The following is a 56,136-nucleotide window of genomic DNA, read 5'->3' as shown; positions in this document are numbered from 1 at the left end:
GCGTTTTTTAACGGTGTCGAGTTCGTTGAAGGTGTTGACTACCGCGTAGGTCTCCTTCCAGTCCCAACCGCGTTTTTTCGCTTCGGCGGCCATGGCGGCGCCCTGTTTCTGGCCCACTTCGAAAGCGGCCATGCCCAGGTACGGCACGTCTTCCATGAAATTACCCTTGGCATCGACGAAACGGTCGTCCACCGCCATGACTTTCATGTCGTTGAGCTTGGCCTTGGCCACAATGGCAGGGCCGAGGGACACGTCCGGCGGGCAGATCACAAAGCCCTTGGCGCCGTTGGCGGCCAGGCTGTCGATGGCCGAGAGGGTTTTCTCACCGTCGGGCACGGCGATCTTGATCACTGTAAAACCGTGTTCCTTGCCGGCTTTTTCGGCGAAGGCCCATTCGGTCTGGAACCACGGCTCTTCAGCCTGCTTGACCAAAAAGCCGATCTTCACTTCTTCAGCCGATACAACGCCACTGAACGCCATCGCCAGTGCCAGGGCACCGAGTGTCTTCTTGAACCTGTTTTTGCCAAGCATGGAGCACCTCTTCTTGTTATTGAGCGTTTCAAGGACTAGTCGTGGTACATCACAGACCGCCCGCCATCGATCATCAGGCAAGTGGCATTGATAAAAGGCGCTTCGTCGGTAGCCAGGAACAGCGCCGTCATCGCCACCTCGACCGGCTGGCCGATGCGCTTGGGCGGGTGCAAATCGAAGGCGCGCTGACGCTCGGCGTGGGGGTCGGGGAAGCCGTTCCAGTAATCGACGTTGAGCTGGGTTTCGATATAACCCGGCGCGATGGCATTGACGCGAATGCCCTTGGGCGCATATTCGATGCCCAAGGCGCGGGTCAGGCCGAGCAAGCCGTGCTTGGCCACCGGGTACGGGAAGCAACCGGGAATGATGTGACTGGAATGGGTGGAGGCGATGTTGATGATGTTGCCGATGCCCTGCTCGATCATGTGCGGCAGTACCGCGCGGCAGCCGAACCAGGCACCGTCGAGGTCGATGGCGAAGCAGCGGCGCCAGTCTTCGTCGGTCATTTCCAGGGGGTCGCGGAACACGTTGACGCCGGCGCAGTTGACCAGCACATCCACGCGACCAAAGCGCTCGATGGTCATATTCACCAACGCCCGCCACTGCTCGTTGGCGGTGATGTCGATGGCTTGCGCGTAAATCTCGGCGCCGCGTTCGCGCCAATGGGCGGCAACGCGCTCGACTTTTTCGCCCTGGATATCGGCGATGACCAGCCGCGCCTGCTGCGCCTGGAAACACGCGACGATCGCTTCGCCAATGCCTTGGGCGGCGCCGGTGATGATCACCACCTTGCCTTTGAGCCGCTCGCCGTAAGTGGGCTCGGGCACGGCAGGGAGTGACAACGGTTGTGCCTGCATCGCTTCACCTGTTTTATTTTTGGTAGTGAGTGCTGATGCCGTCGACTATAAACCCAGATTCAGAAATATCTCAATATATAAATTTGCATCCCATATTATGAACAAAACAATAAAAAAACCGACCTGTTCAAGGCCGGTTTTTTTGAAGGCGACGTGAATCAGCCCAAGGCAAAGTCGCGCAATGCATCACCTTCCATGCGGTAGCGCACCCACTCTTCCTGGGGCTGGGCGCCGATGGATTTGTAGAACGCAATCGCCGGTTCGTTCCAGTCCAGCACGCTCCACTCGAAACGCGCGCAACCGTTATCAAAGGCAATCCTCGCCAGGTGGCGCAGCAACTTCTTGCCGGCCCCGCCGCCGCGTTGTTCGGGGTTGATATACAGGTCTTCCAGGTACAGGCAGTTGCTGCCAAGCCACGTGGAGTAACTGAAGAAGAACACCGCGAAGCCAATCGGCAAGCCATCGCGCAAGCAGATCAGGCCATGGGCGGTTGCGCCTTCGCTGAACAGGCTGCGCTGAATGTCCACCACACTGGCGATCACTTCATGCCGGGCTTTCTCGTACTCGGCCAGTTCAGTGATGAACGTCAGGATCTGCGCAGCATCGCTGGGCACCGCAGGGCGAATCTCGATGGTCATGGGCAAGCCTTGGGCAATGTCGAAGTGCACATACTAAGGCGCTTTGATGACTGATTGCAGCGCAATTACTGACGCCGGCACACAAAAACTTACAGGTGAGGGCAAACCGTTCGTCGCCGTCAAGGCACGATCAATAATTGAAAACTGACCAATTAAGGGTAAGGACATTAATCCTATGGAGACGCACTCATGAAAAATGCCAAGTTTGCTGCCCTCGCCCTCACCGGCCTGCTGTCCGCCGCTTCGCTGAGCGCATTTGCCGCCGGTTCGACCACCGGCCCTACCGATCCGGTCGGTAGCCCGCCAAGCCCCGCTACTCAGGAATCCCAGGATTCGATGGGTACCGGTCTCGACACCAATGGTGGCGCGATCATCGATAACGGCGCCGACCCACGCACTCGTGGCCAGGACACCCAGCGCCAGGCGCCTGCTGCTGTCGGCAATGGCAAGATGGGCCCGGGCGTTAATCAGCCCGGCGTCAATAAGGGTGATGATTCCAACGTCCCTGGCGCACCGAAACAACCCGCGCCTTGAGCCTGCGTACGCAAGACCGACACCCGATCATTTTCCAGTGAAGAGGTATGCATGAACGTCGATAAAAACCTTGAAAAAGAAGTCCTCACCCGCCTGTTGCACGCCCACCCACAGGGCCTGGGCAAGGAGGTGCTGGACAACTACCGTGGCGAAAAGGAAGTGGCCGGTGTGTTGGCCGGCCTGCAGGACCGCGGTTTTATCAAGGATGGTCATGTGACCACCGACGACGCCGGCGAATATGCGTTGAACTTGCCGATCAAGCTGACCGCGTCGGGAGTGGATGAGGCGCGCAAGCTCGACGGTGAGCGCACTCAGTAATCCATTGATCTGGCCTGGCCCGATGATCAGGGCCAGAAGGAGTATTGCGATGCCTCGCGGAAGCAAAGCCAAATACACCCCTGAACAGAAGCGCAAAGCCGCTCATATCGAGGACAGCTACGAGCACAAGGGCGTCTCCAAGGACGAAGCCGAAGCCCGCGCCTGGGCCACCGTCAACAAGCAGTCCGGCGGTGGTGAAAAGGCCGGTGGGGGCCTGCGCAAGGCGCCGGCGAAGAAGGCCCAGGACCGACAGGACTCGGCCAAGCGAGCGGCGGCCAGCCGGGAGGGGCATCCGCGCAACAGCGGTGCTTCGCTGGGGACTCAGACCAAGGAAAGCCTGATGAAAGAAGCACGGGCCAAGGATATTCCCGGACGGTCGACGATGCGCAAGGATGAGCTGATCGCGGCGCTGAAAAAGGCCGGTTGAACACAGCTCAAAATGTGGGAGGGAACAAGCCCCCTCCCACATTTTTGTTCGTGTTTATTCAGCTAGCAATGCGTCAACTTCAGTGGTGCCGGGAGAGGTCGCCGGCCCCCAGCGCGTCACCGCCAACGCCGCCGCCGCGTTCGCTCGGCGTGCGGCCACAGCCGGCGCCAGACCGTTGGCCAATCCCGCAATAAACACCCCGGCATGCGCATCGCCTGCGCCATTGCTGTCCACGGCCTGCACCTTGAAACCCGGCACGCGCTCAACCTGCCCCACACGCCCCACCCAACAGCCATTCGGCCCATCGCGCACCACCAGCAGGGTGTCGGCGGGCAGGTGCCGGCTCAACGCGGGCAGCGCGGCGCTGATGTCCGACGCACCGGTAAACGCCAGCGCTTCCGGCCCATTGCTGGTCCAGATGTCGATACGCGGCAAGAGCCGGCGCATCAAGGTCGAATCCGCTGCCTTGACCAACGGTCCCGGATCGAACACCACCACGATTGCCCGTGGCAATGCCAACAGCCAGTCGATCAGCGGCTGCGCCTTACCCTCAAGGAGCAGGCTGTAGCCGCTGACATAGACGTAGTCATCAACCTGCGGCACGACCCGAGCCAGGTCCTCGGCGCTGAGTTCGCCCTCTGCCCCGAGGTGGGAAATAAAGGTGCGTTCGGTGCTGGCTTCGGTCAGCGATACACACACGCCAGTGTCCTTGTCACTGCTGGCCGCCAAAGCCATCTCAATCCCCTCGGCCTGCATCGCCGCGCGCGCCAGATCGCCAAAACGAGCGTTGCCGTGGCGCCCCAGATACACCACCGGCAAACCGTTGCGCCGCGCCGCAGCCATCACATTGAAGCCACCGCCGGCCTCGAAGCTGGCCGATTTGGCGAGTACATCACCGCCGCTCGCGGGCAAGGTATCCAAGGCCATGACCAGGTCGACGATGACCTGGCCGGTGTGCAGCAATCTAGACATGGGCACTCTCGACCGACGCCCGGCGACGGTCAGTCGCGCCGCCCAGTACCGCATATATCCCGCCGGCAACCAGGAAGGTGACGATCCAGCCCAGGCCGTTATGGCCCAGCCAGGAGTCGGACAACGGCCCGGCGAACCAGATGTTCTCGGCCGTGGTGCCGATGGTGGTAAAGCTGAACCCCAGCACGATGGCCACGGCCCAGGCGCCGAATGCGCGCCACTCCACACCGCCGCGATACCAGTAGGCGCTGCTTGGGCTGACGTCCAGCAGGTCCTTGGCGCTGTAGTGGTGACGGTGGATCAGGTCGACCACGAAGATGCCGACCCACGCGGTAATCGGCACGGCCAGCAACGAAATAAAGGTGATGAACGGGCCGTAGAAACTGTCGGCGATCAGCATGAAGTAGATCGAACCGGCGAAGATCGCCACGATGTCGACAATCACCGCATGCACGCGCTTGACCTTCAAACCGAGGGTCAAGGTAGTGAGACCGGCGGAGTACACCGACAGGTTATTGGACAGCAGCAACCCGCCAAACGCGGTGATCAAGTACGGCACGGCCATCCAGGTGGGCAACATATCGCGGATCGCGATGATCGGGTCGGTGGCCGAGGCCAGGTCGTGGTTACCCACCGACAGCAGGCCGCCGAGGGTGATCAGCAACACCAGCGGAATGCCCGCACCGAACGCAGCGGATGCCACCAGGCGCACGGCCTTGACGCTGCGGTGCTGGTAGCGCGACATATCGGCGCCGGCATTGGCCCAACCGATACCGGTACCGGCGGCCATGGTGCCGATGCCGATGATCATCGCGCTCAGCGGGGCCGGTGTGGCGTTGAATACGGCGCTCCAGTCGATGGTGGCGCAGAGGAAACCGCCCACCAGGATATTCAACGCACCGAACACGTAGGTGGCCCACTTCTGGATCACCAGCAGCGTGGCATGACCCAGGCCGGAAACCGCCAGGGTCAGCAGCACGAAAATGCCGATAAAGATCAGCGTCAGCAGCGGTGCACTTTTCGCCTCTACCGCCGAACCGAACAGGATCGAACACAACGACAACAACACGAATGCGGCGGTGGTGGTGTTGACCGTCTCCCAGCCCAGGCGCGACATCAGCGACACCAGCGTGGGCCCGATATTGCCGCGGACGCCGAAGATCGCGCGGGACAAGGTCAGGCTCGGCGCACGGCCACGACGGCCGGCAATCGAGATAATGCCCACCACCGCAAAGGAACCGGCGGCGCCGAGGATCGCCACGATGATCGCCTGCCAGATCGCCAGGCCACGAAACGCCACCAGCGTCGCGCCCAGCGGCAAACCGAGGATGCTGATATTGGCGGCAAACCATACCCAGAACAGTTGCAGCGGATGGCCGTTGCACTCGCCTTCGGGGACTGGTTCGATGCCACGCGTTTCCAATTGGCCGGCGCTTTGGCCGGAAGAGGTGCTGCTCATGAAGATGCTCCCTGGTGCCTGTATTGTTGTGGTTGTGGCAGATACTTAAGGTGGATCGACTCTTGGTCTTCCTGACGCAACGAGTTCAGTGTGGCAGCGGCGCTTGGCGAATTTTGAGCAGCCCCTGAACCAGCGGCTGCAAATCCAGGCCGTTGACCCGTTTGACCTGCTCGATCATCGCCTCGGGCCAGCACTGCATGCCCAGGCACGCCCCCAGCATCGCTCCCAGAATCGCAGCAATGGTGTCAGTGTCGCCGCCCAGGCTGGCGGCCAGGCACAGGGCTTCGAACGCGTTCATGTCTCCCACCGCCACTTGCTGGGCCAGGGCAAACGACACGACGACCGACTCCTGGGAGGCCACGGAGGTGCCGATCAACTCATACAACAAGTCGGCAAACAGGGCCTTGTCGCCGCTGCCGACGCTCAAGGTGCGCGCCCAACTGATACGCGTGGAAATACGCCCGCCGGCAACCCAATGGCCATGGCCTTGCGCCTGTTGGGCGATCTGGGTGCCGATGTTCAAGGCTTCGCCCAGGTCGGCACCGTTGATGCCGGCGGACACCACCGCCGCCACCGCCGCCGCGCTGGAGATGCCCAATGTGGTGTTGTGGGTGACCTGGCACGCCTGGATCACCGCCTGGATAAACTGCGCCGGCTCGCGCACATCCGCGGCGATCCCCACCGGCGTGATGCGCATGGCGGCGCCATTGGTGGTGCCGAAACGTCCGGATTCCTGCGGCGTATGCCCGGCAAGTACCATGTCGATTGCGCGCTTGGTCGAGGGCCCGAGCAAATCCTGGGAACCCTTGGCGCGCATCACCGCTTCCCAATCGATCAAACGCTGGGCGAGTACGCCGGGTTCGATCTTGCCCTGGCCTTCCACCAGCAACTCACCGACCAGGATCGCCTGTTCGGTGTCGTCGGTAATGGAGCCCGCCGGCATGTTGGGTGCGATGGGCTGATCAGAGCCGGCGTCTTCCAAGGTGGTGATGCTGCCAAAGCGCTGTTGCACTTGCTCACGGCTCAGGGACTGGGTAGGCATGCCCAAAGCATCGCCCAGGGCCAAGCCGTAGAAGGCGCCGAGTGCGCGGGCTTGCGGGGTCATTTTGACGCTCCAAACTGCAGGTGCAGGCGAAAGTGCAGCGGGTCGAGCAAGCTCTCGACGTACTCCATGAAACGCTCGCGACGGTCGTAGGTGGTACGCGACGCCTTGAGAAACACGCTGCCCGTCGAGCGGCCGAGCAATTCGGCGTCTTCATCGTTCAGGGGTTCGGCACCGATCCATTGGTCACCCTCGGCGCCGATGAAACCGTAGGCGGCCAGGGTAATGGTCAGGGAGTCGTCGATGAGGCCCAACCGGGGCAGGCTTTCCAGCCCACCGCAGGCGGGCATCAACGAGCGCTCCAGGGACACGGCGGTACCGTCAGTGGTGCGCCGGCGGCGGTCGAGGGCGATGAACTGGTCGCTGCCGAAGCGGCTGAACAGGTCCGGCCGGGTCACCGCTTCCAGGCGCAGGATATCGGTGGTCACCCGTGCACCGGTGTCAGCCAGGGCCTGGGCCCAACCGCTGTTTTGATCCAGCACCATGCCGTCAAAAGTGACGATGGAGCCGACGCCGCTCTGCGTCGCAATGTAATTGCGACGTTTGAGTTCGGCCAGGGCCTCACGCAGCGTGCCGCGACTGACCGCAAACTCCTCGGCCAATTGATGCTCACCGGGCAACAGGAAACCGTCGACCATCACCCCACCCTCGATACGGCGGATGAGCTCGTCGACGACGCGTTTTTTCTTATCAAATCGAACATGTCTAATCATGTACAAATTGATAACCGAAAGCCGCGAGTCACGGCAAGCGAATTATTTCAGTGTGATGAAAACCCGGCCTCAGGGCTCCAGGCCAATGCGCAAGAACTCGCCACCGCTCCATACGCCAAGCCAGTTCTGGCCGTTGATCGGACGGCTTACCGCCAGCTCCACCAACTGATAAAACACGTTGCGATGCACCAGGGCTTCAAGGTTGGCGCGCACATGCAGGTAGGGTGACGGTTCCTGGGTGACAGGGTCGATCACCACCCGCAGCGGGTGTTCGAGGCCTGCTTCGATCTGCTCGTCAACGTTGCTGGTAAAGCGCAGCACCTGGCTTTCGCCCTGCCCTTCAACCTCAAGGGTTACCGCGACGAAGGGCGCATCATCGACGCTGATGCCGACTTTTTCTACGGGAGTGACCAAAAAGTAATCATCGCCATCGCGGCGAATGATATTGGAAAACAACTTGACCATCGGCTTACGCCCGATGGGCGTGCCCTGATAGAACCAGGTGCCGTCACGGGCGATGCGCATGTCGATGTGACCGCAGAAATCCGGGTTCCACAGGTGCACCGGTGCCGGCCCCTTGCCTTTGGGCAGTTGGGCCAGCAGATCGTTGGCCTTGGCGGAATCGGTCATGGGGTTCTCCCTTTTTTACGTGCAGGACCTACTGATCACTCATACCGAGCAGGCCTCGAGCGTACTGGGCCAGCGGGCGGGCGATCAGGTCCTCGGGCTTGTTGTCATGGAACGTCAGTAAACCGCCACGACTGCGAATGCGTGCAGTATCGATCAAATATTGGGTGCTGGTCTCGATCAACATGATCTGGATAACGCCGTTGTCCAGGCCGACACGGTCCAAGGCCTCTTGGTCCGCCCATTCATCGGCGTTGCCGATACGGTCATCCGCCTTGGCGAAGCGGCAGTACAACAAGTAATGCGCACCCGCCGCGCGGGCTTCGGCCATGGCCTGCTCCAGCCCTTCGGGGTGGCGGGCGCGGCGCACCATGGGGAAGTATTCGACAAAACCGTTGAAGGCTTCCTCGGCCACTACGTTCGGGCGTGGGTAGGCGCTGCCCGGCGGCACGAACGAGCCCTGGGCGATAAACACAAAGGAGTCCGGCTGTATGCGAACCGAGGCGGTACGACGGGTATCGCTGTGGTCGAGCAACCCGGCGTCACTCATCTGATAGCGGGTGCCTTCGGCCATATCGCTGACGGTCATGCAACCACTGAGCACCAACGACGCCAGCAACAAAACCAGACTACGCATCCTAATCCTCCAGAAGCCGGTGACGGAAAACCGGCGAATGGGCGTGAGATGCAGAAACCGCGCCATTTGGAAACAACGCATAACTAAATGTGGGAGCTAGCCCCTCCCACATTCAATTACGTGAAATTTCTGGGATAGGGTCAGCCGCCAATGATCTTCATGATGGTGGCCCCACCCGAGAACGCCACTTCCTGCTTGTCTCCCAAAGCCTTCATCAGCAGCCCCTGCAGCGCCGGCAGCGCTTGATGACGCGGCTTGTCCAGCAGGTCGCCGACATAATGACGATTGCTCGACGACAAACAGCCATGCAACCAGCCCGTGGACGACAACCGCAACCGCGAACAGGTCCGGCAGAACGGCACGCTCTCATTGGCGATCACGCCAAAGAAGCCTTTGCCCGGCACCTCATAGCGCACCGCCGTGGCATCCACGGGAGCGTTGGCTTGCAGGTATTCGTGGTGTTCGCCGATCAAGCCGAGCAGTTGTTGCAGGCTGACGAATTGCTGCACAAACGCATTGGAATCCTTGGCCAGGTGGCCCATGCGCATCAACTCGATAAACCGCAGCTCGTAGCCCCGCTCCAGGCAGTAGTCGAGCAGCGGCATCACCTGGTCCAGGTTCTGGCCGCGCAACGGCACCATATTGACCTTGATCTTGATTCCGGCGGCGCGAGCCTGGTCCATGCCATCGAGCACGGTAGCCAGGTCGCCGCCCCGGGCGATACTGCGGAAGGCATCGGCATCGAGGGTGTCGAGGGACACGTTGATGCGCTTGATCCCGGCCTCCACCAGCAACGGCAGTTTGCGGGCGAGCAGTTGGCCATTGGTGGTCAGGCTGATATCACTGAGGCCCATTTGCCCCACGGCGCCCATGAAGGCTTCCAGCTTGGGGCTCACCAGCGGCTCACCGCCAGTGATGCGCAAGCGGTCGATGCCCGCCGCTTCGATCAGATACGCCACGCCACGGGCCATGGCCTCGGCCGAGAGTTCGTCCTGGGCAGCCACCAGCCGCTTGCCGTTGGGCACGCAGTAGGTACACGCGTAATTGCAGGCTGAGGTCAGGCTGATCCGCAAATTGCGAAAACGCCTGCCTTGACGATCAACGATCATGGATCACTCCGGCAGAGGATAATTCGGGCGCACTAAAAGCTGACTTATAAATCAGCTTTTAGCAAGGTCCTTGCCTGAGTATATTCCTGGGGTACTGCGCCTGGCAGCAAATCATTACGGGGCAGGCGTATCGATCGATGCCGTCTCGACCAGTGCCGGCTCGGTGCTGTGCTTGCGCTTGTTGCCCATGCGTACGCCGATGTCCATCAGGAACTGGAAGAAGCCTTCCTGATCTTCCAGCACATTGCTCCAGAACGGCGAGTGGTACAGCGCCACGGCGCCATGCACCAGGGCCCAGGCGGCGCAATAGTGGAAATACGGCGGCACGTCTTCAAGCTTGCCTTCACTGATACGGCCTTTGATCAGCAGGGTCAGGCGTTCGAAGTTCGAGGCACGGATCTTGTGCAGTTCCTCGACCATTTCCGGCACTTGATGGCCCTTGACCACTTTTTCTTCGAGGCGGTCAAACAGACGGTAGCGCTGCGGGTCGCGCATGCGGAACTCGAAGTAGGCGCGGGACAGCGCTTCCTTGTCCTTGTCGACATCGGCCGAATGCAGCAGCTCGTTCAAGTCGCGCTCATAGTCGAGCATCAGCCGCAGGTAGATCTCGGCCTTGGATTTGAAATGCTTGTAGATGGTGCCTTTGCCGATACCCACGGCATCCGCGATCATCTCGACGGTGACGCTGTCTTCGCCTTGTTCGAGGAACAACTTGAGCGCGGTGTCGAGAATTTCCTGCTCACGGCGGCGAAACTCACGGACCTTACGGGGTTCTTTGTGCATGAGGAAGAGGTCTGCAAAGGTCGGGAAAGGGAGGGTTGCGCACGACCACGAATACATGGCGATACGATTTACCCAGTGCGAGGGATTATCCCGACTGAACGGTCGTTGGGCAACGCCTATGTGAACCGGCCATGCACTTTACTTTCAGCACACCAACGTTTTCATGGCTCTCAGTCAGAAATAATACGCAACATCTGCCGCCGTACGCCCGTCCAATGAGAACTCAAGCAAAGCGCCTGTATTCCAAATCTGTTTAAAAAACGATCAGTCGCGACTGGACTGAATGAGAACATGATCAATACTTCAACTGTCGGCGCGACATCTCCCCCAAGTGAAGCGTCGACCTGGGTACCGACGGACTGCGTGCCCTTGTTTTACTCCTAATGGTCTTAACCCGGATTCCCCCCCCAGAAGCCGGGTTTTTTTTGCCTGCGGCTTGACCTGCTACGCACTGACATGAGCCAGTGGGAACAGACGCTTGAAGTTCTCGGTGGTCTGCTCGGCGAAACGCTCATAGGACTCACCCCGCAGCATCGCCAGGTAGTCCGCCACGTCGCGCACGTACTCAGGAAGGTTCGGCTTGCCGCGATGCGGGATCGGCGCCAGGTACGGCGAGTCGGTTTCCACCAGCAGACGATCGGCCGGCACCTGGCGCGCCACATCGCGCAGGGCGTCGGCATTGCGAAAGGTCACGATGCCCGACAACGAGATGTAGAAACCCAGGTCGAGGGCGGCCTTGGCCATGTCCCAGTCTTCGGTGAAGCAGTGCAGCACGCCGGCCTGGGGCAACGCGGCTTCGCGCAGCAGGGCCAGGGTATCGGCACGCGCGCCACGGGTGTGGACGATCACCGGCTTGCCGGTCTGCCGGGCGGCTTGCAGGTGCAGACGGAAGGACGCCTGCTGCAGCTCGGCGGCTTCGGGCTCGTAGTGGTAATCCAGGCCAGTCTCGCCAATGGCCACCACGCGCGGGTGGTTGAGTTCACCCAGCAGCCAATCGAGGGCGGGGGCTTCACCGGGCTTGAGGTCCAGCGGGTGGATACCCACCGAGCAATCCACGTCGGCATAGCGATCAGCCAGGGCTTTGACGTCGGCGGCGTTTTCAGCGCTGACGCCGATGCACAGGAAGTGCCCTACCCCGCGTTGGCGCGCCGCTTCCAGCGCAGCGTCGAGTGAGCCGTCGTGCCGGGCAAGGTCGAGGCGATCGAGGTGGCAATGGGAATCTACGAGCATAGGCAATTACAACTTGAGTCATTCAAAGAGAGTTGACCAACGATACACCCGTCAGCCACCGAAATTAACGTCGGCCGAGCAAGCCCACCCACTGCACCAGCAGCGCTTCGAGCAACAGCACGCGGTTGAGGTTGGCTTTGCCGAGCACTTTCTGGCGTTGGGCGAGAATCCAGTCCTGGATAGCCAGCACCTTGTCCTGTGCACTCTTCTGCGCGAGATACTGCACCACCTTGCGCATATCCGGCAGGCCAAGGCCGCTTTCATCCTGAGTCAACTGGTAGCGCAGGATCAGGCTCGACCAGTCGCAGAACCAGTCGAACAGCAGCAACAGTGGAATATCTTTCCAGGCGCTCTCGGCCAGTTGTGTCGCGGAGAGTTCCTGCTTGAGCAGTTTTTTAACGCCGTCCACCACCAGCGCCCGCTGCTCACGCACGCCTTGACCGTGCAGTTTTACCGCAGCCAGCGGCGAGCCGGCCGCCAAGGTCAGCAACTCGATGCGCTCTTGCTCGGAGCATTCGGGCAACGCCTGCCCCAGCCACTGCAGGCTCATGGCCTCGCTTGGCAAGGGGCATGCCTGCTGCACGCAACGGCTGCGAATGGTCGGCAACAGGCGGCTGGACTGGTGGCTCACCAGCAACAGCACGGTATCGCCCGACGGTTCTTCCAGGCTTTTGAGCAAAGCGTTGGCGGCATTGATATTCATCGCCTCCACGGGCTCGATCAGCACCACCTTGCGTCCGCCCATCTGCGCGGTCTGCACCACGAAACTGACGAGGTCGCGCACCTGGTCGACCTTGATCGCCTTGTCGGCTTCCTCGGGCTCCAGCAGGTAGTTGTCCGGGTGGCTGCCGGCCTTGAGCAGCAGGCACGATTTGCACTCGCCACAGGCATGCAGATTGACCGGACGCTGGCACAGCAAGCTGGCCATCAGGCGCTCGGCGAGGGCGCGCTTACCGATACCGATCGGCCCGTGCAACAAGTAGGCGTGGGCGTGTTGGGCACGGCCGGCCAGCTGCTGCCAGAGGCTGTCCTGCCACGGGTAGGCTTCAGCCACGGGCGCGCTCCAGCAACAAGGGCAGCAGCGCATCGATGGCTTGTTGTACCTGGGCCAATGGTTGGGAGGCGTCCAGCAGGTGATAGCGCGCAGGCTCAGCCTTGGCACGCGCGAGGAACGCGCTGCGCACCAGGTCAAAAAACGCCTGGCCTTCGAGTTCGAAACGATCGAGGCGGCCCCGCGCGCTGGCACGGGCCATGCCCACTTCCACCGGCAGATCGAACAACAGGGTCAGGTCCGGGCGCAAATCGCCCTGCACGAAGCTTTCCAGGGTAGCGATACGTGCCAGGCACAAACCGCGGCCACCGCCCTGGTAGGCGTAGGTGGAATCGGTGAAACGGTCGCAAATCACCACGGCCCCTCGGGCCAGGGCGGGGCGAATCACCTCGGACAAGTGCTGCGCACGGGCGGCAAACACCAGCAGCAACTCGGTGTCCGGGTTCATCTGTTCTTCGCCTGGAGCCAGCAGCACTTCACGGATGCGCTCGGCCAGCGGCGTACCGCCAGGCTCCCGGGTCAACACCACTTCGATACCTTCGCTGCGCAAGCGCTCGGCCAGGTAATCGCGGTTGGTGCTTTTGCCGGCGCCTTCCGGGCCTTCCAGGGTAATAAACAAGCCAGTCACAGGCGGTCCTTAGTCAGAGTCATTGCGGGCTTTGCGGCGCGGCGGTGTCCGGCGCGGGCTCGGCGGGTGCATCAGCGGGCGGCATCACGTCTTCGGCAGGTTTTGCCACGGATGCGGGTGCCGGACTGGAGCGGTAATCGGCGCGGCGTTTGAGCTGAAACTCACGCACGGCGGCATTATGCGCATCCAGGTCATCGGAGAAAATATGGCTGCCGTCGCCCCGTGCCACGAAATACAGGCTGCTGCCCGGCACCGGGTTGAGCGCGGCATGGATTGCCTCGCGACCAACCATGGCGATCGGCGTCGGCGGCAGGCCGGCCACCATATAGGTGTTGTAGGGGTTGGCTTCCTTGAGGTGAGCGCGGGTCAACTTGCCGTTGTAGCGCTCACCCAGGCCGTAGATCACCGTCGGATCGGTTTGCAGCAACATGCCGACCTTCAACCGGCGCACGAAAACACCGGCGATCTGCCCGCGCTCCTCAGGTACGCCGGTTTCCTTCTCGACCAGGGAAGCCATGATCAGCGCCTGATAAGGGTCGGTATAGGGCGCATCGGCGGCGCGCTTGCTCCACTCCTGGGCGAGGACGTCATCCAGGCGGTTGTAGGCTTTTTTCAGTAATTCGACATCGGTCATGCCACGCACGAAGCGGTAGGTATCGGGGAAGAACCGCCCTTCGGGGAACACGCCAGGATGGCCGAGTTTGTCCATCACTTCGCTGTCGCTCAGCCCCGAGAGGCTCTGCACGATTTTTTCATGCTTGGCCAGGCTCGCGCGCACTTGGCGGAAATTCCAGCCTTCCACCAGGGTCAGGCTGTATTGCACCACTTCGCCACGCTGCCACAGGCCGATCAGGCCTTGGGCGGTCATGCCGGGCGTCATGCGGTATTCGCCGCTGTGCAGCGGCTGCCCGTCGAGGTTGAAACGCCAATACAGACGCAACCAGAAGGCGCCGTCGAGCACGCCGTCGGTTTCCAGGCGATTGAAGGTGCCAGTGGGGGTGGCCCCTGCCGGTACATCGAGCAATTGCTCCTGGGTCAGATGCAACGGCTGCTTCAAGGCCGCGTCGTATTTCCAGGCAGCAAAGCCCAACAGCAGCGCCGCCGAGAACAGACCGACCAGCAGCAGTACAACCAGTTTTCGTATCAACTCAAATATCCAATAGCGCGCGAACAATGCCCTGCAGTTTACGGGTGAGCGGGCCAACCGGCCAGCGCATCGCAGCGTACTCGCGCACCGGCCAGATGCCATAAACGCTGTTGCAGACGAAGACTTCGTCAGCCTGTCGCAACTGCTCGATGCCGATGTCGGCCACGGCCACCGGGACGCCCAGCGTTTGTGCCTGGGCCAGGATTTCGGCGCGCATCACCCCGGCAACCCCGCAACGATTCAGATCGGCGGTTAGTAACAAGCCGTTGCTTACCAGGAACAGGTTGCTGAATACACCTTCGATGACCCGTCCGGACATATCCAGCATCAGGCCTTCGGCGTGCTCGGCATCCTGCCATTCGGCGCGGGCGATCACCTGCTCCAGGCGATTGAGGTGTTTGAGACCGGCCAGCAGCGGTTGCTCGGCCAGGCGCGTGGCGCACGCAAACAGGCGGATGCCATCGGTTGCATGGGCGTGGGGATAGGTAGCGGGCGGACTGCCCTGCAAGATACGACGCACCGGCGCGCCGGGGTTGACGCCGTAACCGCGCAGGCTGTCGCCACGGGTAAGGATCAACTTGAGGACGCCGTCGCCGAGGGCGGTGGCATAGGCCAGCACTTCGTTACGGATCAGCGTTTGATCAACCACCAGAGCCAGGCGCCTGCAGCCCTCATCGAGGCGCTGCAGGTGACGATCGAGCAGTACCGGCCGGCCGCTCCTGATGGCGATGGTTTCGAACACCCCATCGCCATACGCCAGGCCGCGATCTTTCAGGGGCACGGTGTCCGCTGGCTGACCGTCGACCCAGCTGTGCATCACTCGGCGAACCGGCGGAACACCAGGGAACCGTTGGTGCCACCAAACCCGAAGGAGTTGGAGATCGCCACATCGATCGGCATCGGTTGCGCTTCGTGCGGCACGAAGTTGAGGTCGCAGCCTTCGTCCGGCTCATCCAGGTTGATGGTCGGCGGAGCGACCTGATCCTTGATGGCCATCACACTGAAGATTGCCTCGACCGCGCCCGCCGCACCCAACAGGTGGCCGGTCATGGACTTGGTGGAACTGACCGCCAGCTTGTAGGCATGCTCACCGAATACCGACTTGATGGCCTGGGCTTCCGCCAGGTCGCCGGTCGGGGTCGAGGTGCCATGGGCATTGATGTATTGCACCTGGTCCGCGTTCACCTTCGCATCGCGCAGGGCGTTGGTGATGCAACGCGCAGCACCGGCACCGTCGGACGGTGGCGAAGTCATGTGGTAGGCGTCGCCGCTCATGCCGAAACCGATCAGCTCGGCGTAAATGGTGGCGCCACGCGCCTTGGCGTGTTCCAGCTCTTCCAGGACCAGGGCACCGGCACCGTCGGACAGCACAAAGCCATCACGGCCCTTGTCCCACGGACGGCTGGCACGCGCCGGTTCGTCGTTGCGGGTCGACAGTGCACGGGAAGCGCCAAAGCCGCCCATGCCCAGGCCGCACGCAGCCATTTCTGCGCCGCCGGCAATCATCACATCCGCTTCGTCATAGGCGATGTTGCGTGCCGCCATGCCGATGCAGTGGGTGCCCGTGGTGCACGCCGTGGCAATCGCGTAGTTAGGCCCCTGCGCGCCCAGGTGGATGGACAGGAAACCGGAAATCATATTGATGATCGAGCCGGGCACGAAGAACGGTGAAATTCGACGCGGACCGGTCTCGTGCAGGATGCGGCTGGTTTCTTCGATATTGGTCAGACCACCAATACCCGACCCCATGGCCACGCCGATGCGCTCACGGTTGGCGTCGGTGACTTCCAGCCCGGCGTTACGCACGGCCTGAAAACCGGCTGCCAGACCGTATTGAATGAACAGGTCGAGTTTGCGGGACTCTTTGATCGAGAGATATTCCTCGACATTGAACCCCTTTACCGAGCCGCCGAAACGGGTGGAATAGGCAGAAAGGTCCGTGTGTTCGATCAGACCAATACCACTGCGGCCAGCCAGAATGCCCTGCCAACTGCTCGGCACATCCGTACCCAGTGGCGACAACATACCCATACCGGTGACTACGACGCGTCTACGCGACACAGCACTCTCCTTTTTCTAATGACGACACTTTTTCATCGCCGCTAAAGAAAAAACCGCACGCCGTTACAGCAGTGCGGTTTTTCCCTGACAGCAAGCGACGACTACAAACTATTACGCCTGATGGCTGGTAACGTAGTCGATGGCAGCTTGAACAGTAGTGATTTTTTCAGCTTCTTCGTCCGGGATTTCGGTCTCGAATTCCTCTTCCAGAGCCATCACCAGCTCAACGGTGTCAAGGGAATCGGCACCCAGGTCTTCTACGAAGGAAGCCGTGTTGACCACTTCTTCTTCCTTAACGCCCAGTTGCTCGGCGACGATTTTCTTGACGCGCTCTTCGATGGTGCTCATACCTTGTTTAACTCCTAATGGACAAATTCAGGCAGCTGGCCAGTGGGTAAGTGTATAGAAAGCCATTTCAGCTTTTCAACTGAAAGCTTCACCCTGTACCCGCTCGGCCACCGGCCTATAAATTAAGTTGCAGCTTTATAACGGATTTTAGACAGCTCGTATTACATTTTTTTGAAGCGATCCGTCACAATTTAACTCATGTACATCCCGCCGTTCACCGGGATTGTAGCCCCAGTCACGTATGCCGCACCGTCGGATGCCAGGAAAGTGACCACATTCGCGATCTCTTGAGCCTGGCCCAGACGGCCCAGCGGAATCTGCGTCAGCAAGGCTTCACGCTGTGCTTGGGGCAGTTCGCGGGTCATATCGGTGTCGATGAACCCTGGGGCCACCGAGTTGACCGTAATCGACCGCGAACCGACTTCACGCGCCAGTGCCCGACTGAAACCTTCCAGACCGGCCTTGGCGGCTGCATAGTTTACTTGGCCTGCGTTGCCCATGGCACCCACTACAGAGCCAATATTGATAATTCGACCCCAACGCGCCTTGGTCATGCCACGCAAAACGCCCTTGGACAGGCGAAACAGACTGTTCAGGTTGGTATCGACCACGTCGTACCACTCGTCGTCTTTCATGCGCATCATCAGGTTATCGCGGGTGATACCGGCGTTATTCACCAGGATCGCGGGCGCGCCAAACTGTGCAGTGATGGCAGCCAGCACGGCGGCGACGGATTCATCATTGGTCACATTCAATTCAAGACCGGTGCCTTCAACGCCGTTTTCCTTGAGGGTCGCGGCGATACGCTCGGCGCCCGAGGCGGACGTGGCGGTACCGATCACAACGGCGCCCTGACGGCCCAGTTCCAGGGCGATCGCCTGGCCAATGCCGCGGCTTGCGCCGGTAACCAATGCAACTTTACCTTGCAGACTCATGCAGGCTTCTCCTAAGTAAGGGATTCAGGCCAGTGCCGCGCGAGCGGCAGCGAAGGCTTCAGGGGTATTGAGGTTAGCGGTCGACACGCCATCGGCGCAGCGCTTGTTGAGGCCTGCCAGGACTTTGCCCGGGCCGCACTCGACCAGCTCGGTGGCGCCGTTGGCAGCCAGGGCCTGGACCGATTCAACCCAGCGCACCGGTTTGTAGAGCTGCTCCAGCAGATCACGCTTGAGGGTTTCGAGGTCGGCGGCAACGGCCGCGCTGACGTTCTGCACCAACGGGATCTGCGGCGCCTGCCAATTGATCGCAGCAATGGACTCGGCAAAGCGCTCGGCCGCCGGACGCATCAGCTCGCAGTGCGAAGGCACGCTCACCGGCAACGGCAACGCACGCTTGGCGCCACGGGCCTTGCAGCCTTCGATGGCACGCTCGACAGCTGCCTTGGCACCGGCGATCACCACCTGGCCAGGGGAATTGAAGTTCACCGCGCTGACCACTTCGCCCTGGGCCGCTTCGGCACAGGCTTCGATCACCACCGCGTCGTCCAGGCCCAGGATAGCGGCCATGCCGCCCTGCCCCGCCGGAACAGCGTCCTGCATCAGTTGGCCACGACGCTCGACCAGCTTGACCGCCTCACCCAGGGTCAGGCTACCGGCGGCAACCAGGGCGCTGTATTCGCCCAGGCTGTGACCGGCAACGAATGCCGGACGCGCACCACCTTCGGCCAGCCACAAGCGCCACAGGGCGATCGAAGCGGTCAGGATGGCCGGTTGGGTTTTATCGGTTTGATTGAGTTGCTCTTCCGGCCCTTGCTGGGTCAGCGCCCACAGGTCGTAACCCAGGGCATCGGAAGCTTCCTTGAAGGTGTCCAGGATCAGCGGGTATTGCGCGCCCAGCTCGGCCAGCATGCCGAGGGACTGCGAACCCTGCCCTGGAAAGACGAATGCGAGGGATGTAGACATTTAACAAGCCCCTAAATGATCGGGTCGTCGGAAATAGTCGCTCCCGATCTTAAAATGAATGATGGGAGCGCACGAAACTGACAGATTGGATGGTCAATTGAACTGGCCGGTCACATTTAAGCACTCTCGGGCCGATTCGCCTAAGGCAACAGGTCCTCAAGACGGCCGTGCAAGCGTTGCGGCAGGTTTTCCTGGATCTCGATCAAGGCCCGCGCAATCGCACTCTGGAAGCCTTCCACACCGGCCGCGCCATGGCTTTTCACCACAATGCCCTGCAACCCCAGGAAACTCGCACCGTTATGCCGCGCCGGGGCCAGGTCGGCCTGCAGGCGACGCATCAACGGCAGCGCCAGCAAACCGACCAGCCGCGAGGCCAGATTCCGCCTGAACAATGCCTCGATGCGCGTGGCGATCATGGTCGCCAGGCCCTCACTGGATTTGAGCAGGATATTGCCGACAAACCCGTCACACACCACCACATCGGCCTCGCCCCGGTACAAACCGTCACCTTCGACAAAACCGATGTAGTTCAAGCCTCGCGCGCCCTGCAGCAAGGTGGCGGCGAGCTTGACTTGCTGGTTGCCCTTGATGTCTTCGGTGCCGATATTGAGCAAAGCCACCCGCGGACGGGCGACACCCAGCGCTTCGGCGGCCACCGAGCCCATCACGGCAAATTGAAACAGGTGCTCGGCGCTGCAATCGACGTTCGCCCCCAGGTCCAGCAGCTGGCAATAGCCTTTCTGCGTCGGAATCGCCGCCACCATCGCCGGCCGGTCAATCCCCGGCAGTGTCTTGAGCACATGCCGCGACAACGCCATCAAGGCCCCGGTATTGCCGGCGCTGACGCAGGCTTGCACCTTGCCGTCACGCAATAATTCCAACGCCACGCGCATGGAGGAGTCGGGTTTGCCGCGCAGGGCCGTCGCCGGTTTTTCATCCATGGTGATGGTTTCGCTGGCCGGCGTAATCGTCAGGCGCGCGCGATCCACAACCGGATGGCTGGCAATCAGTGCTTCAAGAAGGGAGGGTTGACCGACGAGGATCAGGTGCAGCGAGGGTGTTGCAGACAGGCTGGCAATGCAGGCCTGAACAATGCTGCGGGGACCGAAGTCCCCGCCCATTGCGTCAATCGCGATGACTTGAGCAGACAAGTGATTACTCGTCAGCGCCCTTGTCGATCACTTTACGGCCACGGTATACGCCTTCTGGCGATACGTGGTGACGCAGGTGAACTTCACCAGTGGTCTTTTCCACGGACAGGGTGCTAGCCTCGAGAGCGTCGTGCGAACGGCGCATGTCACGGGCGGAGCGGGATTTTTTGTTCTGCTGAACAGCCATAATTGATTAACTCCTAAACGTTTGGGTCACGCTTTAACTGCGCCAATACACTGAACGGGTTGGACCGCGTTACCTCGTCCTCGCTCGGCTCGGCCTCGTCATCGAGACCCTCCGGCTGCTGGCATTCTTCCGGATGATGAGCAGGCACAATGGGCAAGGCGAGCAAAAGCTCCTCCTCGATCAGTGCATGCAGATCCAATGGATCTTCGCCCAGTTCCAGCACGTCATAACCTTTCGGCAACGACTGGGTATTCGCACCCTCTTTCACCACAGCATAACTGCATTCGCTGTGGATCGGCAGGGTGACCAGCTCAAGACAACGCTGGCAAACCATTTTGACTTCGGTGTCGATAACGCTGTGGATTACCACAGATTTACGTTCATCTCGTTCAAAAACGAATTTGGCCTGCACCGTACCGACAGTGTCGGAAAGCGGGTCGCAGAGTCTCTCCAAATCGGCCAGCAGCACTTCACCTTGGAGGGTGGTGCCACGATCAGCCAATTTGCGCGGGTCAACGTGAGGTGGAATCGGGTCATTCAACATAGGCGCAGCATTATAGGGATGCACCCGGCCATGTCAAAGGAAATTCAGCCCTGTGCGTCAGCCGGTCGCCCCGCTAGAATCCGCAGCGGCTTTAAGGAGATGCCCATGCTGCCTTTATTACTTGCTTCCAGCTCGGTTTATCGCCGGGAATTGCTCAGCCGCCTGCACCTGCCGTTCATCTGCAGCTCGCCGGATATCGACGAAAGCCACCTGGCCAACGAGCCCGCCGAGGCGCTGGTCAGGCGCCTGGCCGAAGAGAAGGCCCGTGCGCTTGCCGCCAGCCACCCAGGGCACCTGATCATCGGCTCCGATCAGGTCGCCACACTGCAAGGCCGGATCATCGGCAAGCCTCACACCTTCGAGAACGCCCGCGAGCAACTGCTGGCGGCCAGCGGCCAGCGCGTGAGCTTCCTCACCGGGCTGGCGCTGCTCAACAGCGAGACGGGGCACTGCCAGGTCGACTGCATCCCTTTTACCGTGCATATGCGCGAGCTGGATGCGGCGCGTATCGAGCGTTACCTGCGGATCGAGCAGCCCTATGACTGCGCAGGCAGCTTCAAGGCCGAGGGGCTCGGCGTGAGCCTGTTTCAGAGCACCGAAGGCCCGGATGCGACCAGCCTCGTCGGTTTACCTCTGATTCGACTGGTGGATATGCTACTGAGCGAAGGCGTGCAGATCCCTTAAGCCCGCCCCTCCCACATTTGATCTACAGCAGGCTTGAGCTATCAGCGCAGGCTCGGACCCTGGAAGCCCATGTAAAGGGCTAGCTTCTCGGCCACGCTGGCACCAAGTTTTTTGGAAAACCGATCAAACGGCGATTCCTCAACCGTGAAATCCACCAGGTCTTTTTCGCCAATCACATCCCGCGCCACCGAACTGGCACTGCCCAGGCCATCGATCAAACCCAGCGGCAATGCCTGCTCACCCGACCAGATCAGGCCGGAAAACAGCTCGGGATGCTCCTTATCCTTCAGGCGATCGCCACGGCCCTGCTTCACGCTGGCGATGAACTGGCGGTGGGTGGTATCGAGCACGCCCTGCCAGAACTGGGTTTCATCCGCCTTTTGCGGCTGGAACGGGTCCAGGAACGCCTTATGCTCGCCCGAGGTGTAGGTGCGACGCTCCACTCCCAGCTTTTCCATGGTGCCGACAAAGCCGTAACCGGCCGCCGTCACACCAATGGAGCCCACCAGACTGGCCTTGTCGGCGTAGATCTGGTCAGCGGCGCTGGCGATGTAATAGGCACCCGAGGCGCCCAGGTCGGAAATTACCGCATACAGCTTGATATCCGGGTGCAGCCCGCGCAGACGGCGAATCTCGTCATACACATAACCCGACTGCACCGGACTGCCGCCCGGGCTGTTGATACGCAGGATCACGCCCTTGACCTTAGGGTCCTCGAACGCGGCACGCAGGCTGCCGACGATGTTGTCGGCGCTGGCTGGCTCCTTGTCGGCAATCACCCCACGCACCTCGATCAAGGCGGTGTAGTGGGCGCCACGGGTCGCGCTTTTTTCCATGTCCATCAGCGGACTGAACAGCGCCAGCATGAGCAACAGGTAAGTAAAGGTCAGCAGCTTGAAGAAAATTCCCCAGCGCCGTGCGCGGCGCTGCTCCTGGACGCTGGCCAGGAGAGTTTTCTCCAGCAGCTGCCAGCTTTTGCCATCACCGCTTTCAGCCTTTTCGGGCGCTTTCCAGTCGTCACTCATGTGTCATCAACCCCAGCTAATACTTATCGGGCCCGACTGAGCCAGGCCTGCAATTGCGAAAAATGATCGATCGTGACCCTGGGCTCATAAGACTGCAACGCCTCGGCAGACTGCGCCCCATAGCTGACCGCGACACTGTCCATGCCCGCATTGCGCGCCATCATCAGGTCAAAAGACGCATCCCCCACCATCAATGCCTGGCGCGGCGACGCACCGCAATGGGCCAGGATCTGCTCCAGCATCAGAGGGTGAGGCTTGCTGGCAGTTTCATCGGCCGCACGGGTGATATCGAAATAGTCTTCCCAGCCATGCGCCTTGAGCACCCGATCCAGCCCCCGACGCGCCTTTCCAGTGGCGACCGCCAACTGATAGCCATCGGCACGAAACGCCTCCAGCGATTGCACCACACCGTCGAACAACGGCGAAGGCTCGGCCTCCAGCGCAATGTAGTGATCGGCGTAGTGCTCACGGAACGCGACCAGCTCATCGTCGGCGATCTGCGGGTAAAGGGTGCGAATCGCTTCGGGCAAGCCCAGGCCGATAATGCCTTTGACCGCCAGGTCGCTGCACAACTGCAAGCCTGAGCGAGTCGACGCCACGTGCATCGACTCGACGATGCGGCCAATGGAATTGGCCAGGGTGCCGTCCCAGTCGAAAATCAGCAGTTTGTATTCAGGGTGCGACACTCAGGCGCTCCACGGTCTTGGCCCACATTTCATCGACCGGCGCCTGCAGCTTCAATTCGCCACCATCGGGCAGCGGCACGGTCAGCATGTAGGCGTGCAGGAACAGGCGCTTGCCGCCCAGATCGCGGATCTCCTTGGAGAAACCCTCGTCACCGTATTTGGTATCGCCCGCAATGCAGTGACCCGCATGCAAGGTGTGCACGCGAATCTGGTGGGTGCGCCCGGTCACCGGCTTGGCCTCGACCATCGTCGCAAAGTCACCGAAGCGGCGCAGCACTTTGAACAGGGTCAGGGCCTCTTTGCCCTCCTCGTCCACCTCAACCATGCGCTCGCCGGAACGCAGGTTGCTCTTCTGCAGCGGCGCGCGAACGCTTTTGATCGAGCTGGCCCAGTTGCCGCGTACCAGCGCCATGTAGCGCTTGTCCACGCCATCGCCACGCAGGGCGGTGTGCAAGTGGCGCAACATGCTGCGTTTCTTGGCGATCATCAGCAGGCCGGAAGTGTCACGGTCCAGGCGGTGCACAAGCTCAAGTTCCTTGGCATCGGGGCGCAACTGACGAAACGCTTCGATCACCCCGAAGTTAAGACCGCTGCCGCCGTGAACCGCAATGCCGCACGGCTTGTTGATCACGATCAACTTGTTGTCTTCGAAGACAATCGACGCTTCCAGGCGTTGCAGCAGGCCCTGGGCCAGCGGCACGGGCTCATCGCGCTCAGGCACGCGCACCGGCGGCACACGGACGATATCGCCCGCCTGCAGCTTGTACTCGGGCTTGATCCGCCCCTTGTTCACGCGCACTTCGCCTTTACGCAAGATGCGATAAATCAAGGTCTTGGGCACGCCTTTGAGCCTGGCCAGGAGAAAATTGTCGATGCGTTGGCCGGCATATTCCGGCGAGACCTCAAGCAGCTGGACGCTGGGGGTCGGGGGGGCGGTAGTCGTCATGGCGGCGATGATAACAATTTTTTATGGAATTGAAGCACTTAATCATTGCTGCTATAGTCGCGAACGCCGCCAAAAGCGGCCTGGACAGAGGACTAGCGGCAAACTGCCGGCCCTGACCATCGCAATTCATCAGGACGCGAGGCCGTCCTACGGGGCTTTGGCCACCTTGGAAGGCTCAGGATTGTAACAAGCGCAGGTGACATGAGGCCTGAAGCGAGTGCAAGAAGCAGAGTGAATACTCGTCTTTTGCGCCGATATTTACGGCCAGTTCACAAAGTGCAGTCAGCCTTGAGCCAGACCATGGCGAATGCTTCGGAAACAACGCCTGTTAAGAGCTGAGTGAGAGCGCAACCGCCCGCATTCAGTCTTGTTTAGCCATGAGCGTGGACTCCCCATTGGAGAACACGGTAAATGCCAACCCGCTGCGGATTCTGCGCGCGGCAGCACCCGAATTATCAGGGATACGTGTAGGGTGGAGATGCACAACCGTCGGACCGTGTAGCACTAGGCTTATATTTAGACGCTTCATCTCGTCCACAGTCGCCGGTTGATTCCTCCTCCTGACCTTAGCTTTTGTTGAAGTGGTGCCTTTGTCACCACCGCTAACAAGCAGGACGCGTCCGTCGCGATACCGCCCCAATTGGCGAGTTATTGCTGGACACTGGAGTGGCCAACCACTCTTGACGCACCTGACACCGACCGTGAGAAGTCGTGTGTGCCGAACGCCGTTTCCGGCAGCCCGGAAACCGACGGTACAACATGAAAAGAATGCTGATTAACGCAACTCAACCCGAAGAGTTGCGTGTTGCACTGGTAGATGGCCAACGCCTCTACGACCTGGACATCGAATCCGGTGCACGCGAGCAAAAGAAGGCCAACATCTATAAAGGCCGTATTACTCGCATCGAACCAAGCCTTGAGGCTGCCTTTGTCGATTTCGGCTCCGAGCGCCACGGCTTCCTGCCCCTCAAAGAAATCTCCCGCGAATACTTCAAGAAAGCCCCCGAAGGCCGCGTGAACATCAAGGACGTCCTGAGCGAAGGCCAGGAAGTCATCGTCCAGGTCGAAAAAGAAGAACGTGGCAACAAGGGCGCCGCCCTGACCACCTTCATCAGCCTCGCCGGTCGTTACCTGGTGCTGATGCCGAACAACCCACGTGCCGGCGGCATTTCCCGTCGCATCGAAGGCGAAGAGCGCAACGAACTGCGCGAAGCGCTGAACGGTCTGATTGCACCGGCCGACATGGGCCTGATCGTGCGCACCGCCGGCCTGGGCCGCAGCAGCGAAGAAATGCAGTGGGACCTCGACTACCTGCTGCAGCTGTGGACCGCCATCAAAGAAGCCTCGCTGGATCGTTCCGCGCCATTCCTGATCTACCAGGAAAGCAACGTGATCATCCGCGCTATCCGCGATTATCTGCGCCAGGACATCGGCGAAGTGCTGATCGACAGCGTTGAAGCCCAGGACGAAGCCCTGACCTTCATCCGCCAGGTGATGCCGCAGTACGCCAGCAAGATCAAGCTGTACGAAGACAGCGTTCCGCTGTTCAACCGTTTCCAGATCGAAAGCCAGATCGAGACCGCCTTCCAGCGCGTGGTCGAACTGCCTTCCGGCGGCTCCATCGTGATCGACCCGACCGAGGCCCTGGTGTCCATCGACATCAACTCGGCACGCGCCACGAAGGGTAGCGACATCGAAGAAACCGCCCTGCAGACCAACCTGGAAGCGGCTGAAGAAATCGCCCGCCAGCTGCGCCTGCGTGATATCGGCGGCCTGATCGTGATCGACTTCATCGACATGACCCCGGCCAAGAACCAGCGCGCCGTGGAAGAAAAAGTCCGTGAATGCCTGGAAGCCGACCGCGCCCGCGTGCAAGTCGGTCGCATCTCGCGCTTCGGCCTGCTGGAAATGTCCCGCCAGCGCCTGCGTCCATCCCTGGGCGAAAGCAGCGGCATCGTCTGCCCGCGTTGCAACGGCACCGGCATCATCCGTGACGTTGAATCGCTGTCCCTGGCGATCCTGCGCCTGATCGAAGAAGAAGCCCTGAAAGACCGCACCGCCGAGGTTCGCGCGCAAGTGCCGATCCCGGTTGCCGCGTTCCTGCTCAACGAAAAACGCAACTCGATCACCAAGATCGAACTGCGCACCCGTGCCCGTATCGTGATTCTGCCGAACGATCACCTGGAAACACCGCACTTCGAAGTGCAGCGCCTGCGTGATGACAGCCCGGAAGCCCACAGCGGCCAGTCCAGCTATGAAATCGCCGCGGCCGCCGCCGAAGTGGAAGAAGTCCAGCCAGCCGCCGCAACCCGCACCCTGGTTCGCCAGGAAGCGGCCGTGAAGACCGCACCTGCCCGTGCCAACGCACCGATGCCGGTTGAACCTGCGGCGCCGGTTGCCGCGCCGGCCGCCCTGCCTGAGCCAAGCCTGTTCAAGGGCCTGGTGAAGTCGCTGGTCAGCCTGTTCGCCACCAAGGAAGAGCCCGCAGCGCCGGTCGTGGTTGAAAAACCTGCTACCGAACGCCCGGCGCGCAACGAAGAACGTCGCAACGGTCGCCAGCAGAGCCGAAACCGCAACGGTCGTCGTGACGAAGAGCGCAAGCCGCGCGAAGAGCGTGCACCTCGCGAAGAACGCGCGCCACGTGAAGAGCGTGCACCTCGCGAAGCCCGTGAAGAGACCCCGGCCGTAGCCCGTGAAGAACGCGCACCGCGTGAAGAGCGCGCACCACGTACCCCACGCGCCCCGCGTGAAGATCGCAAGCCACGTGGCGAGCGTGAAGAACGCGTGCGTGAACTGCGCGAGCCGCTGGACGCAGCGCCAGCTGTTGCCGCTGCCGCCGCCGTGGCCACCGAAGAACGCCCGGCTCGCCAGCCGCGTGAAGAACGTGCGCCACGCGAGGAACGCCAACCACGCGCTCCGCGTGAAGAGCGTCAACCACGCGCAGAGCAAGCCGCTGCCGCCAGCGAAGAAGAAGTACTGACCGGCGAAGAGCAACTGCAGGAAGACGGGCAGGAAGGCGCCGAAGGCGATCGTCCACGCCGCCGCTCCCGTGGCCAGCGTCGTCGCAGCAACCGTCGTGAGCGTCAGCGTGATGCCAACGGCAATGTGATCGAAGGTTCGGAAGAAGCCGGCGAGAGCACAGAAACTCAAGCCAACGAACCGACTGGCGCCGAACTGGCTGCCGGCCTGGCCGTGACCGCCGCCGTTGCCAGCTCGGTCATCAGCGCACCTGCCGAAGCCCAGGCTCACGAGCAGGCTGAACGCGCCACTGCGGCTGTCGAAGAAAGCGCCGTTGTCGAAACACCTGCCGCCCAAACCCCAGAGGTTGAAGCGCCGGCTGTTGAAGCGCCAGTCGTGGAAGCACCGGTTGTCGAGGCCACTACCCCAATCGAAGCCCCAGTGGTTCCGGATGTGGAAGTGACCCAGGCACCTGAAGCGCAACCGGAAGTGGAAGTGGCCGCTGCTGAACCGGCCCCTGTGGTTGAGCCTCAGCCAGTGGTGGAAGCCGTTGTGGAAGCAGAAGCAGCCCCGCAAGTGCGAGAAGTTCGTGAAGAACAGACCGCCTTCCAATGGACTGCCGAACCCACCGCTCCGGTTGAAGCGCCCGCCCCTGCCCCTGTGGTAGAAGAAGCGCCAACACCGGTTGTTGATGTCGTGGTTGCCGAACCTGCGCCAGTGGTTGAGCCGGCTCCGGTCGTTGAACCAGTGCCTGTGGTTGAAGCGCCGGTGGTTGCCGAAGTTGTCGCGCCAGTGGTTGAAGCCGCACCGGCCAGCGCCCTGACCGAAAACGGTCGCGCACCGAACGACCCACGTGAAGTGCGTCGTCGTCGCAAGGAAGCTGAAGCCGCGGCTGCAGCTGCTGCACAGGAAACAGAAGCACGAGACTAAACCCCTCGTGCGATTCCAGCAGTGACTAAAAAGCCCCGCCTGAGTGATCAGGCGGGGCTTTTTCTTGCAAAAAATTCAAACACACCGTCCCTCCCGCCATTCAGTCCGCGCTGAACGCCAACCGCCGCGGCACATCCACATCCCACAGCACGCCGGGATCATCCACCTGCACGTCCCGCACCTGCGCCTGTGAAAACAAAGGCTTCGCGCCACGATCCCCGGTCAACGCCATCAACTTCGGCCCCAATACACGACCGAAAGCCACCGGATGCCCATACTGCCCGGCATACACCGGCACGGTGATGTCTGCCGGATCGGCCAGCACACGCTCGATGGTCGAGGATCGAATAAACGGCATATCCCCCAGCAGCACCAGCCAGCCGTCTGCCGAAGCACTGGCCGCAACGGCTGCGGCGATGCTGTGGCCCATACCGGCCGATTCCAGCAGCAGAACCTGGCAACCATGCACCTGGGCCAATCGAATCACCTCCAGGCGCTCCGGCGAGGTCACCAACCACCGCCGCACGATACTGCCCGGCAGATTCACCAGTACCTGTTCGATCACCGGCCGCGTCACGCCGTCCCGACCTACGCAGGGCGCGAGCAATTTATCCTGATCAGCCCCCGCCTCGGCACGAAACCGGCTCCCCTGCCCCGCCGCCAGCACAATCGCCGTCACCGTCACTCAGCAGCTACCGGCAGCGGCTTTTTCTGCATTGGCGCGACGCCGTTCTTGATCGCGACGATTTCCGCCATCAACGACAACGCAATCTCCGCCGGCGTATGGCTGCCGATATGCAAGCCAATCGGCCCATGCAAACGTGCAATCGCCTCGGCCGACAACCCCAGCGCGGCCAGGGTTTGCCGGCGTTTCTGAGTATTGACCCGCGACCCCAGCGCGCCAATGTAGAAAGCCCTGGAATTCAACGCCGTCAACAACGCCATATCGTCCAGGCGCGGGTCGTGGGTCAGGCAGACGATGGCCGTGCGTTCGTCGGTCTGGACCGTGAGCACCGCTTCATCGGGCATGCCCGGCACGAAGCGGCCGTGCTGTTCTTCCCAGCCGTAGACGAACTCTTCGCGTGGATCACAGATAAGCACTTCGAAATCCAGCAGGCGCGCCATCTCCGCCACGTAACGCGACAGCTGCCCCGCACCGATCAACAGCAGGCGCCAGCGTGGGCCATAGATGGCACGCAGGCACTCACCGTCGAAGCTCACCACATCGGTCTTGCTTGCGTCGCTCAGCGTCACCTCGCCCGTGGCCAGGTTCAGCTCACGCGCGACGACCTGATGATTCTCACAGCGCGCCAGCAGCGCCTCGACCCAAGCCCAATCGTCCACACGCTCTTCGGTCAGGCGCAGGGTGCCGCCGCAGGGCAGGCCAAACCGCGCCGCCTCATCACGCGTTACGCCGTAGGTCACCAGTTGCACGGGCGGGCCGTCAGCGGGCAAGCGGCCATCCTGCAGTCGGGCAATCAAGTCATCTTCGATGCAACCGCCCGACACCGAGCCGATCACCACGCCGTCACCGCGCAGGGCCAGCATCGCTCCCGGCGGGCGCGGCGCGCTGCCCCAGGTCTGCACCACGCTGTACAACATCACACGCTGCCCGGCGCGACGCCATTCCAGCACGCTGCGCAGGACATTCAGATCCACACTGTCCATCAGGCCTCCCACAAGCAATGTCGTGCCCACTGTAAACCAAAAAAAACCCAAGTTCCCCGCCACAAAAGCAAACGCCCCGAACCAGTCGGGGCGCTTGCGGATAACTGTCAGCGTGCATTCACGCCATCAGCGACTTACTTGACAGTAGGTGCAGGGCCTTCGGCCACGCCCAGGTCGTCGATTTCGCGGGTTTCGGAGATACCGGTACCGCCGGACGCCAGCTCGCTTTGCAGCTTGTCGGTGTCCAGTTCCTTGACCCACTTGGCCACAACGATGGTGGCAACGGCGTTACCCACCAGGTTGGTCAGCGCACGGGCCTCGGACATGAAACGGTCGATACCCAGGATCAGCGCCAGACCGGCAACCGGCAGGTGGCCGACAGCCGACAGGGTCGCAGCCAGTACGATGAAACCACTGCCGGTCACGCCAGCAGCGCCTTTGGAGGACAGCAGCAGCACCAGCAGCAGCGTGATCTGGTGGGTGATGTCCATGTGGGTGTCAGTGGCCTGAGCGATGAACACGGCCGCCATGGTCAGGTAGATCGAGGTACCGTCGAGGTTGAACGAGTAGCCGGTCGGAATGACCAGGCCGACGACGGATTTTTTCGCGCCCAGACGCTCCATCTTGATCAGCATGCGTGGCAGTGCGGATTCCGAAGACGAAGTCCCCAGCACGATCAGCAGCTCTTCACGGATGTAGCGGATCAGCTTCAACACGCTGAAGCCATGCGCGCGGCAGATGGCGCCAAGCACCACGACCACGAACAGAATGCAGGTGATGTAGAAGCAGATCATCAGCTGGCCCAACTGCACCAGCGAACCCACACCGTAGGCACCGATGGTGAACGCCATGGCACCCAGGGCACCGATCGGCGCGAGCTTCATGATCATGTTGATGATGTTGAACATCACGTGGGCGAAGCGATCGATGAAGTCCAGCACCGGCTTGCCGTAGGCACCCAGGCGGTGCAGGGCGAAACCGAAGATCACCGAGAACATCAACACTTGCAGGATATCGCCGTTGGCGAACGCGCCGACGATGGTGTTAGGGATCACATTGAGGATAAAGCCGACGATGCTCTGGTCTTTACCGGCGGTCACGTAGGCCGCGACTTTGGAGGCGTCCAGCGTCGCCACATCGATGTGCATGCCGGCGCCCGGTTGCACGACGTTCACGACAACCAGGCCGATCAGCAGGGCAATGGTGGACACGATTTCGAAGTAGAGCAGCGCGTAGCCGCCGGTTTTGCCCACCGATTTCATGCTTTGCATGCCGGCGATGCCGCTGACAACGGTGCAGAAGATGATCGGGGCGATGACCATTTTGATCAGTTTGATAAACCCGTCACCCAGCGGCTTGAGGGCCACGCCGGTCTGGGGGTAGAAGTGACCGAGCAAAATACCGATAACGATTGCGACGATCACCTGGAAATACAGGGATTTGTAGAGTGGCTGACGAGTCGTCATTGCAAAGTTCCTCAATCGTCCCGTGTGGCAAATATCCGCCATTGCCCACGACACTTGAATTGCGAACCCTCCTGCACTGGAGGGATTTGTTGTTTGCGAGGACTGTGCTCCAGGCCTGCGCTGTAGTCCTTATCGCAAACGTCGTGCCACTTTGCGCAAAAACGCTAAAGGCCTTTAGGCATCAGGGTTGGCGGTTTCCAGGCACCCTCCCATGCGCCAAGTCAGGTGGCGGATTTCCGCCCACTCACCCAATCCCGTCCTACAATTTGGCGGATATCCGCCTTGTCGCCCGCTCCCGCTGGTGACTACCATCCGCCACTTCATGGACCGGGGGCCTCGCATGCGTGAACGTACCATCGCCAGTCACTATGCCCGAGCCGCACTCGGCGGTGCGCGTCGGGCCGGTTACGATGCTTCGGGCCTGTTGCAACAGGTGGGCATCACACCGGAACTGCTGGCCGAACCCCGCGCCCGCATCGCTCCGGAACAATTTACCCGGCTGCTGCAACTGCTCTGGCTGGGGCTGGACGACGAATACATGGGGTTCGCCGATGGCCCGAGCAAACGCGGCACCTTCGCCATGATGTGCCACGCGCTGATCCACTGCCGCACCCTGGAGAAAGCACTGGAGCGCGGCTTGTTATTTTATAGCCTATTCCCGCAAGGCCCGCGCTGGCAGCTGACACGCGAAGGCGATATGGCCCGCCTGAGCCTGGATGACTCGCCATTGTGGGACCCGGACCACTTCCTCAGCGAATGCCTGCTGGTGATCTGGCATCGCCTGGGCAGTTGGTTGATCGGCCAGCGCATCCGTCTGCACCAGGCCACGTTCAGTTACCCGATGCCGGCCCACGCCAGTGAATATGACCTGCTGTTTCCCTGCACCCTGGTGTTCGGTGCGCCGAACACCAGCCTTGTGTTTCCCGCGCGCTACCTGAGCCTGCCGCTGTTGCAGGATGAACGCACCCTCAAGCACTTCCTCGAACGCTCCCCCGCCGACTTGCTCGCGCGCCCGGACGAAGGCGACAGCTTGAGCAGCCAGATACGCCGCTTGCTCAGCCGCGACCACACGCCCTGGCCGGACCTGGAAGCCATCGCCCAGCACCTTCATATCAGCCCGCAGACCCTGCGACGACATTTGCGCGAAGAAGGCAGCAGTTTTCAGGCGCTCAAGGATGAGCTGCGGCGAGATATCGCCATCTATCATTTGGGCCGTGCGCACGTGTCACTGCAGGCCATCGCCGAGCAGTTGGGATTTTCCGAGCCGTCAGCGTTTCATCGGGCGTTCAAGAAGTGGACGGGGCTGACGCCGGGAGCCTACAGAGCGCAGGAGCGTTAAAGATGTGTCGTCTGGCCGGGCCTCATCGGGGGCAAGCCCCCGATGAGACCATTACAGCCAATAAGGATCAAACAGCCGGAAAATGAATCCTGAACGCCGCCCCACCCAAAGGTGAATCCCCCAGGGTCAGCCGTGCCCCGTAGCTTTCGATAATATCCTTGACCACCGCCAGCCCGATCCCCTGCCCTGGATGCTGACGGTCCAGCCGCTCACCGCGCTGCAGAATCCGCGCGCGCTGATCCGGCGGTACGCCGGGGCCGTCATCCTCGATGCACAACTCGATGCCTTCAAGGTTTTCCACCAGGCTGACGCGCACTTCGCTCAGGCACAGGCGGTAGGCGTTTTCCAGCAGGTTGCCGAGCAATTCGAGCAAGGCGCCCTTCTCGATCGGCACATCACATTCCTGCGGCAAGTCAAAAAACACCGAAACGCCCTTGTCGCGGTACACCTTGTCCAGCGTATCGCACAGGCTTTGCACCACCGGTTCCAGGCGCACCTGGTGGCGCACCAGGCCGCTTTTGCGCAGGCTGGCACGCTGCAACTGGTAGCTGATCTGCTGGCTCATGCGTTCGATCTGCGCTTGCAGCACCCACGCCTGATCGCGGTCTTCGGGGCGCTGGGCCATGTCTTCGCTCACGCCCTGCAACACGGCAAGCGGGGTTTTCAGGCTGTGGGCCAGGTCGTCGAGGGAGTCGCGGTAGCGCGCCCGTTGTTCACGCTCGCTGTGCAACAGGCGGTTGAGGGAACCGGTGAGGCGCAGCAATTCACGAGGATGTTGCTCGGAGAGACTTTCACGGGTCCCTCCCTCGATCTGGTCCAGCTCCTGGCTCAAACGCCGCAGGGCTTGCAGCCCCCAGGTCAGGCCCAGCCACAGCAAGGTCAGCAGCACCAGCAACGCCGCGCCGAAACCCAAATAGAGGTTTTCGCGCAGGCCTTCGAGGGTCAACTGGTATTCGCGCACCGGTTGCAGGGCCACGATGCTGAATGCAGCGCTCTTGCCGCCGAGCAACCGCACCTCGACGTCATAGACGAAGAATTCCTGACCGTCGGCCTCACGGATTCGCGCAAACTCATTGCCGCGACCGTCATAGCGCGGTTTGTAGTTGATGTTTTCTTCACGGGTCGCGCGCGAGCGCCACACCAAGTGCCCTTCACGGTCGTAGATATAACCGAGCAGCCGGCTGTCGGCGAGGTTGAAGCGCTCGTCCGGCAATTGCGCCGGCATCAGCAGGCGGTTGTTTTCGACCCGTGCGGCGGAAATCAGGGTGGTCACGTCCGACGCCAGGCGCTGCTCGATTGAATCCTGCAGCGCCAGGCTGAACGCGCCTTGCATCGCGGGCAACAAGCCCAGCATAAACAGCACGGCCAGGGTGGCGGCCGCCAGCATCAAGCGCACGCGTAACGAGCGAATCAACGGCAGCGCTCATTGAACAGGTAGCCCAGGCCGCGCACGGTGTCGATCGGCTTGAACCCGGACGGCCCCTCCAGCTTGCGACGCAGGCGGCCGACCAGTACTTCAATGACATTCGGATCACGCTCGTCGTCATCGGGGTAGAGCTGCTCCATCAAGCGGTCCTTGGCGACGACCTGCTGATGATGGCGCATCAGGTATTCAAGGATGCGGTATTCGTAGGCGGTCAACGCCAGCGGCTCTTCGTCGAGGGACGCCTGCTTGCGGTTGAGGTCCAGCAGCAACGGCCCGGCGACGATGGTCGACTGGGTGAAACCGCTGGAGCGACGCAGCAAGGCGTTCATCCGCGCCTCCAGCTCTTCGAACTGGAACGGCTTGACCACATAGTCGTCGGCGCCGGCGGCCAGGCCCTCAACCTTGTCCTGCCAGTTACCGCGCGCGGTGAGGATCAGGATCGGGAACGTCTTGGCCTGGGTGCGCAACTGGCGGATCAGGTCCAGGCCGCCCATGCCGGGCAGGCCCAGGTCGATGATCGCCAGGTCGTGGTTGAATTGGCCGGTCTGGTACAGGGCCTCTTCGGCATTGGCCACGGCCTCGACCACATGGCCGCTGTCGGTCAGGCGGGTAAACAGGTGATGACGCAGCAGCGCCTCATCTTCCACCACCAGCAATTTCATAAGGCTCTCCAAAGCAGATCAACTGTCCGACAGAGGGACATCATAGCGGCCCTGCAGGTCTTGCGGGCGCAGTTTAATGCCATTGAACTGACCCGTCAGGTGTTCATAACCGACGCGGTAGGTTGGCTGCGAGGTCGTGAGGCCCAGGGATTGACCCCAAGGCATGGGCTGACTGCCAGCATCTTCGAAGCTCACACGCTGGATCAGGCTACTGGTTTTCTTGGTTTTCTCCCTGCCGAACTCGGCGAAGGCACCTTCCGAGGCCTGGGCCCCGGCGGTGGCGCTGAGCAGGGTCAAGGCCAACATCAGCTTTTTGATCGCAGTCATGGTGTGTTACCTCATACGCGTTTGGGCTGTTGCGACCAGCCTACGCAAACGCCCCTGAACTCCCCCTGAACGGGCGCCCAAGCGCTGTGGGCTATCCGCAGGCGCCTCAACTCGGCAAAATACCGCCCATGACGCCCCTACCCGCTTGCTGCACCCCACTCGACGCCCACTGGCCATTGCCCGAACCTTTGCCTGGCACAGTGTTTCTCAGCACCCGCTTCGACCCGGCCTTATTAACCGCAGGGGACTTCCAGCGCAGCGCCGTGCCGCCACCGGCCAGCATCCAGCGCTCGGTGGCCAAGCGTCAGGCCGAGTTTCTCGCCGGCCGAGTCTGTGCTCGCGCGGCACTGCAACAGCTCGATCACCTGGACTGCATCCCCGCGATCGGCGAAGACCGTGCACCGGTGTGGCCCTTGCACATCAGTGGTTCGATCACCCACAGCACCGGGCATGCCGCCGCGATTGTCGGGCACAAGGCGCAGTGGCGCGGGCTGGGGATGGACCTTGAAAATGTACTGACACTGGAACGGGCGGAGCGCCTGGCCGGCGAAATCCTCACCGCCGATGAGCTGCTGCGCATGGCCTGCGTGCCGCGTGAGCAGATCGCGCGGCTGGTGACGTTGACGTTTTCGGTCAAGGAAAGCCTGTTCAAGGCGCTGTATCCGATTGTGCGGAAGCGCTTTTACTTTGAGCATGCCGAGGTGCTGGAGTGGTCCGACACCGGTCACGTGCGGTTGCGGTTGCTGACGGACCTGTCTGCCGAGTGGTGCCATGGCAAGGAGTTGGTGGGGCAGTTTGCGGTGGATGGGGAGCAGTTGTTGAGCCTGGTGGCGGTCGGTGCTTGATAGACCGCCATCGGGCGGTGTCAGGGTTTCTCTTGATCCCTGGGCCAACTCAGGCTGAAGCAAGCCCCGCCCAGATTATTGCTCTTGCCGATCAACGCCCGCCCGCCATGCCAGTAAATAATCCGCCGCACAATCGACAAGCCCAGGCCATGCCCGCCGGAGGCGCGGGTGCGGCTGTCATCGAGGCGCAGGAACGGCGTGAAAATTCGCTCCCAGGCACTCTCCGGCACGCCGGGGCCGTCGTCTTCCACATCGATGCGGCAGCGCACCTGCCCCACTTGATAGCTGATCAGCACCTGCCCCTGGGCGTGACGCATGGCGTTGCTCACCAGGTTTTGCAGGGCCCGATGCAGGTAGCGCGGCTCGGCGTCAACCCAGGCGTCGTCCCAGTGGGCCGATGACAGGCAAATACCCCGGGCGACCGTCACCTGTGGCCGCAGTGGCGACAATTCGCCGATGACCTGATCGAGCAATGCATCAAGGTCGACCCGCTGGAAATCCAGCGCCGGCGCGCCCTGCTCCAGCCTTGCATAGGTGAGCATTTCATCCACCAGGCCGTCGAGGTCCTGGATATCGTTGTCCATGCCTTCAAGGTACTTGCGCCGCGCCTCGGGGGTGGCGGCGTCGCCGATCATCTCCAGGCCGAAACGCAGGCGCGCCACGGGGGTGCGCAGTTCGTGGGACACCGCGCGCACCAATTCACGCTGGATCGCCAGCAATTGCTGCAAGTGCTCGGCCATGCCATTGAACGCCGCCGCCAAACGCCCGACAGAATCAGCGCCTCGGGCCGGTACGCGCACTTCCAGGTTGCCTTTGGCGATACGCGTGGCGGCGGCTTCCAGGCCGCGCAGCCGGCGCTCCAACTGACGCACCAATAGATAGACGATCAACCCGATGAGAGTCAGGCCGATCAAGGCGATCAGGATCAGCCATTGCGGCGGGTACGGGTTCATCTGATACAGCGGGCCGAGCTCCAGCACCCAGGGCGTGCCGACCATGCCGGCGAACACGCGGATCGAATCGCCGCCCTTGCCCAGGGCCATCACGGTGTCGCCTTCCGCCACGCGCCGACGTTGATCCTCATCCATATCGGCCTGGTCGAGCGTCAACAAATGCATGTCGAACCCAAACCCCTTGGCGTCCTTTATATCGGCCAGGCGTTGCGGCTGCTCAGCCATGGGAAAGCGCACCAATTCGTCGGCCAACAGGTAAATCGTCGCACGGGCCAGTTGTTCGCTGATCTGTTGCACTTCGCCGGTGAGCACCCACGGTTCCTTATCGCTGACCAGACGCAACACGCGCGCGGCGTGGGGGCCCGTCTGCTCCACCAGCACCTGGCCACGTTGCAGGCGGGTACGCTGCGACAGGTCCAACTGCGCATCGGTGAGGGTGCGCAACTCCAGGGGAATCCCCAGCAAACGTTCCCATACCGCCAACGCGCGCTGGCGTTCGATGGCACTCATGGGCTGCAGGTTGTCGCCCATCAAGGCGAAGGTGCCGTGGGCCAGGCGCTCGCGATACTGTCCACTGCGCACTTCGTTGAGCAAGTGCAGCGCCAGTACGCCGAGCAACGCCACCAGGATCAGCGCCGCGCACATGCCGCCGTAGATGCGCAGGAAGATCGAGTTCACAGGGGCATGTCGGCGGCGGCTTCGGGGACGAACAGGTAGCCTTTGCTGCGGATGGTCTTGATCAGCCGCGGGTGGATCGGGTCGTCGCCGATTTTGGGGCGAATACGCGAGATGCGCACATCAATGGAGCGGTCCTGGCCGTCATAGCCGATGCCGCGCAAGGCGATAAAGATTTCTTCGCGGGACAGGATGCGCCCGGCGTTTGCCACCAGCAGCCATAAAAGATCGAATTCGGCGCTGGTCAATTCGATGCCGCCGTCGTGCAGCCAGGCTTCGCGCAAAGCGTTGTCCACCACCAACGGGCCGAATTGCAGGCGGCGCAGCTGTTCCACCGCCGCAGGCTCGGTCGGCTCACTGCGCCGCAACAATGCCTGGATGCGCGCCAGCAACAGCCGTGGACGCACGGGTTTGCACACATAGTCGTCGGCGCCCAGGTCCAGGCCCAGCACCTGGTCCATGTCGTCGGTGCGCGCGGTCAGCATCAGGATCACGCCGTCATAGCGCTCGCGCACCTTGCGGCAGATGCTCAGGCCGTCTTCGCCGGGCAGCATCAGGTCGAGGATCACCAGGTCCGGCTGCTCGGCGATGATCCGCGCGGCGGCCAGGGCGCCGTCACCTTCGACCGACACGCACAGGCCGTTGCTCTCCAGGTACTCGCGAGTCAACTCGGCCAATCGCTCGTCGTCCTCGACGATCAGTATTTGCCAGGCTTCTTGCTCCATGCGCTGTCCTCATTGTTATAAGCATTCTTTTGGCCAGCGCGTTCGAATGTGGGAGGGGCGGTGCGACGATTCGACTTGCTCCCTCCCACATTTTGATCTTCACCAGGCATACCCTGTCTGTCATGTTTTGAGGGCATAACAAGGGTCGATTGTAGCCATGTCCCAACCCTTGCGCACAAGCCGGGAAATCCATTCGGTGATCGCATTTTTTTGTGATAGGGTTCGCGCCCTTCGAAATTCGCCGGGCTGTTTGGTCCTTGGAACATTTAGTGACAAACGGCGCAATCCAGCAGTCATGCGGCCTACACGGTAGTTCTACCTTTCATACACATTTTACTCACAGCGTTATCCACAGGTTAGTGCGTTGCTAAGGCGTCCAAAACGCATTATCTTGTAGCTCGGCGACAACAGAGACCCTACATGTAGGGTTTTCGAGCAAATTGCCCAACCACACAAGTGGCACGAAATTCAAGCGTTTTATTGCTGGCACAGCGTGGAACCAATCGATTTTCAGTAGACCAAACCGCTCACGCGGATGGCACCTGTTTCTCCATCCCGATATGGAAAACGGTACGGGTGTTGCAGGACCAGCCTGGCACTCGCAATCAAATATAGAACGTGGAGACAACCCCCCATGCAAACCGACACAACTCGCGAGAACCCGCAGGGCTCCGTGCCGCAGGCCGCTGATTCGAATATGGATCTGTCCGCCACCGCACCTGGTCAACTGCGCGTGATCAAGCGCAACGGCACTGTCGTTCCTTACACCGATGACAAAATCACCGTCGCCATCACCAAAGCGTTCCTTGCAGTTGAAGGCGGCAACGCTGCCGCTTCGTCGCGCATCCACGACACCGTTGCCCGTCTGACCGAACAAGTCACCGCCACCTTCAAACGTCGCATGCCATCGGGCGGCACCATCCACATCGAAGAAATCCAGGACCAGGTCGAACTGGCCCTGATGCGTGCCGGCGAGCAGAAAGTCGCCCGTGACTACGTGATCTACCGCGACTCGCGCGCCAAGGAGCGTGCCGTGCACGCCCCGGCCGCCGAAGCCGTGCAAGCTCACCCATCGATCCGTATCACCCTGGCCGACGGCAGCTTTGCGCCGCTGGACCTGGGCCGCCTGAACACCATCATCACCGAGGCCTGCGAAGGCCTGGAAGAAGTCGACGGTGACCTGATCCAGCGCGAAACCCTGAAGAACCTGTACGACGGCGTGGCCCTGACCGACGTCAACACCGCCCTGGTGATGACCGCCCGTACCCTGGTGGAGCGTGAGCCGAACTACTCGTTCGTCACCGCGCGCCTGCTGATGGACACCCTGCGCGCCGAAGGCCTGGGCTTCCTCGGCGTGGCCGACAGCGCCACCCACCACGAAATGGCCGACCTGTACGCCAAGGCCCTGCCTGCCTACATCGCCAAGGGTATCGAATTCGAATTGCTGAACCCGGTCCTGGCCACCTTCGACCTGGAAAAACTCGGCAAGGCGATCAACCACGAGCGTGACCAGCAGTTCACCTACCTGGGCCTGCAAACCCTGTACGACCGTTACTTCATCCACAAGGACGGCATCCGCTTCGAACTGCCGCAGGTGTTCTTCATGCGCGTGGCCATGGGCCTGGCGATCGAAGAGAAGCACAAGGAAGACCGTGCGATCGAGTTCTACAACCTGCTGTCGTCCTTCGACTACATGTCGTCGACCCCGACGCTGTTCAACGCCGGCACCCTGCGTCCACAGCTGTCGAGCTGCTACCTGACCACCGTGCCGGATGACCTGTCGGGCATCTATCACGCGATCCACGACAACGCCATGCTGTCCAAATTCGCCGGTGGCCTGGGTAACGACTGGACGCCGGTTCGTGCGTTGGGTTCGTACATCAAGGGCACCAACGGCAAGTCCCAGGGCGTCGTACCCTTCCTCAAAGTCGTGAACGACACCGCCGTAGCGGTCAACCAGGGCGGCAAGCGCAAAGGCGCGGTGTGTGCCTACCTGGAAACCTGGCACATGGACATTGAAGAGTTCATCGAGCTGCGCAAGAACACCGGTGATGACCGTCGTCGTACCCACGACATGAACACCGCCAACTGGATCCCCGACCTGTTCATGAAGCGCGTCTTCGATGACGGCCAATGGACCCTGTTCTCGCCTTCCGAAGTGCCGGACCTGCACGACCTGACCGGCAAGGCCTTCGAAGAGCGCTACGAGTACTACGAGGCCCTGGCCCAGTACCCTGGCAAGATCAAGCTGTTCAAGACCATCCAGGCCAAAGACCTGTGGCGCAAAATGCTCTCCATGCTGTTCGAAACCGGCCACCCATGGTTGACCTTCAAGGACCCATGCAACCTGCGCAGCCCGCAGCAGCACGTGGGCGTGGTCCACAGCTCGAACCTGTGCACCGAGATCACCTTGAACACCAACAAGGACGAGATCGCCGTTTGCAACCTGGGCTCGATCAACCTGCCGAACCACATCGTCAACGGCAAGCTGGACACCGCCAAGCTGGAACGCACCGTCAACACCGCAGTTCGCATGCTTGATAACGTGATCGACATCAACTACTACTCGGTGCCGCAGGCGCAGAACTCCAACTTCAAGCACCGTCCGGTCGGTCTGGGCATCATGGGCTTCCAGGACGCTTTGTACCTGCAGCACATTCCGTACGGTTCGGATGCGGCGGTCGAGTTCGCCGACAAGTCCATGGAAGCGGTCAGCTACTACGCGATCCAGGCGTCCTGCGACCTGGCCGACGAGCGCGGCGCCTACGAGACGTTCCAGGGCTCGCTGTGGTCCAAGGGCATCCTGCCGCTGGATTCGCAACAGATCCTGATCGAGCAGCGTGGCCAGAAGTACATCGACGTTGACCTGAACGAAACCCTGGACTGGGCGCCGGTACGTGCCCGTGTGCAGAAAGGTATTCGTAACTCCAACATCATGGCCATCGCACCGACCGCGACCATCGCCAACATCACTGGCGTGTCGCAGTCGATCGAACCGACCTACCAGAACCTGTATGTGAAATCGAACCTGTCGGGCGAATTCACCGTGATCAACCCGTACCTGGTTCGCGACCTGAAAGCCCGTGGCCTGTGGGACTCGGTGATGATCAACGACCTCAAGTACTACGACGGTTCCGTGCAGCAGATCGAGCGCATCCCGCAAGAGCTCAAAGAGCTCTACGCGACTGCGTTCGAAGTGGACACCAAGTGGATTGTTGACGCCGCCAGCCGTCGTCAGAAGTGGATCGACCAGGCGCAGTCCCTGAACCTGTACATCGCCGGCGCTTCGGGCAAGAAGCTCGACGTGACCTACCGCATGGCTTGGTACCGTGGCCTGAAAACCACTTATTACCTCCGTGCCCTGGCCGCGACCAGCACCGAGAAGTCGACCATCAACACCGGTAAGCTGAACGCTGTATCCAGCGGCAACCACGGTGATGATTCGGTCCTGGCTGCTCCAGCCGGTCCGGCGCCAGTACCAAAAGCCTGCGCGATTGACGAGCCGGATTGCGAAGCTTGCCAATAAGCTGAGCGGATTGCGGGCGTACGCCGCCCGTGATTGAAAAAGCCAGATAGCCCACTGCAAGGGGGGATATCTGGCTTTTTCGTTTGTCGCCTAGAGAAAGGCGTACGCCACCCCCTGCTTTGGCGAGCCGCCTCGTCGCCCCCACAATTCCACCCGTCCGTCGATGACCGCCATTGAGTGGCGATCGTAGGCCACCACCCCAAGCTTGCCGCTCGCAAGCTCACTACTTGAAGATTGCCGATAGAGGCCTTTGAGCCCCAGACGGTCCAATGCCTCATGAGGTATTTCGCCGTTGTTCAAGCTTTGCATCGCATGGGCAAAACTCTTTCTCGCCTCGAGGGGGTGATCATCCAAACCGTTGCCCTCCATCTGCGCACGCTTGGCACTCGCTGCGAACATGAAGTTGGCGTCGGTCATCATGGCGGGATTATCCCCTTTGAACTGCGCGTATCTCGCCGCCTGCTGCAATTCGCTCCTGGATAAATACAGTTCGAATCCATCGCGCATTTTCACCTTATAACCCTCTCCCGTTTCCGTGACCTCGCGGAAAACGTCGGTGGGCTTCTGCCCAAACTTCATCATCGCCCCCTTTATCGCTGAAACAGTGACGCAGTTGCCATCCGGCCCCTGGCTGAATCCACTCCAAATGTTCTCGGGTTTTTTCCCTGGATTACTCTGGTCAGGCGTGTAATTGAAGTGTCTGGCCCCCTCGGTAATCGGCAGATTACTCATGGGCTCGCGGGGACCGAAATGGTTTGGGTTGGGCCTAGCCCCGCCGCCGCCACCACCACCACCACCACCACCTGGCGATGGCTGCGGAGACGGTGAAGGCGAAGGTGTATCTGGAAACAAATCAGGAAACAGCTTCTTTAACAGCTCGATCCAGCTGCGCAGCCTTTCTTCTTTGAGTTGCTCAAGTATCTGCCTGAGCTTCTCGTCACCCAATTGCTCGCGAATATCCTTGAGCTTGTCGCGCAGGTCCCGAACCGTCTGGTCCTTGCCGGTCATCTGCGCATCTTCAAGTGCCTTGAGCAGTTTCACGACGGTGTCTTTATCGGCCGTCGGATCTTGTTTGGGAATGTCTGTCGGCGCTTTCCCCCTCAGGGAGTACCCCGCCCCTGCTGGATCGAAACGCACGCCCCCGACCTTATGGCCGCCGCCCACCGCCCTTACACCGTCCATACCTTCTTCCCCATCAACACAGGCTCAGCGGCCCCAGGCACGATGGGTGGCGAAACAGGTCGAAGGCGTTCCAACCGATCGTTGTCAGCTTGCGATTGGCCGGGCGGTGAGAATTGGCGCTTGAGTCGATTGAAAGGTAAAAAAAAACCCTCAAACGAGGGTTTTTTATCGGGCACCTAAGGCATCAGGTCATCTGAATGATGGTCTGCATGATGGTGCTCTGGGTGGAGATGGTCTTGGCGTTCGCCTGATAGTTGCTCTGGGCCTTGATCAGGTCCACCAGCTCGTTGGTCAGGTTGACGTTGGAGTTCTCCAGGGAGTTGGCCACGATCGACCCCAAGGTACCGGATTGCGGGGTGTCGTAACCCGGCTGGCCCGAGGCGAACGTCTCTCTCCAGGTGGTACTGCCGGCAGGCTGCAGGCCCTGTTCGTTGTTGAAGCTGGCCAGGGAGATCTGGCCGATGGCCTTGCTCTGCTGGTTGCTGAACGTGGCGAACATGACGCCGTTGCCGTCGATTTTCAGGCCGGTGATCTGACCGGTGGCATAGCCGTCGGTGATCGGTGGGTTACGGTAGGTGGCCGAGTTGTACTGGGTGATGTTCGCCATATTGATGGCGATACCCGTAGGGTTGGCATCCGCGCCGTTTGCCTTCCATACACCGTTGGTCACAGTACCGGGCACCCAACCGGTCAGGGTCAGGGTGGTGCTGGAGCTCCCCCCGGTGACAATGCTCGACAGCTTGCCAGCGCCGTCAAAGGTCAAGGTCGACGCTACAGGCGGCGTAGGCGGGGTACCGCCCGTTGGCGACGAACCGTTCGGGTTGCGACCGTCAATCAGTGTGTAGGCGTTCCACTTGTTGCCGTCGGTTTTCACCAGGTATTGCACCATGGGGTGCGCATTGCCCTGGGAGTCATACAAGGTGGTGCTGTACTGAGTGGTGAACGTGCTGGTATCGGAGGGATCGAACGGCTTGAGCGTCTGGTCGATCACCGGCTCCGAGGAGTTCAGGTTGCTGGTGGAGTCGACTTTGGTGGACGCCTTCGGCGGCAGGTTCGACAGGTTCAGTTGCAGGTCGGTCAGGCCGCCCTTGATGATTTTGCCGTCTTCATCCGCCGCGTAGCCTTGCAGGCGCGAGGTGCCGGTGTTGTTGGTGATGAAGCCGTCCTTGTCGGCACGGAAGGCACCACTGCGGGTGTACTCCAGCGAACCGTCGCTGCCCTTCTGCACGAAGAAGCCGCCGCCCTGGATCGCCATGTCCAGAATGCCGCCGCTGCCGTTGACGTCACCCTGAGTGAACTGCTGGGACACCGCCGCCAGGTTCACGCCATTGCCGATGCTGTTCTGGCCGGTGCCCAGCTTGGACGCCGCGTAGATGTCGGCGAATTCCGCACGGGACGACTTGAAGCCAGTGGTCGCGACGTTGGCAATGTTGTTACCGGTCACGTCCAGCTGTTTGTTGGCCGCATAGAGGCCGCTAAGGCCGATGTTAAAAGACATGTTTCTCTCCCTCTGCCGTATCTAGCCGGCTCTATGTACCAATAGTCTGAATTTGCGACAGCTTCACGCTGCCCATGCCACCTGCAAGGTTCAGCAGCATTTCGCCGCCGGTCTTGCTCAACGTCACGCTGGTCACCGTTGCCGGCAGCGAAGTCGCCAGGGCCACGGAGTCGCCCTTGTCATTCTTGGTCGTGGCCGCAAAGGTGTAGGTGCCGGCTGGCGCGACCTCGCCGTTGTCGTTCTTGCCATCCCAGATAAAGTCCGACGTACCAGCGTTCTGAGCACCCAGATCGAGAGTGCGCACCACGTTGCCGTCTTTGTCGGTGATCTTCACGGCGACGTTGCCGGTCGCCGCTGTCACCGCCACCGAACCGGTCATGCTCTTGCTGGTATCCACCAGTGCCTTGTCGGTCTGGGTGATGATCGAACGCCCCACCAGCGACGAAGCCTGCAGCGCCTGCGAGGAGCTGAAGTTGCTGGAGATGTTGTTCACCGAATCGTTCAGGGTATTGATGCCTTCCAGGCTGCTGAACTGCGCCAGCTGGGCCACGAAGGCACCGTTGTCCTGGGGCGACAGCGGGTTCTGGTTTTTCAGTTGGGTCACCAGCAGCTGCAGGAACGCGTCCTTGCCCAGCGACTGGTTGCCCGTCGCGGCCTTGGAAGCGTCACCCAGGCTGCTGTTGTCCGTTGCAGTCTTGACCTTGGAATTGAAAAGGTCCTGGACTGCCGTGTTGGTAGACGTATCAACGATGGCCATTATTGGCGCCCCTTATCACTGACCCAGGGTCAGGACCTTCTGCATCATGGTTTTGGCGGTGTTCATCATTTCCGCGTTGGTCTGGAACGAACGGCTGGCGGAAATCATGTCTGCCATTTCCTCGACCACGTTGACGTTCGGGTAGTACACGTAGCCTTTTTCGTTCGCCGCCGGGTGATTGGGCTCATAACGCGCTTCAAGGTTGCTCTGGTCTTCGACCACGCCGAGCACCTGCACGCCTTTGCCGGCGGCGTCCTGCTCCTGGAACAGCGAATCGCTGCCACCGTTCTGGCCGGCCTGGAACATGGTGGCGAACACCGGGTGACGGGCGCGGTAGGTCTGGTCAATGCTCGAAGACACGGTCTCGGCGTTGGCGATGTTACTGGCGACGGTGTTGAGGCGCGTGGTCTGGGCACTCATGCCACTACCGGCAATATTGAAAACACTGGACAGGGACATGGCTTACTCTCCACGCAGGGCTGACATCAGCCCTTTGAATTTGCTGTTGAGCAGGGTAAAGCTGGCCTGAAAGTTCACCGAGTTCTCGGCGTAGGCCGATTGCTCCAGCTGGGCGTCGACGGTGTTCTGGTCGATCGACGGCTGCATCGGCGTGCGATACAGCAACGACTCGTCACCACTGCTCAGGCCTTGCGCTTCGATATGACGGCTGTTGGTCATGTTCAGGGCGAAGGTGCCGTTCTTGGTCTTGTCCTGCTGTGCGGCGAGCACGGCGGAGAAGTCCAGGTCCCGAGCCTTGTAGTTCGGGGTGTCGGCGTTGGCAATGTTGTTGGCCAGGACTTCGGCACGCTGGGCGCGGAAGCCCAGGGCTTGTTCGTGGATACCGAGCGCTTTATCGAAGCTGATGCTCATGGCGGAAACCTTTAGGCTGACCTGCTGTTCGTTAACAGGGCTATAGCAAGGCGCATGCCAATTCTTCGAAGGCCCGTATACCAAGGGTTTGCGAGGTGCTTGCCGGCGGCAATGCCAGAAAAGCGGCAATCGGTTTCCGCGTGGTGCCAGTAAAGCGGCAATGGGGAGTTGCCGCTCGTTCGAAACTTGCCGCAAAAAAAATGTGGGAGGGGGTAAGCCCCCTCCCACATTTTGACTGGTACGACGGCTTATTTAGCCTGGTAGATGATGCCCGGGCTGCACTGCACCATCTGGAAATGATCCGGCAAGCCATTCAGCGCCTCGGACGCACCAAGGAACAGGTAGCCGCCGCGCTTGAGGGTGCCATGGATGCGCAACAGGATGTCTTTCTTCACCTCGGCGGAAAAGTAGATCAGCACATTGCGGCAAAACACCATGTCGAACTTGCCCAAACTGGCGTAGCTGTCGAGCAGGTTGAACGAACGAAACTCCACGCGGTTCTTGATCGGCGCCTTGATCGCCCAACGTCCGGCCCCTTTGGGCTCGAAGTAACGTTGCAGGCGCTCCTGGGACAACCCACGGCCCAGCGCCAGGCTGTCGTACTCACCGGTCTTGCAGTTGGTGAGCATGGTGCCGGACAGGTCGGTGGCGACAATTTGCGCGCCGGCCTTCAACTGGCCCATGTTGGTCCGTTCGAACTCATCGATGGACATCGAGATCGAATACGGTTCCTGCCCCGAAGAGCAGGCCGCCGACCAGATGCGCAAACGCTGGCCCGGACTGGCCTTGATGGCCTCGGGCAGCACTTTGCTCTTGAGCACCTCGAACGGATAGGTGTCGCGAAACCACAGGGTTTCATTGGTGGTCATGGCGTCGACCACCATCTCTTTCAGGCCGCCGCGAGGCTGGCCCTGGATCCGCTGGACCAACTCGCCCAGGGACTTGATACCCTGCTGTTCCATCAGCTTGTTGAGACGGCTGGACACCAGGTATTGCTTGTTTTCACCAAGCAATATGCCACAGGCCTTTTCCAGGAATACCCGGAACTGCTCAAAATCCAAATTACCTGTCGACACTGATACCGCCTCTAAAATCGTATGACCGCCAGGGAAAAAAGCCCTAGCCGTGATCTGCTGCCTTGATCCGGTCAACTACCCGGGATGCCAGGTCATCAGGCCGGAATTTGGCCAGGAAGTCATCGGCACCGACCTTCTTGACCATCGCCTGGTTGAATACACCTGACAATGAAGTATGCAGGACGATATGCAATTTCTGCATACGTGGATCGCTGCGTATCTCGGCCGTGAGAGTATAACCGTCCATTTCCGGCATCTCGATGTCGGAAATCATCATCAAGAATTCTTCTTCCGGTTTCTTGCCTTCCTCCACCAGCTTGCGCAGGTAATCCAACGCCTGGCGGCCATCGTTGAGCGCCACCACATCCACACCGACGGTCTGCAGGCAACGGGTCACCTGTTTGCGCGCCACCGAGGAGTCATCCACCGTGAGCACACGCAGTGACACCGCCTTGTGTGCCGTCTCGGCATCCACCACACCGACCGAAATGCTCTCGGAGGTCGGGGCCACTTCGGCGAGGATCTTCTCCACGTCGATGATTTCCACCAACTGATTATCCACCCGCGTCACCGCCGTCAGGTAGTGATCGCGGCCGGTGCCCTTGGGCGGCGGATGGATCTCTTCCCAGTTCATGTTGACGATGCGCTCCACCGAGCGCACCAGGAAGCCCTGGGTCTTGGTGTTGTATTCGGTAATGATCACGAACGGGTTTTCGCGGTCCTGCAAACCTGCCGACCCCGTCGCCAGCGCGAGGTCAAGAATCGGGATGGTCGCACCCCGAATGTTAGCCACCCCACACACCACCGGGCTGGATTTGGGCATGATCGTCAGCTTGGGGCATTGCAGCACTTCCCGCACCTTGAACACGTTGATGCCATACAGCTGCTTGCCGTCCAGACGAAACAGCAGCAACTCCAGGCGATTCTGCCCTACCAGCTGTGTGCGCTGGTTTACTGAATCCATTACACCTGCCATGCCCAGACTCCTACGCTAAAACCTTTGAGGTGCGACGCGCACCCGACACTAAACGGCACGAGCTTTGCTATTTACTGGCCATGGACATTAAAACGACAGTTTCCCGACGCCCCAGGTTCCCACGGTATCGCAGATGGCTCTGCGTCTCGGTGGCGCTGCTTGCTGTGTGCATGGGCGCCACGGCCCGCGCAGACAACGTCACCTTGCCTGATCTCCTTATCGGCGTCACTCAGGGCTTTCTTGAGTTCACTGTAGAAGATTATCTGGCAACCACACAGACACCGGGGCGTTATGAAATCCAGGTCAACCCGCTGGACCCGCGCCTGCGCATGCCCATGTGCGACAAGGAATTGACAGCAACCCTGGAAAGCCCCGCCCAACCCATCGGCCGCGTGACGGTGCGCGTACGCTGCGACGGCGCCTCGCCCTGGACAGTGTTCGTGCCGGCTCAGGTCAAGTTGTACCGCGATGTGGTGGTGGTTGCCCGGCCGCTGAAACGCACCAGCATCATCGGTTTCGAGGACGTCGTGCTGCGCGAACGCGATATCAGCCAGATCAACCAGGGCTACCTGACGTCGCTCGATCAGGCGCTCGGGCAAAAATTGACCCGACCAGTGGTCACCGACCAAGTCATTACCCTGGTACACCTGGAACAGGCCGAGGTGATTCGCAAGGGCGACCAGGTGGTGATTTCCGCCAGCAGCGGCACTCTGAACGTGAAAATGCCGGGTGAAGCCTTGTCCAACGGAGGCATGAGTGAACAGATTCGGGTAAAGAACCTCAATTCCAATCGTGTGATCAAGGCGCGGGTCACGGCGCCCGGCCAAGTCGAGGTGGCGCTATAGATTGCTGGTACAGGACGCCAGGTTTTCCTACACTGTGTGCGAAGTATTCTCTGCGCAGATTTATTGTCATTCGCGCCTAAAGTTCGTCCGGGTATTGCCGAAAACATGGCAAGCGTCCAAATACCCAGAGGTTTTTTTATCATGGTCATCGATTTCACACGTTTGAATAACACCCCGTCGACGTCAGGCTCTACGCGCACTACCGGTGCCAAAGAAAGCGTCGAAGCCAAGGCCCAGCCACTGCCCGCCAAGGCAGAACAGGCAAGTGCCAGCCAGAGCGGGGAATCCGTACACCTGAGCAATGAGGCTCAACAGTTGCAGAAGGTCACTGACTCGCTGCGCGATCAACCGGTGGTCAATAAAGCCCGTGTGGCCGAATTGAAACAGGCAATCGCCGATGGCAGCTATACAGTCGACAGCAACCGTGTAGCCAGCAAGCTGCTTAATTTCGAAGCCGAGCGCTAGGCAAATGCCTGCGCAGGGCTTTTGGACGCTTAAACCCCAAGGCCAGCCATGCATCACGACGAAAATTTGCTGCAACTGATCATTGATGATCTAGCGCCGACGCAACAATTGCTCGAGCTGCTCAAAGAAGAATCCCTGGCCCTCTATGGCCGGGACATGCCGCTGCTGGAAGAAATCCTGGCGCGCAAGCAGTCGTTGATTGTCCTGCTGGAACAGCACGGCAAGAAACGCAGCCAAATCCTCATCAGCCTTGGCCTGCCGGCAGACCACGACGGCCTGGCTCAACTGGCCAGCCACTCCTCGGTCGGCGACCAACTGCTCTCCCAGAGCAAAGAACTCACTCAATTGCTCGCCCAGTGCCAGGAAGCCAACCTGCATAACGGTCAGTCGATCCAGCTTCAGCAAGCTACGACGGCCAACCAGTTGCGTATACTGCACGGCGGGGAGCCTCCAGCCCTGTATAACGCACAAGGCTCCACCTCGCGTCTGGTCAAGCCAAGCACCCGCAGCCAAGCCTGACACCGGTTTACAGCGCGGCCTATCCAAGGCGTGCAAGATGCTGGCAAAATGCCGGTTCTGCGTGCAGTCGTACTTTGTCTGGAGATGGAAGAACCGTGTTCAACGCCCTTAATGCGGAAGATGCTCCGCAGCCACCCAAGGTGCTCACCACGCCTCTGGAAATCGCCGGCACCTTGCGGATGCTGCAAGACAGTCATGATCCGTTGATCATCACCTTCCATGAGCGCAGCCAACGCTTCCAGAGCTATCTGGTGGACGTCAACCGTGAACGCGGTACCCTGGCGCTGGATGAAATGATCCCGCGCGACGGCGAGCGCCACCTCGAAAACGGCGAGCCCTTTCGCATCGAAGGCTTCCACGATGGCGTACGCGTCGCCTGGGAAAGCAACGGCAGCCTGACCACCAGCGAAAAAGACGGCCACCGCATCTACACCGGCAGCCTGCCGAACGAAGTGGTCTACCACCAGCGTCGCAACGCCTTCCGGGCCGCGCTGAAACTGGCACAACTGGTCAATATCGAACTGGGTGGCGAAAAACTCAAGGCGCCGGTCAGCGGCAAATTGCTGGATATTTCCGCCACCGGCTGCAAGTTGCGCTTTGAAGGCGACATTTCCGAACGCCTGCAACTGGGCCAGGTCTACGACCGCTTCGTCGCCGCACTGCCCTTTGGCAGCATGACCACCGCCGTGGAACTGCGCTATCTGCACTTCGAAGATAAGATCAACACCACGTTCGCCGGTGTGCGCTTCCACAACATGAGCGGCCTGGTGCAGCGCCAGGTTGAGCGTTTTGTGTATCAGCTGCAGCGTGAAGCGCGGCGCTTCGACAAAGACGACGACTTTTAAAGCATAAACGGCGTAACAAAAAACGGGCAGATCCTTTGGGGATCTGCCCGTTTTTGCATTCAGGGGCGCGCCCTGCTCAAGTCGTGGGGGTGTTCGTCCGGGTCAAGGGGGTCGGGCGGCGCGTCGGCGGCGGGCTCCTCGGCCATCGGCTGCTCCGGCTCAGCCGCAGGCTCAGGTTCCACCGTCGTCTGCATCTGGTCCTGCACCACTTGCTCATCCACCCGCGGGTCAAGGGCCGCCACCAGGGGCGAGCTGGACATACTGTCAGGCATCGCCACGTGATGCAGCGGCGCATCCTCGACCTGATGCAGGTTGGTCACCGCCTTCGGCCGAATGCGCCACACCAGGATCAATGCGCACAAGCTGAAAAACGCATAGAGCATCTGGCTGCCGAACAGCTTCATGACCACACCCGCCAACAGCGGTCCGATGCTGGCGCCGACGCCGTAGGTCACCAGCAGCATGGCGGTCAGCGATACCCGGCGATCGCCTTCCACATGGTCATTGGAGAACGCCACCGCCAGTGGATACAGGCAGAACTGCACCAGCGAACACAGGAAACCCGCAACGAATAACATTTCCAGCGGCACCCGGGTCATGATCGCCAGCGGCAACGCCGCCACCGCCAGGCACAGGGCAAAACAGCGAATCAGCAGCGCTCGGTCATAACGGTCCGACAACCAGCCCAGCGGCCACTGCACGAGCAAGCCGGCAAAAATGCAGCTACCCATGAACAAGCCGACCTGCTCGGTGGTGAGCCCCTGCTGCGAGGCATACAGCGGCGCCAGGCCATAGAAAGAACCGACGATCAACCCCGCGCCCAGCACCGTGCTCAACGACTGCGGCACGCGCTTGATAAAGAAGCGCGGCTCCATCGGTGCTGGGTGCAGGGGCGCCGGGTGAATACGTCGCGTCATGGCCACCGGCACCAGGCACAGGGCAAAGCACAGCGCCACCAGCATCAGCAATTCGAGGCCGAGCTGGGGATGCATCACCAGGATCAGTTGGCCCAACACCAGGCCCAGGTAGGACGCGATCATATAGCCGCTGAACACCACGCCCCGCTGCTTGGCATCGGCCTGCTCATTGAGCCAGCTTTCGATGACCATGTACTGACACATCATCCCGAGGCCCACAATCACCCGCAGTACGATCCAGGCCGGCAGCCAGTCAACCAGCCCATGCCCCAGCACCGCCGCGCCGACAATGCCGGCACAGGTGGCATAGGCGCGAATATGCCCGACGCGGGCAATCAGGCGATGCCCGATCTTGCCGCCCAACACCAGGCCGAAGTAGTTGGCCGCCATCAGCGCACCCACCCACAGGCTGTCGACATGGTCGGCCGCCAGGCGCAAGGCCAGGTAGGTACTGAGCAGGCCGGAACCGATCAGCATCATCAAGGAGGCGAAATAAAGGGCTCGAAAAGATTTCCAGATCTGGCGCATCGGCGGTCCGAGCGGCTCCTTGCGGTGAGAGACAGGGCTATCGGCATGATAGTCCCGGGTGGCCGGTTCCGGACAGGCGGTAAAGTCTGATTCCGGGGATTATTTTGCTAGAACAGCTCAGACGCTGCCGAGTGGCATGCGAGGTACACCCTGTCGAGAAATACACGACGCACCTGCTGTGAACCTCGATCGGCGGCAAGGTTCGATCGGCTCTTGAAAAGACCTGACGCGCATAAAAAAGCCCCGCCGCAAATACTCGGCGAGGCTTCTAATCTGGTGTCCCAGGGCCGGTTCGAACGGCCAACCTTCCCCTTAGGAGGGGGATGCTCTATCCAATTGAGCTACTGGGACAAATGACAGCCGCACGACCAGGGGCGTTGCGACGGACGGCGTGCATGTTAACGGCCGAGGTGGGTTTTGTCATGTCGTCCGTGGGCTTTTTGAATGTAGGGCGATCCTTGGCCCGCTCACGCCGACTTCGCCCCGCAAACCCGGGCATCGATGGCAGGTCGTGCAAAACGCACTACCCCAAAATGCCATCATTGCAATTTGCAACGAAAGCCCTCTCCAGAACTCAACTAACTCATTGATTTTACTGAGTTAATGGATTGGCACGAGACCTGCTATATATCTTCCACACCACCTACCCAGCCACGGCGTCAAACGGAGAATGTGATCATGAACAGTGCCCTTCTGTTAGCCCTCAACGCCGTAGCCCTGGCCGCGCTGGTGATGTTCCATATCCAATCGAACAACAGCGACCCGGCGCAGATCAGCCAGGCCGTGCCCCACCACCTGCAACAACGCCCACTGCTGGCGGTGATGACGCCCAATGCTCAGTCGCCAGTACGCCTGGCCCAAGGCAACCAGGCTGCGCCCGCATCCGAACGCTGGGTTTTCTGAGGAAACCACTTCATGAGCAAATCTGCCTGGCTATTTCTGTGCCTCACCGCCGCCACCTGCGTACTGGCGTTGATCAGCGATTCGCCGGACGCCCAGACCAGCGCATTCGTCGCCAGCGGGGTTTGCGCCTGTGTGCTGCTGATGACGCTTGTCGTAGGGCGCCGTATCAAATTCGACCCGGTTCTGCGCTGAGTCCAGCCCCCCTCCCCGCCCTACCTTACGTCGCCTGCCCTAGTAAATCGGCAAATTGCCACTAGTCTTATAGTTAAGGGCAAAGGGCCACTTTGCTATACGATGTGCGGCCTCAACCCCTGTGCGGCCTGGGTCTGCGTACGAATTGAGCGCTCGCAGCCGCGGAGAAAAAGTTTTCCAACCAGTCCGCAAAAATGCAAATGAGTGCTGGCATAAAGCCTTTAGGCAGTTCAATATTTGTCACAGAATTGACGCCAAGGAACTGGCAAATCTGAGGCATGATGCGGCCTCTTTGCAATTCGGGTTGAACTTTGGTCGTGAGTCTTGTCTTAACACTCATCTTGCGGCCAATTCCAAAAACCGCTCCCCTGAACTAACCGGTTAAATATATGCGCCCATTGAAACAGGCAATTTATTCCAGCCGTACGGCTGACAAGTTCGTCGTACGTCTGCCAGACGGAATGCGGGAACGCATTGCCGAGGTGGCTCGCAATCATCACCGCAGCATGAACTCCGAAATCATCGCGCGCCTGGAACAGAGCCTTATTCAGGAAGGTGCGCTGGGTGACGAGCTGAGCATGCGCCTGGACAGCCCCGAGTTGTCGCTGCACGAACGCGAGCTGCTGCAGCGTTTTCGCCAACTCTCCCACCGCCAGCAAAATGCCCTCGTCTCGCTTATCGCGCACGACGTCGAGGCGGCCGCAGAAGCCAATTGATCTGCAACTGAAAGCCGAAGCCAGCCATGTGCTGGCTTTTTTTTTGCCTGGAGTTTGGATAGATTTTGTATCGCACGCAGCCGCTGTCGAGCCCAGCGAGACTGCGTCAGCGGTGTGTCTGATACACCGCTGACGCAGCCTCGCCGGGGCTCGACAGCGGCTATGTTAGAGAAAAGCTACCCGGGTCAGAGCAGGAAGATCGTCGCCAGGCCCAGGAAGATGAAGAACCCGCCGCTGTCGGTCATGGCAGTGATCATGACACTGGCGCCCATGGCCGGGTCTCGGCCCAGGCGTGCCAGCGTCATCGGGATTAGCACCCCCATAAACGCAGCCAGTAACAGGTTCAGCGTCATGGCGGCTGTCATTACCACACCCAGGGACCAACTGCCGTAGAGCAGGTAGGCGACCACGCCTATCACCCCACCCCACACCAGGCCGTTGACCAGACCCACTGCCAACTCCTTGCGCAGCAGCCGCGACGAGTTAGCCGTGCTCACCTGATCCAGCGCCATCGCCCGCACAATCATGGTGATGGTCTGGTTACCGGAGTTGCCACCGATACCCGCCACAATCGGCATCAACGCCGCCAGGGCCACGAGCTTCTCGATGGAGCCCTCGAACAGCCCGATCACACGGGAGGCGATAAACGCGGTAATCAGGTTGATGGCCAGCCAGGCCCAGCGGTTATGCAGCGAACGCCAGACCGAGGCAAAAATATCTTCCTCTTCACGCAGACCTGCCATGTTGAGGACTTCGGTTTCACTTTCTTCACGGATCAAGTCGACGATTTCATCGATGGTCAAACGACCAATGAGCTTGCCGTTCTTGTCGACCACCGGGGCCGAGATCAAGTCGTAACGCTCGAATGCCTGGGCGGCGTCGTAGGCATCCTCGTCAGGGTGAAAGCTCACCGTATCGCTGGCCATCAAATCCGCGACTTTCTTATCCGGATCGTTGACCAACAGCCGCTTGATCGGCAGTACGCCCTTGAGAATACCTTCGTAGTCGACCACAAACAGTTTGTCGGTATGACCCGGCAGCTCCTTGAGGCGACGCAAGTAACGCAATACCACTTCCAGGCTGACGTCTTCGCGGATGGTGACCATCTCGAAGTCCATCAGCGCGCCGACCTGATCCTCGTCGTAAGACAGCGCGGAGCGCACGCGCTCACGCTGCTGCGTGTCCAGCGCTTCCATCAGCTCATGGACGACATCACGGGGCAGTTCCGGCGCGAGATCCGCCAGTTCGTCAGCGTCCATTTCCTTGGCCGCAGCCAGCAGCTCGTGATCGTCCATGTCGGCGATCAGCGTTTCACGGACCGAATCGGATACTTCGAGCAGGATATCGCCGTCGCGGTCGGCCTTGACCAACTGCCAGAGGGTCAGTCGATCATCGAGCGGCAGCGCCTCGAGGATATAAGCAACGTCGGCGGAGTGCAGGTCATCAAGTTTGCGTTGCAACTCGACAAGATTTTGCCGGTGCACCAGGTTTTCGACGAGGTCGTTATTCGGACCTTCCTGGCGATGTGTAAGGTCTTCGACCACACGTTGACGCTGCAGCAGCTCGACGACTTGAGCCAGGCGATCCTGCAGGCTTTCTTGTGTTTTCTTTACTTCTACTTCGGTCATAGGCGAACTCCACTCCCAGCAGCGGGGCACGCCGGAAGGATCAATCAGTCAATTCATGATTGGTAAAACGGGGTACTGAGTCACTACTGGGTAAGTCCATGGAGGTATTCCATAAGCCCCGGCGGGGCTGACGGGCGCAATGATACACGTTGCGTGCGTCTTTAACGTTAAAAAACTGGAAAGAACAAGCGCTTGCGAGACAAAGTTGAGTATTGGCCGCATCTATGAACTGCGACGACGCAATGGCAAAAGAAAACACATGGAGACCGGAGAAAAACCAGAGGCCGGGATAAATCCTACCCAAATCCCAGACGGCAAAAAGCCCGCACTTGGCGGGCTTTTTGTTTGTATGGTGCACTCGACAGGATTCGAACCTGTGACCGCTCGGTTCGTAGCCGAGTACTCTATCCAGCTGAGCTACGAGTG

Annotated in this window: 58 protein-coding genes and 1 tRNA gene (1 of these 59 only partly in view); 15 read left to right on the top strand and 44 right to left on the bottom strand. The window is 60.7% G+C overall.

The genetic code is table 11. The features are described from left to right. The 3 genes from V6M90_RS29350 to V6M90_RS29340 form a co-directional block, all read right to left on the bottom strand. A protein-coding gene (locus V6M90_RS29350; protein ID WP_408637347.1) for a substrate-binding domain-containing protein crosses the window boundary here: on the bottom strand, positions 1–480 show its 5' portion. The gene continues 465 nt to the left of window position 1, outside the view; the window shows 480 of its 945 coding nt (coding positions 1–480); its start codon is at positions 478–480; its stop codon lies off the left edge, out of view. Positions 481–566: 86 nt separating this feature from the next. After that, positions 567–1,388: an SDR family oxidoreductase gene (locus tag V6M90_RS29345; protein WP_003175588.1), complete on the bottom strand. Its 822-nt coding sequence runs from the start codon at positions 1,386–1,388 to the stop codon at positions 567–569. Between the two features lie 158 nt (positions 1,389–1,546). Next, the gene (locus V6M90_RS29340; RefSeq protein WP_042945927.1) at positions 1,547–2,026 is read right to left on the bottom strand and encodes a GNAT family N-acetyltransferase; all 480 of its coding nucleotides are present in this window, start codon (positions 2,024–2,026) and stop codon (positions 1,547–1,549) included. Positions 2,027–2,215: 189 nt separating this feature from the next. On the opposite strand from V6M90_RS29340, the gene V6M90_RS29335 reads away from it, so the two are divergent. From V6M90_RS29335 to V6M90_RS29325, 3 genes are read left to right on the top strand one after another with little or no spacing between them, the layout of a single operon-like run. Continuing rightward, the gene (locus tag V6M90_RS29335; protein ID WP_078734326.1) at positions 2,216–2,560 is read left to right on the top strand and encodes a hypothetical protein; all 345 of its coding nucleotides are present in this window, start codon (positions 2,216–2,218) and stop codon (positions 2,558–2,560) included. A gap of 51 nt (positions 2,561–2,611) precedes the next feature. Next, entirely contained in the window at positions 2,612–2,878 is a 267-nt protein-coding gene (locus V6M90_RS29330) for a hypothetical protein (RefSeq protein ID WP_003175591.1), read from the top strand. 49 nt (positions 2,879–2,927) lie between these two features. After that, positions 2,928–3,305, top strand: coding sequence for a Rho termination factor N-terminal domain-containing protein (locus V6M90_RS29325; RefSeq protein ID WP_305427673.1), 378 nt, complete (start codon positions 2,928–2,930; stop codon positions 3,303–3,305). 54 nt (positions 3,306–3,359) lie between these two features. Here V6M90_RS29325 and V6M90_RS29320 read toward each other — a convergent pair whose 3' ends face one another. From V6M90_RS29320 to V6M90_RS29225, 20 genes are all read right to left on the bottom strand, one after another. Beyond that, entirely contained in the window at positions 3,360–4,277 is a 918-nt protein-coding gene (locus tag V6M90_RS29320) for a PfkB family carbohydrate kinase (RefSeq protein ID WP_141063271.1), read from the bottom strand. Beyond that, the gene (locus V6M90_RS29315) at positions 4,270–5,736 is read right to left on the bottom strand and encodes a purine-cytosine permease family protein (protein WP_332847620.1); all 1,467 of its coding nucleotides are present in this window, start codon (positions 5,734–5,736) and stop codon (positions 4,270–4,272) included. Before V6M90_RS29315 ends, V6M90_RS29320 begins: the two co-directional genes overlap by 8 nt. 85 nt (positions 5,737–5,821) lie before the next feature. Beyond that, the gene (locus V6M90_RS29310; RefSeq protein WP_141063273.1) at positions 5,822–6,841 is read right to left on the bottom strand and encodes an ADP-ribosylglycohydrolase family protein; all 1,020 of its coding nucleotides are present in this window, start codon (positions 6,839–6,841) and stop codon (positions 5,822–5,824) included. Further along, the gene (locus tag V6M90_RS29305) at positions 6,838–7,551 is read right to left on the bottom strand and encodes a GntR family transcriptional regulator (protein ID WP_078825755.1); all 714 of its coding nucleotides are present in this window, start codon (positions 7,549–7,551) and stop codon (positions 6,838–6,840) included. The genes V6M90_RS29310 and V6M90_RS29305 overlap by 4 nt, the downstream gene beginning before the upstream one ends. 69 nt (positions 7,552–7,620) lie before the next feature. Next, a complete protein-coding gene (locus V6M90_RS29300; RefSeq protein WP_003175597.1) occupies positions 7,621–8,181 on the bottom strand; it encodes a DUF1285 domain-containing protein in 561 nt (186 codons plus the stop codon). Between the two features lie 28 nt (positions 8,182–8,209). Further along, entirely contained in the window at positions 8,210–8,815 is a 606-nt protein-coding gene (locus V6M90_RS29295) for a DUF4823 domain-containing protein (protein ID WP_003175598.1), read from the bottom strand. A gap of 140 nt (positions 8,816–8,955) precedes the next feature. Next, positions 8,956–9,924 (bottom strand): GTP 3',8-cyclase MoaA, encoded by a 969-nt coding sequence (locus V6M90_RS29290; protein ID WP_003175599.1) that lies wholly within the window; start codon positions 9,922–9,924, stop codon positions 8,956–8,958. A 114-nt stretch (positions 9,925–10,038) separates the two neighbouring features. After that, positions 10,039–10,707, bottom strand: coding sequence for a TetR/AcrR family transcriptional regulator (locus tag V6M90_RS29285; RefSeq protein WP_003175600.1), 669 nt, complete (start codon positions 10,705–10,707; stop codon positions 10,039–10,041). Between the two features lie 444 nt (positions 10,708–11,151). After that, positions 11,152–11,937: a TatD family hydrolase gene (locus V6M90_RS29280; RefSeq protein WP_003175601.1), complete on the bottom strand. Its 786-nt coding sequence runs from the start codon at positions 11,935–11,937 to the stop codon at positions 11,152–11,154. A gap of 64 nt (positions 11,938–12,001) precedes the next feature. Beyond that, positions 12,002–12,991: a DNA polymerase III subunit delta' gene (locus V6M90_RS29275; RefSeq protein WP_003175602.1), complete on the bottom strand. Its 990-nt coding sequence runs from the start codon at positions 12,989–12,991 to the stop codon at positions 12,002–12,004. Next, positions 12,984–13,616 carry a dTMP kinase gene (gene tmk, locus V6M90_RS29270; RefSeq protein WP_003175603.1) on the bottom strand — a complete coding sequence of 211 codons (633 nt, stop codon included), beginning with the start codon at positions 13,614–13,616 and terminating at the stop codon, positions 12,984–12,986. Before tmk ends, V6M90_RS29275 begins: the two co-directional genes overlap by 8 nt. Before the next feature lie 19 nt (positions 13,617–13,635). Next, the gene (gene mltG / locus V6M90_RS29265; RefSeq protein ID WP_141063275.1) at positions 13,636–14,763 is read right to left on the bottom strand and encodes an endolytic transglycosylase MltG; all 1,128 of its coding nucleotides are present in this window, start codon (positions 14,761–14,763) and stop codon (positions 13,636–13,638) included. A gap of 1 nt (position 14,764) precedes the next feature. Next, on the bottom strand, positions 14,765–15,580 hold the full coding sequence (gene pabC / locus V6M90_RS29260; RefSeq protein WP_141063276.1) for an aminodeoxychorismate lyase: 816 nt from the start codon (positions 15,578–15,580) through the stop codon (positions 14,765–14,767). Further along, positions 15,580–16,824 carry a beta-ketoacyl-ACP synthase II gene (gene fabF / locus V6M90_RS29255; protein ID WP_003175606.1) on the bottom strand — a complete coding sequence of 415 codons (1,245 nt, stop codon included), beginning with the start codon at positions 16,822–16,824 and terminating at the stop codon, positions 15,580–15,582. Before fabF ends, pabC begins: the two co-directional genes overlap by 1 nt. Before the next feature lie 111 nt (positions 16,825–16,935). Then, a complete protein-coding gene (gene acpP / locus V6M90_RS29250; protein WP_003175607.1) occupies positions 16,936–17,172 on the bottom strand; it encodes an acyl carrier protein in 237 nt (78 codons plus the stop codon). A gap of 191 nt (positions 17,173–17,363) precedes the next feature. Beyond that, positions 17,364–18,107, bottom strand: coding sequence for a 3-oxoacyl-ACP reductase FabG (gene fabG, locus V6M90_RS29245; RefSeq protein WP_003175608.1), 744 nt, complete (start codon positions 18,105–18,107; stop codon positions 17,364–17,366). A gap of 24 nt (positions 18,108–18,131) precedes the next feature. Beyond that, entirely contained in the window at positions 18,132–19,070 is a 939-nt protein-coding gene (gene fabD / locus V6M90_RS29240; protein ID WP_003175609.1) for an ACP S-malonyltransferase, read from the bottom strand. Between the two features lie 140 nt (positions 19,071–19,210). Continuing rightward, positions 19,211–20,221, bottom strand: coding sequence for a phosphate acyltransferase PlsX (plsX, locus tag V6M90_RS29235; protein ID WP_332847619.1), 1,011 nt, complete (start codon positions 20,219–20,221; stop codon positions 19,211–19,213). Between the two features lie 4 nt (positions 20,222–20,225). Continuing rightward, a complete protein-coding gene (gene rpmF, locus V6M90_RS29230; protein WP_003179396.1) occupies positions 20,226–20,408 on the bottom strand; it encodes a 50S ribosomal protein L32 in 183 nt (60 codons plus the stop codon). A 13-nt stretch (positions 20,409–20,421) separates the two neighbouring features. After that, positions 20,422–20,952, bottom strand: coding sequence for a YceD family protein (locus V6M90_RS29225; RefSeq protein WP_003175611.1), 531 nt, complete (start codon positions 20,950–20,952; stop codon positions 20,422–20,424). A 105-nt stretch (positions 20,953–21,057) separates the two neighbouring features. Between V6M90_RS29225 and V6M90_RS29220 the strand changes: the two genes are divergently transcribed. Then, entirely contained in the window at positions 21,058–21,636 is a 579-nt protein-coding gene (locus V6M90_RS29220; RefSeq protein WP_003175612.1) for a Maf family protein, read from the top strand. A gap of 41 nt (positions 21,637–21,677) precedes the next feature. On the opposite strand, the gene V6M90_RS29215 is transcribed toward V6M90_RS29220, so the two are convergent. The 3 genes from V6M90_RS29215 to rluC are packed head-to-tail and all read right to left on the bottom strand — an operon-like array spanning position 21,678 to position 24,293. After that, a complete protein-coding gene (locus V6M90_RS29215; RefSeq protein WP_003175613.1) occupies positions 21,678–22,661 on the bottom strand; it encodes a S49 family peptidase in 984 nt (327 codons plus the stop codon). Positions 22,662–22,684: 23 nt separating this feature from the next. Further along, positions 22,685–23,347, bottom strand: a complete 663-nt coding sequence (locus V6M90_RS29210) for an HAD-IA family hydrolase (RefSeq protein WP_003175614.1) — start codon at positions 23,345–23,347, stop codon at positions 22,685–22,687. Next, the gene (rluC, locus tag V6M90_RS29205; protein WP_003175615.1) at positions 23,334–24,293 is read right to left on the bottom strand and encodes a 23S rRNA pseudouridine(955/2504/2580) synthase RluC; all 960 of its coding nucleotides are present in this window, start codon (positions 24,291–24,293) and stop codon (positions 23,334–23,336) included. Before rluC ends, V6M90_RS29210 begins: the two co-directional genes overlap by 14 nt. A 759-nt stretch (positions 24,294–25,052) precedes the next feature. On the opposite strand from rluC, the gene rne reads away from it, so the two are divergent. Further along, a complete protein-coding gene (gene rne, locus V6M90_RS29200) occupies positions 25,053–28,181 on the top strand; it encodes a ribonuclease E (protein ID WP_332847618.1) in 3,129 nt (1,042 codons plus the stop codon). Positions 28,182–28,281: 100 nt separating this feature from the next. Here the strand turns inward: rne and V6M90_RS29195 are convergent, their stop codons facing one another. The 3 genes from V6M90_RS29195 to V6M90_RS29185 form a co-directional block, all read right to left on the bottom strand. After that, positions 28,282–28,866: a nucleotidyltransferase family protein gene (locus V6M90_RS29195; protein ID WP_332847617.1), complete on the bottom strand. Its 585-nt coding sequence runs from the start codon at positions 28,864–28,866 to the stop codon at positions 28,282–28,284. After that, positions 28,863–29,849: an XdhC family protein gene (locus tag V6M90_RS29190; protein WP_332847616.1), complete on the bottom strand. Its 987-nt coding sequence runs from the start codon at positions 29,847–29,849 to the stop codon at positions 28,863–28,865. Before V6M90_RS29190 ends, V6M90_RS29195 begins: the two co-directional genes overlap by 4 nt. A 134-nt stretch (positions 29,850–29,983) precedes the next feature. After that, positions 29,984–31,315: a dicarboxylate/amino acid:cation symporter gene (locus V6M90_RS29185; protein WP_003175619.1), complete on the bottom strand. Its 1,332-nt coding sequence runs from the start codon at positions 31,313–31,315 to the stop codon at positions 29,984–29,986. 340 nt (positions 31,316–31,655) lie between these two features. Here V6M90_RS29185 and V6M90_RS29180 point away from each other — a divergent pair, with 340 nt between their 5' ends. Further along, on the top strand, positions 31,656–32,654 hold the full coding sequence (locus V6M90_RS29180) for an AraC family transcriptional regulator (protein ID WP_332847615.1): 999 nt from the start codon (positions 31,656–31,658) through the stop codon (positions 32,652–32,654). Between the two features lie 67 nt (positions 32,655–32,721). Here the strand turns inward: V6M90_RS29180 and V6M90_RS29175 are convergent, their stop codons facing one another. The 3 genes from V6M90_RS29175 to V6M90_RS29165 are packed head-to-tail and all read right to left on the bottom strand — an operon-like array spanning position 32,722 to position 35,069. Beyond that, positions 32,722–34,068, bottom strand: a complete 1,347-nt coding sequence (locus V6M90_RS29175) for an ATP-binding protein (RefSeq protein WP_003175621.1) — start codon at positions 34,066–34,068, stop codon at positions 32,722–32,724. Further along, the gene (locus tag V6M90_RS29170) at positions 34,065–34,742 is read right to left on the bottom strand and encodes a response regulator (RefSeq protein WP_003175622.1); all 678 of its coding nucleotides are present in this window, start codon (positions 34,740–34,742) and stop codon (positions 34,065–34,067) included. Before V6M90_RS29170 ends, V6M90_RS29175 begins: the two co-directional genes overlap by 4 nt. 18 nt (positions 34,743–34,760) lie before the next feature. Next, positions 34,761–35,069: a hypothetical protein gene (locus tag V6M90_RS29165; RefSeq protein WP_078825768.1), complete on the bottom strand. Its 309-nt coding sequence runs from the start codon at positions 35,067–35,069 to the stop codon at positions 34,761–34,763. A 128-nt stretch (positions 35,070–35,197) separates the two neighbouring features. On the opposite strand from V6M90_RS29165, the gene V6M90_RS29160 reads away from it, so the two are divergent. Continuing rightward, positions 35,198–35,914 (top strand): 4'-phosphopantetheinyl transferase family protein, encoded by a 717-nt coding sequence (locus tag V6M90_RS29160; RefSeq protein ID WP_332847614.1) that lies wholly within the window; start codon positions 35,198–35,200, stop codon positions 35,912–35,914. A 20-nt stretch (positions 35,915–35,934) separates the two neighbouring features. Here V6M90_RS29160 and V6M90_RS29155 read toward each other — a convergent pair whose 3' ends face one another. Both V6M90_RS29155 and V6M90_RS29150 read right to left on the bottom strand, forming a co-directional pair. Further along, complete coding sequence (locus V6M90_RS29155; protein ID WP_003175625.1) at positions 35,935–37,545, bottom strand: ATP-binding protein; 1,611 nt, start codon at positions 37,543–37,545, stop codon at positions 35,935–35,937. Then, positions 37,542–38,267: a response regulator gene (locus V6M90_RS29150; RefSeq protein WP_003175626.1), complete on the bottom strand. Its 726-nt coding sequence runs from the start codon at positions 38,265–38,267 to the stop codon at positions 37,542–37,544. Before V6M90_RS29150 ends, V6M90_RS29155 begins: the two co-directional genes overlap by 4 nt. A 634-nt stretch (positions 38,268–38,901) precedes the next feature. On the opposite strand from V6M90_RS29150, the gene V6M90_RS29145 reads away from it, so the two are divergent. Beyond that, a complete protein-coding gene (locus tag V6M90_RS29145; protein ID WP_003175627.1) occupies positions 38,902–41,793 on the top strand; it encodes a ribonucleoside-diphosphate reductase subunit alpha in 2,892 nt (963 codons plus the stop codon). A gap of 90 nt (positions 41,794–41,883) precedes the next feature. On the opposite strand, the gene V6M90_RS29140 is transcribed toward V6M90_RS29145, so the two are convergent. From V6M90_RS29140 to V6M90_RS29110, 7 genes are all read right to left on the bottom strand, one after another. Continuing rightward, positions 41,884–42,975: a hypothetical protein gene (locus tag V6M90_RS29140; RefSeq protein ID WP_332847613.1), complete on the bottom strand. Its 1,092-nt coding sequence runs from the start codon at positions 42,973–42,975 to the stop codon at positions 41,884–41,886. Between the two features lie 184 nt (positions 42,976–43,159). Then, the gene (gene flgE, locus V6M90_RS29135) at positions 43,160–44,473 is read right to left on the bottom strand and encodes a flagellar hook protein FlgE (RefSeq protein ID WP_332847612.1); all 1,314 of its coding nucleotides are present in this window, start codon (positions 44,471–44,473) and stop codon (positions 43,160–43,162) included. Positions 44,474–44,504: 31 nt separating this feature from the next. Further along, positions 44,505–45,230, bottom strand: a complete 726-nt coding sequence (gene flgD, locus V6M90_RS29130; protein WP_141063284.1) for a flagellar hook assembly protein FlgD — start codon at positions 45,228–45,230, stop codon at positions 44,505–44,507. A gap of 15 nt (positions 45,231–45,245) precedes the next feature. After that, entirely contained in the window at positions 45,246–45,689 is a 444-nt protein-coding gene (gene flgC, locus V6M90_RS29125; RefSeq protein WP_003175632.1) for a flagellar basal body rod protein FlgC, read from the bottom strand. A gap of 3 nt (positions 45,690–45,692) precedes the next feature. Continuing rightward, positions 45,693–46,100, bottom strand: a complete 408-nt coding sequence (gene flgB, locus V6M90_RS29120; RefSeq protein WP_003175633.1) for a flagellar basal body rod protein FlgB — start codon at positions 46,098–46,100, stop codon at positions 45,693–45,695. 248 nt (positions 46,101–46,348) lie between these two features. Next, positions 46,349–47,176 (bottom strand): protein-glutamate O-methyltransferase CheR, encoded by an 828-nt coding sequence (gene cheR / locus V6M90_RS29115; RefSeq protein ID WP_003175634.1) that lies wholly within the window; start codon positions 47,174–47,176, stop codon positions 46,349–46,351. Between the two features lie 43 nt (positions 47,177–47,219). Next, entirely contained in the window at positions 47,220–48,152 is a 933-nt protein-coding gene (locus V6M90_RS29110; RefSeq protein WP_003175635.1) for a chemotaxis protein CheV, read from the bottom strand. A gap of 80 nt (positions 48,153–48,232) precedes the next feature. Between V6M90_RS29110 and flgA the strand changes: the two genes are divergently transcribed. From flgA to V6M90_RS29090, 4 genes are all read left to right on the top strand, one after another. Continuing rightward, positions 48,233–48,997, top strand: coding sequence for a flagellar basal body P-ring formation chaperone FlgA (gene flgA, locus V6M90_RS29105; RefSeq protein ID WP_003175636.1), 765 nt, complete (start codon positions 48,233–48,235; stop codon positions 48,995–48,997). Positions 48,998–49,138: 141 nt separating this feature from the next. After that, a complete protein-coding gene (gene flgM, locus V6M90_RS29100; RefSeq protein WP_003175637.1) occupies positions 49,139–49,462 on the top strand; it encodes a flagellar biosynthesis anti-sigma factor FlgM in 324 nt (107 codons plus the stop codon). A gap of 48 nt (positions 49,463–49,510) precedes the next feature. After that, a complete protein-coding gene (locus V6M90_RS29095) occupies positions 49,511–49,981 on the top strand; it encodes a flagella synthesis protein FlgN (protein WP_003175638.1) in 471 nt (156 codons plus the stop codon). Positions 49,982–50,076: 95 nt separating this feature from the next. Further along, on the top strand, positions 50,077–50,826 hold the full coding sequence (locus V6M90_RS29090) for a flagellar brake protein (protein WP_305427685.1): 750 nt from the start codon (positions 50,077–50,079) through the stop codon (positions 50,824–50,826). A 59-nt stretch (positions 50,827–50,885) separates the two neighbouring features. On the opposite strand, the gene V6M90_RS29085 is transcribed toward V6M90_RS29090, so the two are convergent. Beyond that, positions 50,886–52,271 carry an MFS transporter gene (locus V6M90_RS29085; RefSeq protein WP_141063288.1) on the bottom strand — a complete coding sequence of 462 codons (1,386 nt, stop codon included), beginning with the start codon at positions 52,269–52,271 and terminating at the stop codon, positions 50,886–50,888. Between the two features lie 274 nt (positions 52,272–52,545). Continuing rightward, a tRNA-Arg gene (locus tag V6M90_RS29080) sits at positions 52,546–52,622 on the bottom strand. Between the two features lie 327 nt (positions 52,623–52,949). Here V6M90_RS29080 and V6M90_RS29075 point away from each other — a divergent pair. From V6M90_RS29075 to V6M90_RS29065, 3 genes are all read left to right on the top strand, one after another. Further along, complete coding sequence (locus V6M90_RS29075) at positions 52,950–53,174, top strand: hypothetical protein (protein WP_003175641.1); 225 nt, start codon at positions 52,950–52,952, stop codon at positions 53,172–53,174. A 12-nt stretch (positions 53,175–53,186) separates the two neighbouring features. Then, a complete protein-coding gene (locus tag V6M90_RS29070) occupies positions 53,187–53,366 on the top strand; it encodes a PA3371 family protein (RefSeq protein ID WP_003175642.1) in 180 nt (59 codons plus the stop codon). Between the two features lie 389 nt (positions 53,367–53,755). Next, positions 53,756–54,082, top strand: coding sequence for an Arc family DNA-binding protein (locus tag V6M90_RS29065; RefSeq protein WP_003175643.1), 327 nt, complete (start codon positions 53,756–53,758; stop codon positions 54,080–54,082). A gap of 185 nt (positions 54,083–54,267) precedes the next feature. Here the strand turns inward: V6M90_RS29065 and mgtE are convergent, their stop codons facing one another. Further along, positions 54,268–55,710 carry a magnesium transporter gene (mgtE, locus tag V6M90_RS29060; RefSeq protein ID WP_003175644.1) on the bottom strand — a complete coding sequence of 481 codons (1,443 nt, stop codon included), beginning with the start codon at positions 55,708–55,710 and terminating at the stop codon, positions 54,268–54,270. Positions 55,711–56,136: the final 426 nt, after the last annotated feature.

It is taken from the genome of Pseudomonas lactucae, assembly GCF_036688725.1.
Classification (GTDB): domain Bacteria; phylum Pseudomonadota; class Gammaproteobacteria; order Pseudomonadales; family Pseudomonadaceae; genus Aquipseudomonas; species Aquipseudomonas lactucae.
Note: the sequence above shows the minus strand (reverse complement) of the source record. Positions and strands in the feature narration are given on the sequence as shown.

What these genes read in the sequence shown, in the direction of transcription:
- fabD (WP_003175609.1), bottom strand. Translation starts at nt 19,070, where the DNA reads ATGTCTACATCCCTCGCATTCGTCTTTCCAGGGCAGGGTTCGCAGTCC.
- V6M90_RS29280 (WP_003175601.1), bottom strand. Translation starts at nt 11,937, where the DNA reads ATGCTCGTAGATTCCCATTGCCACCTCGATCGCCTCGACCTTGCCCGG.
- V6M90_RS29290 (WP_003175599.1), bottom strand. Translation starts at nt 9,924, where the DNA reads ATGATCGTTGATCGTCAAGGCAGGCGTTTTCGCAATTTGCGGATCAGC.
- acpP (WP_003175607.1), bottom strand. Translation starts at nt 17,172, where the DNA reads ATGAGCACCATCGAAGAGCGCGTCAAGAAAATCGTCGCCGAGCAACTG.
- V6M90_RS29335 (WP_078734326.1), top strand. Translation starts at nt 2,216, where the DNA reads ATGAAAAATGCCAAGTTTGCTGCCCTCGCCCTCACCGGCCTGCTGTCC.
- V6M90_RS29185 (WP_003175619.1), bottom strand. Translation starts at nt 31,315, where the DNA reads ATGACGACTCGTCAGCCACTCTACAAATCCCTGTATTTCCAGGTGATC.
- flgE (WP_332847612.1), bottom strand. Translation starts at nt 44,473, where the DNA reads ATGTCTTTTAACATCGGCCTTAGCGGCCTCTATGCGGCCAACAAACAG.
- V6M90_RS29225 (WP_003175611.1), bottom strand. Translation starts at nt 20,952, where the DNA reads ATGTTGAATGACCCGATTCCACCTCACGTTGACCCGCGCAAATTGGCT.
- V6M90_RS29165 (WP_078825768.1), bottom strand. Translation starts at nt 35,069, where the DNA reads ATGACTGCGATCAAAAAGCTGATGTTGGCCTTGACCCTGCTCAGCGCC.
- V6M90_RS29310 (WP_141063273.1), bottom strand. Translation starts at nt 6,841, where the DNA reads ATGACCCCGCAAGCCCGCGCACTCGGCGCCTTCTACGGCTTGGCCCTG.
- V6M90_RS29220 (WP_003175612.1), top strand. Translation starts at nt 21,058, where the DNA reads ATGCTGCCTTTATTACTTGCTTCCAGCTCGGTTTATCGCCGGGAATTG.
- V6M90_RS29300 (WP_003175597.1), bottom strand. Translation starts at nt 8,181, where the DNA reads ATGACCGATTCCGCCAAGGCCAACGATCTGCTGGCCCAACTGCCCAAA.
- rne (WP_332847618.1), top strand. Translation starts at nt 25,053, where the DNA reads ATGAAAAGAATGCTGATTAACGCAACTCAACCCGAAGAGTTGCGTGTT.
- V6M90_RS29305 (WP_078825755.1), bottom strand. Translation starts at nt 7,551, where the DNA reads ATGATTAGACATGTTCGATTTGATAAGAAAAAACGCGTCGTCGACGAG.
- V6M90_RS29095 (WP_003175638.1), top strand. Translation starts at nt 49,511, where the DNA reads ATGCATCACGACGAAAATTTGCTGCAACTGATCATTGATGATCTAGCG.
- V6M90_RS29285 (WP_003175600.1), bottom strand. Translation starts at nt 10,707, where the DNA reads ATGCACAAAGAACCCCGTAAGGTCCGTGAGTTTCGCCGCCGTGAGCAG.
- V6M90_RS29345 (WP_003175588.1), bottom strand. Translation starts at nt 1,388, where the DNA reads ATGCAGGCACAACCGTTGTCACTCCCTGCCGTGCCCGAGCCCACTTAC.
- pabC (WP_141063276.1), bottom strand. Translation starts at nt 15,580, where the DNA reads ATGCACAGCTGGGTCGACGGTCAGCCAGCGGACACCGTGCCCCTGAAA.
- V6M90_RS29325 (WP_305427673.1), top strand. Translation starts at nt 2,928, where the DNA reads ATGCCTCGCGGAAGCAAAGCCAAATACACCCCTGAACAGAAGCGCAAA.
- V6M90_RS29170 (WP_003175622.1), bottom strand. Translation starts at nt 34,742, where the DNA reads ATGAAATTGCTGGTGGTGGAAGATGAGGCGCTGCTGCGTCATCACCTG.
- flgB (WP_003175633.1), bottom strand. Translation starts at nt 46,100, where the DNA reads ATGAGCATCAGCTTCGATAAAGCGCTCGGTATCCACGAACAAGCCCTG.
- V6M90_RS29215 (WP_003175613.1), bottom strand. Translation starts at nt 22,661, where the DNA reads ATGAGTGACGACTGGAAAGCGCCCGAAAAGGCTGAAAGCGGTGATGGC.
- V6M90_RS29140 (WP_332847613.1), bottom strand. Translation starts at nt 42,975, where the DNA reads ATGGACGGTGTAAGGGCGGTGGGCGGCGGCCATAAGGTCGGGGGCGTG.
- rpmF (WP_003179396.1), bottom strand. Translation starts at nt 20,408, where the DNA reads ATGGCTGTTCAGCAGAACAAAAAATCCCGCTCCGCCCGTGACATGCGC.
- fabG (WP_003175608.1), bottom strand. Translation starts at nt 18,107, where the DNA reads ATGAGTCTGCAAGGTAAAGTTGCATTGGTTACCGGCGCAAGCCGCGGC.
- V6M90_RS29315 (WP_332847620.1), bottom strand. Translation starts at nt 5,736, where the DNA reads ATGAGCAGCACCTCTTCCGGCCAAAGCGCCGGCCAATTGGAAACGCGT.
- V6M90_RS29320 (WP_141063271.1), bottom strand. Translation starts at nt 4,277, where the DNA reads ATGTCTAGATTGCTGCACACCGGCCAGGTCATCGTCGACCTGGTCATG.
- V6M90_RS29190 (WP_332847616.1), bottom strand. Translation starts at nt 29,849, where the DNA reads ATGGACAGTGTGGATCTGAATGTCCTGCGCAGCGTGCTGGAATGGCGT.
- flgM (WP_003175637.1), top strand. Translation starts at nt 49,139, where the DNA reads ATGGTCATCGATTTCACACGTTTGAATAACACCCCGTCGACGTCAGGC.
- V6M90_RS29340 (WP_042945927.1), bottom strand. Translation starts at nt 2,026, where the DNA reads ATGACCATCGAGATTCGCCCTGCGGTGCCCAGCGATGCTGCGCAGATC.
- flgD (WP_141063284.1), bottom strand. Translation starts at nt 45,230, where the DNA reads ATGGCCATCGTTGATACGTCTACCAACACGGCAGTCCAGGACCTTTTC.
- mgtE (WP_003175644.1), bottom strand. Translation starts at nt 55,710, where the DNA reads ATGACCGAAGTAGAAGTAAAGAAAACACAAGAAAGCCTGCAGGATCGC.
- flgC (WP_003175632.1), bottom strand. Translation starts at nt 45,689, where the DNA reads ATGTCCCTGTCCAGTGTTTTCAATATTGCCGGTAGTGGCATGAGTGCC.
- V6M90_RS29150 (WP_003175626.1), bottom strand. Translation starts at nt 38,267, where the DNA reads ATGGAGCAAGAAGCCTGGCAAATACTGATCGTCGAGGACGACGAGCGA.
- V6M90_RS29070 (WP_003175642.1), top strand. Translation starts at nt 53,187, where the DNA reads ATGAGCAAATCTGCCTGGCTATTTCTGTGCCTCACCGCCGCCACCTGC.
- V6M90_RS29085 (WP_141063288.1), bottom strand. Translation starts at nt 52,271, where the DNA reads ATGCGCCAGATCTGGAAATCTTTTCGAGCCCTTTATTTCGCCTCCTTG.
- V6M90_RS29065 (WP_003175643.1), top strand. Translation starts at nt 53,756, where the DNA reads ATGCGCCCATTGAAACAGGCAATTTATTCCAGCCGTACGGCTGACAAG.
- V6M90_RS29295 (WP_003175598.1), bottom strand. Translation starts at nt 8,815, where the DNA reads ATGCGTAGTCTGGTTTTGTTGCTGGCGTCGTTGGTGCTCAGTGGTTGC.
- V6M90_RS29110 (WP_003175635.1), bottom strand. Translation starts at nt 48,152, where the DNA reads ATGGCAGGTGTAATGGATTCAGTAAACCAGCGCACACAGCTGGTAGGG.
- flgA (WP_003175636.1), top strand. Translation starts at nt 48,233, where the DNA reads ATGGACATTAAAACGACAGTTTCCCGACGCCCCAGGTTCCCACGGTAT.
- V6M90_RS29145 (WP_003175627.1), top strand. Translation starts at nt 38,902, where the DNA reads ATGCAAACCGACACAACTCGCGAGAACCCGCAGGGCTCCGTGCCGCAG.
- V6M90_RS29160 (WP_332847614.1), top strand. Translation starts at nt 35,198, where the DNA reads ATGACGCCCCTACCCGCTTGCTGCACCCCACTCGACGCCCACTGGCCA.
- V6M90_RS29180 (WP_332847615.1), top strand. Translation starts at nt 31,656, where the DNA reads ATGCGTGAACGTACCATCGCCAGTCACTATGCCCGAGCCGCACTCGGC.
- V6M90_RS29330 (WP_003175591.1), top strand. Translation starts at nt 2,612, where the DNA reads ATGAACGTCGATAAAAACCTTGAAAAAGAAGTCCTCACCCGCCTGTTG.
- rluC (WP_003175615.1), bottom strand. Translation starts at nt 24,293, where the DNA reads ATGACGACTACCGCCCCCCCGACCCCCAGCGTCCAGCTGCTTGAGGTC.
- V6M90_RS29075 (WP_003175641.1), top strand. Translation starts at nt 52,950, where the DNA reads ATGAACAGTGCCCTTCTGTTAGCCCTCAACGCCGTAGCCCTGGCCGCG.